Source organism: Candidatus Pelagibacter sp. HIMB1715, assembly GCF_052047595.1.
GTDB lineage: Bacteria > Pseudomonadota > Alphaproteobacteria > Pelagibacterales > Pelagibacteraceae > Pelagibacter.
In genome coordinates, this window is sequence record NZ_JBNAJY010000004.1 from 57,672 (window position 1) to 113,246 (window position 55,575).

62 protein-coding genes, 5 tRNA genes and 1 pseudogene (2 of these 68 running past the window's edge) are annotated in these 55,575 nt (G+C 30.4%); 44 read left to right on the forward strand and 24 right to left on the reverse strand.

Translation table 11 applies throughout. The annotated features are described in order from the left end of the window. The 7 genes in view from mtnA to ACTTAY_RS01800 are tightly spaced (at most 57 nt apart) and all read left to right on the forward strand, a layout consistent with a single transcriptional unit that may run on beyond the window. Positions 1-596 carry the 3' portion of an S-methyl-5-thioribose-1-phosphate isomerase gene (gene mtnA / locus ACTTAY_RS01770; RefSeq protein ID WP_440672144.1) on the forward strand. Its footprint begins 475 nt before the window's first position, so only the last 596 of its 1,071 coding nucleotides appear in the window; its start codon lies off the left edge, out of view; its stop codon occupies positions 594-596. Next, positions 593-1,228, forward strand: a complete 636-nt coding sequence (locus ACTTAY_RS01775; RefSeq protein ID WP_440672145.1) for a class II aldolase/adducin family protein — start codon at positions 593-595, stop codon at positions 1,226-1,228. The genes mtnA and ACTTAY_RS01775 overlap by 4 nt, the downstream gene beginning before the upstream one ends. Beyond that, positions 1,228-2,268, forward strand: a complete 1,041-nt coding sequence (speD, locus tag ACTTAY_RS01780) for an adenosylmethionine decarboxylase (RefSeq protein WP_440672146.1) — start codon at positions 1,228-1,230, stop codon at positions 2,266-2,268. Before ACTTAY_RS01775 ends, speD begins: the two co-directional genes overlap by 1 nt. A 57-nt stretch (positions 2,269-2,325) precedes the next feature. Continuing rightward, positions 2,326-3,177 carry a transporter substrate-binding domain-containing protein gene (locus ACTTAY_RS01785; protein ID WP_440634496.1) on the forward strand — a complete coding sequence of 284 codons (852 nt, stop codon included), beginning with the start codon at positions 2,326-2,328 and terminating at the stop codon, positions 3,175-3,177. A gap of 44 nt (positions 3,178-3,221) precedes the next feature. After that, positions 3,222-3,914 (forward strand): ABC transporter permease, encoded by a 693-nt coding sequence (locus tag ACTTAY_RS01790; protein WP_440672147.1) that lies wholly within the window; start codon positions 3,222-3,224, stop codon positions 3,912-3,914. Beyond that, on the forward strand, positions 3,914-4,591 hold the full coding sequence (locus ACTTAY_RS01795; protein WP_440672148.1) for an ABC transporter permease: 678 nt from the start codon (positions 3,914-3,916) through the stop codon (positions 4,589-4,591). Before ACTTAY_RS01790 ends, ACTTAY_RS01795 begins: the two co-directional genes overlap by 1 nt. A 1-nt stretch (position 4,592) precedes the next feature. Then, the gene (locus ACTTAY_RS01800; protein ID WP_440672149.1) at positions 4,593-5,381 is read left to right on the forward strand and encodes a phytanoyl-CoA dioxygenase family protein; all 789 of its coding nucleotides are present in this window, start codon (positions 4,593-4,595) and stop codon (positions 5,379-5,381) included. Here the strand turns inward: ACTTAY_RS01800 and ACTTAY_RS01805 are convergent. Further along, entirely contained in the window at positions 5,371-5,760 is a 390-nt protein-coding gene (locus ACTTAY_RS01805; protein WP_440634500.1) for a DUF6165 family protein, read from the reverse strand. The two genes, ACTTAY_RS01800 and ACTTAY_RS01805, sit on opposite strands and share 11 nt — an antisense overlap. 32 nt (positions 5,761-5,792) lie before the next feature. Here ACTTAY_RS01805 and ACTTAY_RS01810 point away from each other — a divergent pair, with 32 nt between their 5' ends. Next, the gene (locus tag ACTTAY_RS01810) at positions 5,793-6,734 is read left to right on the forward strand and encodes a glycosyltransferase family 9 protein (RefSeq protein WP_440672150.1); all 942 of its coding nucleotides are present in this window, start codon (positions 5,793-5,795) and stop codon (positions 6,732-6,734) included. Here the strand turns inward: ACTTAY_RS01810 and ACTTAY_RS01815 are convergent. Further along, positions 6,724-7,776: an AbrB family transcriptional regulator gene (locus ACTTAY_RS01815; protein ID WP_440672151.1), complete on the reverse strand. Its 1,053-nt coding sequence runs from the start codon at positions 7,774-7,776 to the stop codon at positions 6,724-6,726. The two genes, ACTTAY_RS01810 and ACTTAY_RS01815, sit on opposite strands and share 11 nt — an antisense overlap. After that, positions 7,776-8,474, reverse strand: coding sequence for an IclR family transcriptional regulator (locus ACTTAY_RS01820; protein WP_440672152.1), 699 nt, complete (start codon positions 8,472-8,474; stop codon positions 7,776-7,778). Before ACTTAY_RS01820 ends, ACTTAY_RS01815 begins: the two co-directional genes overlap by 1 nt. 115 nt (positions 8,475-8,589) lie before the next feature. On the opposite strand from ACTTAY_RS01820, the gene ACTTAY_RS01825 reads away from it, so the two are divergent. Genes ACTTAY_RS01825 through ACTTAY_RS01835 form a run of 3 tightly spaced genes read left to right on the forward strand, consistent with a single transcriptional unit; the run spans position 8,590 to position 11,565 of the window. Beyond that, entirely contained in the window at positions 8,590-9,570 is a 981-nt protein-coding gene (locus tag ACTTAY_RS01825) for a tripartite tricarboxylate transporter substrate binding protein (protein WP_440672153.1), read from the forward strand. A gap of 28 nt (positions 9,571-9,598) precedes the next feature. Next, positions 9,599-10,069, forward strand: a complete 471-nt coding sequence (locus ACTTAY_RS01830; protein ID WP_440672154.1) for a tripartite tricarboxylate transporter TctB family protein — start codon at positions 9,599-9,601, stop codon at positions 10,067-10,069. After that, a complete protein-coding gene (locus tag ACTTAY_RS01835; protein WP_440672155.1) occupies positions 10,066-11,565 on the forward strand; it encodes a tripartite tricarboxylate transporter permease in 1,500 nt (499 codons plus the stop codon). The genes ACTTAY_RS01830 and ACTTAY_RS01835 overlap by 4 nt, the downstream gene beginning before the upstream one ends. Here the strand turns inward: ACTTAY_RS01835 and ACTTAY_RS01840 are convergent. From ACTTAY_RS01840 to ACTTAY_RS01850, 3 genes are read right to left on the reverse strand one after another with little or no spacing between them, the layout of a single operon-like run. Continuing rightward, a complete protein-coding gene (locus tag ACTTAY_RS01840; protein ID WP_440672156.1) occupies positions 11,562-12,452 on the reverse strand; it encodes a DMT family transporter in 891 nt (296 codons plus the stop codon). The genes ACTTAY_RS01835 and ACTTAY_RS01840 overlap by 4 nt on opposite strands. After that, positions 12,449-13,531 carry a glycosyltransferase family 4 protein gene (locus ACTTAY_RS01845; protein WP_440672157.1) on the reverse strand — a complete coding sequence of 361 codons (1,083 nt, stop codon included), beginning with the start codon at positions 13,529-13,531 and terminating at the stop codon, positions 12,449-12,451. Before ACTTAY_RS01845 ends, ACTTAY_RS01840 begins: the two co-directional genes overlap by 4 nt. Beyond that, on the reverse strand, positions 13,531-14,085 hold the full coding sequence (locus ACTTAY_RS01850) for a thioredoxin family protein (protein WP_440672158.1): 555 nt from the start codon (positions 14,083-14,085) through the stop codon (positions 13,531-13,533). The genes ACTTAY_RS01845 and ACTTAY_RS01850 overlap by 1 nt, the downstream gene beginning before the upstream one ends. A 20-nt stretch (positions 14,086-14,105) precedes the next feature. Between ACTTAY_RS01850 and ACTTAY_RS01855 the strand changes: the two genes are divergently transcribed. From ACTTAY_RS01855 to ACTTAY_RS01865, 3 genes are read left to right on the forward strand one after another with little or no spacing between them, the layout of a single operon-like run. Beyond that, positions 14,106-14,618, forward strand: a complete 513-nt coding sequence (locus ACTTAY_RS01855; protein WP_428079902.1) for a gamma carbonic anhydrase family protein — start codon at positions 14,106-14,108, stop codon at positions 14,616-14,618. 11 nt (positions 14,619-14,629) lie between these two features. After that, entirely contained in the window at positions 14,630-15,550 is a 921-nt protein-coding gene (locus ACTTAY_RS01860; RefSeq protein ID WP_440672159.1) for an ROK family protein, read from the forward strand. Between the two features lie 24 nt (positions 15,551-15,574). Then, positions 15,575-15,865, forward strand: coding sequence for a DUF1330 domain-containing protein (locus tag ACTTAY_RS01865; protein ID WP_440672160.1), 291 nt, complete (start codon positions 15,575-15,577; stop codon positions 15,863-15,865). Here ACTTAY_RS01865 and ACTTAY_RS01870 read toward each other — a convergent pair. Together ACTTAY_RS01870 and ACTTAY_RS01875 are read right to left on the reverse strand one after the other, a co-directional pair. Beyond that, on the reverse strand, positions 15,862-16,467 hold the full coding sequence (locus tag ACTTAY_RS01870) for a flavin-binding protein (protein ID WP_440672162.1): 606 nt from the start codon (positions 16,465-16,467) through the stop codon (positions 15,862-15,864). The genes ACTTAY_RS01865 and ACTTAY_RS01870 overlap by 4 nt on opposite strands. A gap of 3 nt (positions 16,468-16,470) precedes the next feature. Continuing rightward, positions 16,471-17,346: an NAD(P)-dependent oxidoreductase gene (locus ACTTAY_RS01875; RefSeq protein ID WP_440672163.1), complete on the reverse strand. Its 876-nt coding sequence runs from the start codon at positions 17,344-17,346 to the stop codon at positions 16,471-16,473. Between the two features lie 12 nt (positions 17,347-17,358). On the opposite strand from ACTTAY_RS01875, the gene ACTTAY_RS01880 reads away from it, so the two are divergent. From ACTTAY_RS01880 to ACTTAY_RS01900, 5 genes and pseudogenes are all read left to right on the forward strand, one after another. Continuing rightward, positions 17,359-18,567, forward strand: coding sequence for an MFS transporter (locus ACTTAY_RS01880; RefSeq protein WP_440672164.1), 1,209 nt, complete (start codon positions 17,359-17,361; stop codon positions 18,565-18,567). A 43-nt stretch (positions 18,568-18,610) separates the two neighbouring features. Continuing rightward, positions 18,611-18,991: pseudogene (gene rpoZ, locus ACTTAY_RS01885) on the forward strand (DNA-directed RNA polymerase subunit omega); the annotation flags it as partial. Between the two features lie 180 nt (positions 18,992-19,171). Then, complete coding sequence (gene dusA, locus ACTTAY_RS01890; RefSeq protein WP_440672165.1) at positions 19,172-20,164, forward strand: tRNA dihydrouridine(20/20a) synthase DusA; 993 nt, start codon at positions 19,172-19,174, stop codon at positions 20,162-20,164. A gap of 40 nt (positions 20,165-20,204) precedes the next feature. Then, positions 20,205-20,990 (forward strand): sulfite exporter TauE/SafE family protein, encoded by a 786-nt coding sequence (locus tag ACTTAY_RS01895; RefSeq protein WP_440672166.1) that lies wholly within the window; start codon positions 20,205-20,207, stop codon positions 20,988-20,990. 2 nt (positions 20,991-20,992) lie between these two features. Continuing rightward, positions 20,993-21,394, forward strand: coding sequence for an HIT domain-containing protein (locus ACTTAY_RS01900; RefSeq protein WP_440672167.1), 402 nt, complete (start codon positions 20,993-20,995; stop codon positions 21,392-21,394). 103 nt (positions 21,395-21,497) lie between these two features. Here ACTTAY_RS01900 and ACTTAY_RS01905 read toward each other — a convergent pair whose 3' ends face one another. After that, complete coding sequence (locus tag ACTTAY_RS01905; protein ID WP_440672168.1) at positions 21,498-22,952, reverse strand: phosphomannomutase/phosphoglucomutase; 1,455 nt, start codon at positions 22,950-22,952, stop codon at positions 21,498-21,500. Between the two features lie 179 nt (positions 22,953-23,131). Here ACTTAY_RS01905 and ACTTAY_RS01910 point away from each other — a divergent pair, with 179 nt between their 5' ends. Beyond that, positions 23,132-25,069, forward strand: a complete 1,938-nt coding sequence (locus ACTTAY_RS01910; RefSeq protein ID WP_440634515.1) for a ribonucleoside-diphosphate reductase subunit alpha — start codon at positions 23,132-23,134, stop codon at positions 25,067-25,069. Further along, on the forward strand, positions 25,060-26,073 hold the full coding sequence (locus tag ACTTAY_RS01915; RefSeq protein ID WP_440614253.1) for a ribonucleotide-diphosphate reductase subunit beta: 1,014 nt from the start codon (positions 25,060-25,062) through the stop codon (positions 26,071-26,073). The genes ACTTAY_RS01910 and ACTTAY_RS01915 overlap by 10 nt, the downstream gene beginning before the upstream one ends. A 14-nt stretch (positions 26,074-26,087) precedes the next feature. Here ACTTAY_RS01915 and ACTTAY_RS01920 read toward each other — a convergent pair whose 3' ends face one another. Genes ACTTAY_RS01920 through ACTTAY_RS01935 form a run of 4 tightly spaced genes read right to left on the reverse strand, consistent with a single transcriptional unit; the run spans position 26,088 to position 30,344 of the window. Continuing rightward, positions 26,088-27,212, reverse strand: a complete 1,125-nt coding sequence (locus ACTTAY_RS01920) for a bifunctional 2-methylcitrate synthase/citrate synthase (RefSeq protein ID WP_262589057.1) — start codon at positions 27,210-27,212, stop codon at positions 26,088-26,090. Continuing rightward, positions 27,212-28,108 carry a methylisocitrate lyase gene (gene prpB / locus ACTTAY_RS01925; protein ID WP_440618312.1) on the reverse strand — a complete coding sequence of 299 codons (897 nt, stop codon included), beginning with the start codon at positions 28,106-28,108 and terminating at the stop codon, positions 27,212-27,214. The genes ACTTAY_RS01920 and prpB overlap by 1 nt, the downstream gene beginning before the upstream one ends. Continuing rightward, a complete protein-coding gene (locus ACTTAY_RS01930; protein WP_440672169.1) occupies positions 28,108-29,610 on the reverse strand; it encodes an MmgE/PrpD family protein in 1,503 nt (500 codons plus the stop codon). Before ACTTAY_RS01930 ends, prpB begins: the two co-directional genes overlap by 1 nt. Positions 29,611-29,663: 53 nt before the next feature. Then, positions 29,664-30,344 (reverse strand): HAD-IA family hydrolase, encoded by a 681-nt coding sequence (locus ACTTAY_RS01935; RefSeq protein WP_440672170.1) that lies wholly within the window; start codon positions 30,342-30,344, stop codon positions 29,664-29,666. A 69-nt stretch (positions 30,345-30,413) separates the two neighbouring features. Between ACTTAY_RS01935 and ACTTAY_RS01940 the strand changes: the two genes are divergently transcribed. From ACTTAY_RS01940 to rpsD, 9 genes are read left to right on the forward strand one after another with little or no spacing between them, the layout of a single operon-like run. Further along, complete coding sequence (locus ACTTAY_RS01940; protein ID WP_440672171.1) at positions 30,414-31,037, forward strand: DapH/DapD/GlmU-related protein; 624 nt, start codon at positions 30,414-30,416, stop codon at positions 31,035-31,037. 3 nt (positions 31,038-31,040) lie between these two features. Next, the gene (glmS, locus tag ACTTAY_RS01945; RefSeq protein ID WP_440672172.1) at positions 31,041-32,861 is read left to right on the forward strand and encodes a glutamine--fructose-6-phosphate transaminase (isomerizing); all 1,821 of its coding nucleotides are present in this window, start codon (positions 31,041-31,043) and stop codon (positions 32,859-32,861) included. A 35-nt stretch (positions 32,862-32,896) separates the two neighbouring features. Next, positions 32,897-34,276, forward strand: a complete 1,380-nt coding sequence (locus ACTTAY_RS01950; protein WP_440651512.1) for a class II 3-deoxy-7-phosphoheptulonate synthase — start codon at positions 32,897-32,899, stop codon at positions 34,274-34,276. Between the two features lie 39 nt (positions 34,277-34,315). Next, positions 34,316-35,053 carry an NAD(+) synthase gene (gene nadE / locus ACTTAY_RS01955; RefSeq protein ID WP_440672173.1) on the forward strand — a complete coding sequence of 246 codons (738 nt, stop codon included), beginning with the start codon at positions 34,316-34,318 and terminating at the stop codon, positions 35,051-35,053. 45 nt (positions 35,054-35,098) lie between these two features. Further along, positions 35,099-36,454 carry a cysteine--tRNA ligase gene (gene cysS / locus ACTTAY_RS01960; protein ID WP_440672174.1) on the forward strand — a complete coding sequence of 452 codons (1,356 nt, stop codon included), beginning with the start codon at positions 35,099-35,101 and terminating at the stop codon, positions 36,452-36,454. Next, complete coding sequence (gene cimA, locus ACTTAY_RS01965) at positions 36,451-38,052, forward strand: citramalate synthase (protein ID WP_440672175.1); 1,602 nt, start codon at positions 36,451-36,453, stop codon at positions 38,050-38,052. Before cysS ends, cimA begins: the two co-directional genes overlap by 4 nt. Before the next feature lie 2 nt (positions 38,053-38,054). Next, positions 38,055-38,918, forward strand: coding sequence for an urea carboxylase-associated family protein (locus ACTTAY_RS01970; RefSeq protein WP_440672176.1), 864 nt, complete (start codon positions 38,055-38,057; stop codon positions 38,916-38,918). After that, entirely contained in the window at positions 38,918-39,631 is a 714-nt protein-coding gene (locus ACTTAY_RS01975) for an RNA methyltransferase (protein WP_440672177.1), read from the forward strand. Before ACTTAY_RS01970 ends, ACTTAY_RS01975 begins: the two co-directional genes overlap by 1 nt. Positions 39,632-39,671: 40 nt before the next feature. Beyond that, complete coding sequence (rpsD, locus tag ACTTAY_RS01980; RefSeq protein WP_440651506.1) at positions 39,672-40,289, forward strand: 30S ribosomal protein S4; 618 nt, start codon at positions 39,672-39,674, stop codon at positions 40,287-40,289. Between the two features lie 9 nt (positions 40,290-40,298). On the opposite strand, the gene grxD is transcribed toward rpsD, so the two are convergent. From grxD to sfsA, 9 genes are read right to left on the reverse strand one after another with little or no spacing between them, the layout of a single operon-like run. Continuing rightward, the gene (grxD, locus tag ACTTAY_RS01985; RefSeq protein WP_262589070.1) at positions 40,299-40,631 is read right to left on the reverse strand and encodes a Grx4 family monothiol glutaredoxin; all 333 of its coding nucleotides are present in this window, start codon (positions 40,629-40,631) and stop codon (positions 40,299-40,301) included. Further along, positions 40,631-40,861, reverse strand: a complete 231-nt coding sequence (locus ACTTAY_RS01990) for a BolA/IbaG family iron-sulfur metabolism protein (protein ID WP_440651505.1) — start codon at positions 40,859-40,861, stop codon at positions 40,631-40,633. Before ACTTAY_RS01990 ends, grxD begins: the two co-directional genes overlap by 1 nt. Continuing rightward, complete coding sequence (gene purL / locus ACTTAY_RS01995) at positions 40,861-43,053, reverse strand: phosphoribosylformylglycinamidine synthase subunit PurL (protein ID WP_440672178.1); 2,193 nt, start codon at positions 43,051-43,053, stop codon at positions 40,861-40,863. Before purL ends, ACTTAY_RS01990 begins: the two co-directional genes overlap by 1 nt. After that, positions 43,050-43,733: a phosphoribosylformylglycinamidine synthase I gene (purQ, locus tag ACTTAY_RS02000; RefSeq protein ID WP_440672179.1), complete on the reverse strand. Its 684-nt coding sequence runs from the start codon at positions 43,731-43,733 to the stop codon at positions 43,050-43,052. The genes purL and purQ overlap by 4 nt, the downstream gene beginning before the upstream one ends. Before the next feature lie 3 nt (positions 43,734-43,736). Further along, on the reverse strand, positions 43,737-43,979 hold the full coding sequence (gene purS, locus ACTTAY_RS02005) for a phosphoribosylformylglycinamidine synthase subunit PurS (RefSeq protein WP_262589074.1): 243 nt from the start codon (positions 43,977-43,979) through the stop codon (positions 43,737-43,739). Then, complete coding sequence (gene purC, locus ACTTAY_RS02010; protein WP_440672180.1) at positions 43,976-44,761, reverse strand: phosphoribosylaminoimidazolesuccinocarboxamide synthase; 786 nt, start codon at positions 44,759-44,761, stop codon at positions 43,976-43,978. Before purC ends, purS begins: the two co-directional genes overlap by 4 nt. Next, positions 44,761-46,053: an adenylosuccinate lyase gene (gene purB, locus ACTTAY_RS02015; protein ID WP_440672181.1), complete on the reverse strand. Its 1,293-nt coding sequence runs from the start codon at positions 46,051-46,053 to the stop codon at positions 44,761-44,763. Before purB ends, purC begins: the two co-directional genes overlap by 1 nt. A 3-nt stretch (positions 46,054-46,056) precedes the next feature. Continuing rightward, on the reverse strand, positions 46,057-46,827 hold the full coding sequence (gene map / locus ACTTAY_RS02020; RefSeq protein WP_440672182.1) for a type I methionyl aminopeptidase: 771 nt from the start codon (positions 46,825-46,827) through the stop codon (positions 46,057-46,059). Continuing rightward, positions 46,820-47,518 carry a DNA/RNA nuclease SfsA gene (gene sfsA / locus ACTTAY_RS02025; RefSeq protein WP_440672183.1) on the reverse strand — a complete coding sequence of 233 codons (699 nt, stop codon included), beginning with the start codon at positions 47,516-47,518 and terminating at the stop codon, positions 46,820-46,822. Before sfsA ends, map begins: the two co-directional genes overlap by 8 nt. A 20-nt stretch (positions 47,519-47,538) precedes the next feature. Here sfsA and ACTTAY_RS02030 point away from each other — a divergent pair, with 20 nt between their 5' ends. The 5 genes from ACTTAY_RS02030 (at position 47,539) to ACTTAY_RS02050 (ending at position 50,892) form a co-directional block, all read left to right on the forward strand. Next, positions 47,539-48,288 (forward strand): competence/damage-inducible protein A, encoded by a 750-nt coding sequence (locus ACTTAY_RS02030; RefSeq protein ID WP_440672184.1) that lies wholly within the window; start codon positions 47,539-47,541, stop codon positions 48,286-48,288. Next, complete coding sequence (locus ACTTAY_RS02035) at positions 48,288-48,689, forward strand: gamma-glutamylcyclotransferase family protein (RefSeq protein ID WP_440672185.1); 402 nt, start codon at positions 48,288-48,290, stop codon at positions 48,687-48,689. The genes ACTTAY_RS02030 and ACTTAY_RS02035 overlap by 1 nt, the downstream gene beginning before the upstream one ends. A gap of 5 nt (positions 48,690-48,694) precedes the next feature. Then, positions 48,695-49,987 (forward strand): NAD(P)H-dependent oxidoreductase, encoded by a 1,293-nt coding sequence (locus ACTTAY_RS02040; protein WP_440672186.1) that lies wholly within the window; start codon positions 48,695-48,697, stop codon positions 49,985-49,987. Positions 49,988-50,031: 44 nt separating this feature from the next. Next, positions 50,032-50,117: transfer RNA gene (locus ACTTAY_RS02045), tRNA-Leu, on the forward strand. 4 nt (positions 50,118-50,121) lie between these two features. Next, entirely contained in the window at positions 50,122-50,892 is a 771-nt protein-coding gene (locus ACTTAY_RS02050; protein ID WP_440652363.1) for an NAD kinase, read from the forward strand. Between the two features lie 152 nt (positions 50,893-51,044). Here ACTTAY_RS02050 and ACTTAY_RS02055 read toward each other — a convergent pair. Continuing rightward, positions 51,045-51,120, reverse strand: a tRNA-Thr gene (locus ACTTAY_RS02055). Positions 51,121-51,153: 33 nt separating this feature from the next. Next, positions 51,154-51,897, reverse strand: a complete 744-nt coding sequence (rlmB, locus tag ACTTAY_RS02060; protein WP_440672187.1) for a 23S rRNA (guanosine(2251)-2'-O)-methyltransferase RlmB — start codon at positions 51,895-51,897, stop codon at positions 51,154-51,156. A 130-nt stretch (positions 51,898-52,027) separates the two neighbouring features. Between rlmB and ACTTAY_RS02065 the strand changes: the two genes are divergently transcribed. From ACTTAY_RS02065 to rplJ, 9 genes are all read left to right on the forward strand, one after another. Beyond that, positions 52,028-52,113 (forward strand) — tRNA-Tyr (locus ACTTAY_RS02065). Between the two features lie 46 nt (positions 52,114-52,159). After that, a tRNA-Gly gene (locus tag ACTTAY_RS02070) sits at positions 52,160-52,233 on the forward strand. Positions 52,234-52,278: 45 nt separating this feature from the next. Next, positions 52,279-53,469: an elongation factor Tu gene (gene tuf / locus ACTTAY_RS02075; RefSeq protein ID WP_262589086.1), complete on the forward strand. Its 1,191-nt coding sequence runs from the start codon at positions 52,279-52,281 to the stop codon at positions 53,467-53,469. Positions 53,470-53,479: 10 nt separating this feature from the next. Then, positions 53,480-53,555 (forward strand) — tRNA-Trp (locus ACTTAY_RS02080). Between the two features lie 17 nt (positions 53,556-53,572). Then, positions 53,573-53,764, forward strand: coding sequence for a preprotein translocase subunit SecE (gene secE / locus ACTTAY_RS02085; protein ID WP_262589088.1), 192 nt, complete (start codon positions 53,573-53,575; stop codon positions 53,762-53,764). Then, entirely contained in the window at positions 53,764-54,294 is a 531-nt protein-coding gene (gene nusG, locus ACTTAY_RS02090; protein WP_262589089.1) for a transcription termination/antitermination protein NusG, read from the forward strand. Before secE ends, nusG begins: the two co-directional genes overlap by 1 nt. Then, positions 54,294-54,719 carry a 50S ribosomal protein L11 gene (gene rplK / locus ACTTAY_RS02095; protein WP_262589090.1) on the forward strand — a complete coding sequence of 142 codons (426 nt, stop codon included), beginning with the start codon at positions 54,294-54,296 and terminating at the stop codon, positions 54,717-54,719. Before nusG ends, rplK begins: the two co-directional genes overlap by 1 nt. Then, positions 54,719-55,408 (forward strand): 50S ribosomal protein L1, encoded by a 690-nt coding sequence (gene rplA / locus ACTTAY_RS02100; protein WP_440672188.1) that lies wholly within the window; start codon positions 54,719-54,721, stop codon positions 55,406-55,408. Before rplK ends, rplA begins: the two co-directional genes overlap by 1 nt. A gap of 5 nt (positions 55,409-55,413) precedes the next feature. Beyond that, positions 55,414-55,575: the beginning of a 50S ribosomal protein L10 gene (gene rplJ / locus ACTTAY_RS02105; RefSeq protein ID WP_428081222.1), read on the forward strand. It continues 357 nt past the right edge of the window; 162 of the gene's 519 nt are visible here — the first part of the coding sequence; its start codon is at positions 55,414-55,416; its stop codon lies off the right edge, out of view.

The window sequence follows — 55,575 nt, forward strand, 5'->3', positions numbered from 1 at the left end:
ATTGTAATGCAGGTTGGTTAGCAACAATTAATTGGGGTACAGCAACTTCACCGATTTATCATGCTCACAAAAAAGGAATTCCGGTTCATGTATGGGTAGATGAAACAAGACCAAGGAACCAAGGTGCAAATTTAACTTCATATGAGTTAAATGAGGAAGAAATTCCAAATACAATTATAGCTGATAATACTGGTGGTATTTTAATGCAAAGAGGCGAAGTTGACATGTGTATTGTTGGAACAGATAGAACTTTATCAAATGGGGACGTGTGTAATAAAATTGGAACTTATCTAAAAGCTTTAGCTGCACATGATAATAAAGTTCCTTTTTATGTTGCACTCCCAAGTTCAACTATTGATTGGAATATTAAAGATGCAAAAGACATTCCAATTGAGGAAAGAAACTCTGAGGAATTATCTCATGTAGAGGGTATTGATGAAAACAATGAAGTTAAAAAAGTTTTGATTTACCCAAAGAAAAGTAAAGCAATGAATTTAGCTTTTGATGTAACTCCTGCAAAATATGTAAGTGGATTAATTACTGAGAGAGGAGTATGTGAAGCTTCCACCAATGGACTAAAAAACTTATTCAAATGAAAAATTTAAGTTCTGAAATTATTCGATATTCAAAAATGTTGAATACAAAAAAATTATCAGCTTTAAGATCTGGGAATATTTCAGTAAGGTATAAAAATGGTTTTTTAATTACGCCGTCTGGAAAAAAATACTCAACTTTAAAAAATAAAGATATAGTTTTCGTTTCATTAGATGGTGAGTTTGACAAGAAAAAAGGTATTCCATCTTCAGAATGGAAATTTCATCAAGATATTTATAAAAATAAAAAAGAAGCTAAAGCGATTGTTCATGCTCATTCAACAAATGCAACTGCAGTATCTACTCATAATAAAGGAATCCCTTCTTTTCATTATATGGTTGCAATGGCTGGTGGCCATGACATTAAATGTGCAAAATATGCAACCTTTGGAACAAGAGAATTATCTAAAAATATTTTGAGAGCTCTAAAAGGTAGAAAAGCCTGTTTAATTGCAAATCACGGTCAGATTGCATTTGAAGATAATTTACCAAAAGCTTTTGAGTTAGCTGAAGAGGTTGAAAATATATCGCTTCAGTATATAACGAGCCTGAAATTGGGTAAGCCTCGAATTCTTTCTATAGCAGAAATGAATAAAGTTTTATCCAAAGCTAAAAATTATAAAAAGGATAGCTAATGACCAAAGTTGGAGAACATATAACTCTAGACATCATTGGAACTACAAAAGAATACGATCCTTCTGTTTATGAAAAAGTAATTCATGAAATTGCTAAAGCTGCAAAAGTAACAATATTAAATATTTCTAAATATAAATTTGAACCTCAAGGTTTTACAATATTGGCTCTTTTAGCAGAAAGCCATATTAGTTTTCATACATTTCCTGAAAAAGGAATTATTAGTTTTGATTTTTTTACTTGTGGGAAAGTAAGTCCGTCAATTGCAATAGATATAATTAAAAAAGAATTTGAATATACAAGAATTGTTAAAAAAGAATTCAATAGAGATACAAAATCACTTTATCATGACATTTATAGCTCTCCGGGTTTACAAAAATCTTATGTTGTAAATGATGTTTTAGAAGATTTTAAATCTAAAGTAGGTCAACATATTGAAATTTTGGATCTTGAGCAGTTTGGAAAATCATTATTTATAGATGGTGAAATTCAAGTTGCTGCAACCGATGAACATTTATATAGTTCTACATTTGTTGGTTCAGGTTTAAATTTAAATAAAGATAATGAAAGAGCAGCTATCATTGGAGGTGGAGATGGTGGAGTTGCAAGAGAATGTATTTCTAAAAATTTTAATTTTATTGATTGGTATGAGTTAGATCCAGAAGTTGTAGATGTTTGCAATAAACATCTTGGTGATATTGGAAAAAAAGCTACCGAAAAAAATTCAGTTAAATGTGTCTGGGGAGATGCATTTGAAAGTATTAAATCAGTAGCTGATGATACTTACGATCATATTTTTGTTGATCTTAATGATGACCAGTTTTGCATAGATCTTGCAGCAAAAAATATGGACTCTTTGGTGAGAATATTAAAACCAAAAGGTGTAATTACAGCTCAAGTTGGTAGTCAGGATAAAAAACCTAAGCAAGTTGATAGTTGGTTAAATGTCTTTAATCAAAATTTTGGTAATGCTAAATTATCTAGAGTTTATATACCAAGTTTTGATTGTGCTTGGAACTTTTCATCTTCAATAAATCATTAATTTTTCTTTTTTCTTTCTAAAAATTGTGAAATAATTATTCCAATTAAAGGAGAAAATATGAATATATTCAAAAAAACTATTTTAACAGTTCTAGCTTCTTTTTTAATCATCGGAAATGTTTCTGCTGAGAAAATTAAAATTGGAACTGAAGGTGCTTATCCTCCATGGAATTCAAAAGATGCTTCTGGCAATTTAATTGGGTTTGAGGTTGAGCTGGCTCAAGAGCTTTGTAAAATTATGAAGTATGAGTGTACAATCGTTGAGCAAGATTGGGATGGAATGATACCTGCATTAGTAATGAGAAAATTTGATGCAATCATGGCTGGTATGTCTATTACTGATGAAAGAAAGAAAACAATTACTTTCTCACAAGGTTATGCTGATGAGGTTGCATCTCTTGCTGTAATGAAAGGTTCAAGCTTAGAAGGTATGGATACACCAGAAGGTATCAATTTATCTTTAGGCGGTTCTAGTGTTAAAAAAGCACTTAAAACTTTAACAGATGCTCTTGCTGGAAAAACTGTATGTACACAGACAGGTACAATTCACCAAAACTTTTTAGAGTCTGGTGATGTTGGAAGTGTAAATGTTAGAACTTATAAAACTCAAGACGAGGTTAATTTAGATTTAACTTCTGGAAGATGTGATGTTGCATTAGCTGCAGCTGTAGCATTTACAGATTATGCGGATAAATCTGGTAAGCCAGTTGTTTTAGTTGGACCAACTTTTTCAGGTGGAGCATTTGGAAATGGAGTTGGTGTTGGAATCAGACAAGCTAGTGATAGCGCTATTGGAAAAAGAGATGCTAAAATCTTAAAAGATTTCAATAAAGCAATTAACAAAGCCAGAAAAAAAGGAATTATTAGCGAACTTGCTATTAAACACTTTGGTTTTGACGCTTCTATGTAATTAATTTTGGATTTGGCGGCTATAATATATAGTCGCCAATCTATATGGAACTTCTTACATTTGGAAAAACAGGTTGGGGTGACGAGTTATTTTACGCAACCTTAATGACTGTTGCTGTATCTGTTACAGCAATGTTAGTTGGTTTTCTTTTTGCTTTAATTTTTACTCCTCTTAAACTTTCAAAATACAAAACACTAAACTTTGTAGGTAATTTTTACACGACAGTTATAAGAGGTGTTCCTGAATTATTAGTAATATATTTATTATTTTTTGGGGGGAGTGGTGCAATAATGTATGTTGCATCAATATTTGGTTATTACGAATACATAGAGATTAATGCATTTATTACTGGTGCGGTTGCTATAGGGATAATTTCAGGCGCTTACTCCACAGAAGTTTTTAGAGGAGCCATTCAGTCTATTGATAAAGGGCAGTTCGAAGCTGCTAAAGTTTTAGGAATAAGCAAGTTTGGTCAATTTTATAAAATAATTCTTCCTCAAATGTTAAGACTGGCTATTCCAAATTTAAGCAATGTTTGGCAAATTACTTTAAAGGACACTTCTTTAATATCAGTAACAGGATTAGTCGAAATCATGAGACAATCTTATATTGCCGCAGGATCTACAAGAGATCCATTATTTTTTTACTCTTTTGCAGCAGTTTTATATTTAATGCTCACTTATATCAGTATGAAGTTAATTAATAAATTAGAAGTCAAATATAGTAGGGGTTATTAATGGATTTTGATTTAATGATCACTAGTTTTCCAAAACTTTTAGGAGCAACTGTAATCACATTAAAACTTTTGTCAGCGTCTTTATTTTTTGGATTATTTCTTGGATTATTTTTTGCAATTTTACGATTAAACAAAAATATATTTATTAATAAATTTGCTTATGGATATTCTTATGTTTTCAGAGGCACTCCTTTGTTAGTTCAAATTTTTATTATTTATTTTGGTCTTGGACAAATTGAATATTTAAGATCAACATTTTTGTGGGTTGTTTTGAAAGAACCTTATTGGTGTGCAATTATTGCTTTTACATTAAATACAGGCGCATACACGTCTGAGATATTAAGATCTGCATTTCAAACTATAAAACCTGGAATTATTGAAGCAGGAAAAAGTCTAGGTATTTCAAATAAAATTATATTTTATAAAATTCAATTACCTATTGCGATCAGACAATCACTTCCTGCATATGGAAATGAAATCATTTTAATGATGAAAGGTACTTCTTTAGCAAGCACCGTAACACTAATGGATTTGACTGGTGTTGCAAAATACATCATATCAACAACATTTAAGCCTATTGAAGTATTTATTGTAGCTGGTGGAATATATTTGTTTATGACTTTCGTTATTCACAATGTGATTAAGTATTTAGAAAAAAAATATAGCTTCCAACAATAAAATGTATCTTTCTCAACAACAGATTGATGATTATCAAAATCTTGGTGCAATAATTGTTAAAGATGTATTTAAAGATTGGATTGAACCATTAAGAAGCGGTTTTCAAAAAGTTTTAGAAAATCCAAGCCAACATGGAAGAGAAAACGTTAGAGAAAATGAAGGAAGGTTTTTTGAGGACTATTGCAATTGGGAAAGAATAAAAGAATTCAAAGATTGTATGTTCAATTCTCCTGGTGCTCGAATAGTTGCAGAAGCTACAAATTCAAAATCTATACAAATTTTTCATGATCATCTTTTTATTAAAGATCCAGGAACAAATAAAGAAACACCTTGGCATCAAGATATGCCGTATTATTGTGTTGATGGAAATGATACAGGCAGTTTTTGGATACCATTAGATGAAGTAAATAAAGAAAATAACCTTAAATTAATTTTAAGATCACATAAATGGCAAAAACTTTTAAGACCTACTAAATGGTCTAATGATCAACCTTGGTATGAAGATGATAGCTCATTTATGAATCTTCCAAAAAAAGAGGAATTTGAAGAAGATGTATTAGTTCCCGAACTAAAATTAGGTGATGCAGTTTTGTTTAATTTTAAAACTGTTCATGGTTCCACAGGAAATCAAAGTTCTCAATCCCGAAGAGCATTCTCAATGAGATTTATAGGTGATGATGTTACTTTTGCTGAAAGAGGTGGTCCAACATCACCACCGTTCGATGGAATTAATTTGAAATCAGGAGATCAGATGAGAGAGGATTGGTTTCCAAAAGTTTTTAGTAACTAGTATACTCTTTAATTTCTTTAATTGCAGAGCCAGTATGGTTATTCATTTCCAGTTTTATTTTTGCACGATCATCATTTAAAAAATGAACATCTCTAGAAAGTTTTATGAATTTTTCTCCAAAATCTTTATTTTTTTCACAATCTCTTTTGTCATCTTCAATAACCCAAAGTTTGGCATTTATATCTTTTAAGTCTTGAAATAATTTTTCAAGTTTCTCATCAGACTTAACATTTTTTTCTAACTGATTTTTAAGAATAGAGTGCTCATTGTTTATAAAACTTAATTTTTCTGGGTCTTTAATTTTATCTTGTTTGATTTCTAATATTGAAATCTTGTCTAAAAGTTCACCAACAGAAACCTCGACTATAATTTTATTCATAAAACTTTATACTATGTTAAGTTGTTAGAAATATGTCTAATATTTTAATTATTAAACATGGATCTTTAGGCGATATAGCTCAAGCATGTGGGGCAATTCAAGATATTTCTGAAAATCATAAAGGAGATCAAATTCATTTATTAACAACCAAACCTTATTTTGAACTATTTAAAAAAAACCCACATATTTCAAATGTTATTCTAGATAAGAGATTATCAAAGATTAACTTAATTTATTTATATTTACTAATGAAAGAGATTAAAAAACATAATTTCTCAAAAGTTTATGATCTTCAAAATTCTAGTAGAACATCATTTTACAAAAATATATTATTTCCTAAAGCTGACAAAACTATTTGGAGTTCAACAGAAACAACACTTCCAGAAGGAACAACTAAAAAAGATTTTGATAAAGATTCTGTTCTTTCAAGATTTGATCATCAGTTAAGGTCTTCAGGAATTAATACCAATCATACAACGAAACCTGACTTTTCGTGGAGCACAGTTGATATTTCAGAAATAAAAAACAATTACGAACTAGATAAATACATAATACTTTTTCCTTTTTGCTCACCTCATTTAACTATAAAGAAATGGCCTTACTACAACGATCTAATCTCTTTAATTAATGAAAATTTCGAAAATAAATTTAAAGTAGTTATTGCACCTGGGCCAGATGAAATTAAAGATGCAAAAAATATAAATGCATTGTGTGTTTTGGATAATGGTAAAGCTCTAAATATTTCACAATTATCTGCATTGATTAAAGATAGTTCGTTTGTGGTCGCTAATGATACTGGACCCGCTCACATAACTGCACACATAGGATCAAAAGGAATTGCTCTATTTGGTTCTCATACAACTCCTTTTAAAGTAAGTATTGAAAGAGATAACTTTAAAGCAATACAAGCCCCCGAATTATCAAAACTCTCAGCAGAAAAAGTTTTTGAAAGACTTTCTGAAATTATTTCTTAATTTTTTCTAAAAATCTTAAAAATATTGGAACTGTGAATAGGATAAAAAGTAATCTTATAATATGATGAAAAGCAACAAAGTCTGGGTCTAAATCAAAAGCAATTGCAATAACTGCTACTTCATAAATTCCTCCAGGACTAAAAGATAATATTAAAGTTAAAATATTCGTATCAACAAAGAATGTCGCAACATATGCTGCAACCAAACCTAATACTACCAAAATAGTGGTAGCTACAATACTATGAAGAGAATTATTGGCTATCTCTTTAACAGTTTTTTCAGCAAACCTACATCCGACAGAAGAGCCAAGAATTAACAGACAAAAATTTACCGTTTCATCTGGCAATTTATATGATGCTATATCTGTAATTTGTAATAAACCACTCGCAAATAATGTTCCAGATAGTAAAGCAGCAGGAATTCTAATTTTATCAAAAACAAAAATAAAAAATAAAGATGCAACAATAAGTAAAATTAAATTTAAATGATTTTGAGCTAAATAATTGAAGTTATCATTTAACAAAACATTGTTGTCAGTATTATTAACTATAATAAATGGAATGACAGTTATTATGATGATTAATCTAATTAAGTGAGAGGTTGCAACTTGAGATAAATCCGTTTTTTCATTTTCAGCTAAAATCATTAAAGGACCCAGTGCACCAGGAGCTGCCGAAAAGATGGAAGCTTTTTCTCCATAACTAGCAAATTTTTGGAGGTATTTAGCAACAACTAAAATACAAATTATTATGTAGATTAGCATAATTAGCGAAGTCCAAATCCAATCAAACATTTGATTAAATAGATTTTGATCGATGTAATTTCCAATATGCAAACCTAAAATTATCAAGATAAAACTTAATACAATTTTAGGCATAATGATTTTTAGTCCTGATAATGCAGCAATTGAGGTGATTATCATTGGCCCCAAAAACCAGGCTAGAGGTATATTTAAATATTCTGCAAATATTGCACTAGGAAAAGCAATAATTAAAACAGAAATAAATTTAACTGTGAAAATTTGATTTATCTGTTTTAGCATTATCTAGTTTGAATTAAATTCTTTTCAATTTTAACTTTAGAAGATCTAAGAACATTTAGAAAGCTAATACAGTTTTTTTTATTAAAATTAGAAATATGACCTGCAACAGTTAATGCACCAAGAATTTGATTTTTTTTTCTAAAGATTGGAACTGATATAGAAGCCATTTCTGAATCTCTTTCTCCAAAAGTCATAGCATATCCATTTTTTAAAACTTCATCTTTATCTTTAATTTCTAAATTATTATAAGCCGATAAAACATGACCACTTGAACCTTTGTTAATAGGTTTTTTACCTCCAATAATTTCTCGGTGAGTTATTGATTTATTAGGTGAACTTGATTGGATACATACTCTTACATTATTTTGTTTAACAAAAAAACTTGCTGTCTCTTTTGTTTTGGATGATATGAAATCTAATTCAGCTTTAATAGAATTTTTTAAATTAAAACTACTTTCATAAATTTCAAATAATCTTGGGATTGTATGACCAATTTTAAATTCACCGCTTTTTATTTTTCTAATGTATCCAAAATTCTCAAGTGATTTAGATATTCTTGAAATTCTACTTTTATGATCTCCTGTAATATTAGCTATTTTTGTTATCGTTAAAGCTTCATTTTTTTCGGTAAAACAATTTAGGATTTCTAAAGCCTTATTTACTGCATCTACACCAATAGTTTTTTTGCCAGTTTTCATAATTCTATTTAATAGAATAAATTGTTCTATTCAATAGAACAATATTATTTATTTATTTAGACAAAGGCTATTAAAATAAATTAAATTTTATTTAACTAAATAGAGAGGGAAAATAATGAAAAACATAAAAAAACTATTTTCAGTATTATTCTCAGCAATCCTATTATTCTCAGCAACGACTACTAGCTCAGTAGCGCATGAAAAATTGCACTTTGTGATCGGTGGTGGTGCTGGTGGTGGTTGGGATGGAACTGCTAGAGGTACTGGAGAAGCTTTAACAAAAGCTGGTTTGTTAAAAAGTGCATCATTTGAAAATATGTCAGGTGGTGGTGGTGGTAAAGCACTTGCTTACATGATTAATACTAAACCTGCTAACACAATTTTAGTTCAATCTACACCATTAGTACTAAGATCAATTACTAGACACGAAGGTTATGTAAAAGGTACTGGAACTTTATCTTATAAAGATGTTGTGCCGATTGCAGGTGTAATTGGTGACTACGGTGCTATCGCAGTTGCAAAAAACTCACCTTTTAAAAACTTTCAAGATGTAGTTGATGCATATAAAAAAGATCCTAGCTCAGTTAAAATGGCTGGTGGATCAGTAAGAGGAAGTATGGACCATTTAATTGGTGCATTAGCATTCCAAGCTGCAGGTGCAGATCCGAATGCTGTTCAATACATTCCTTATGATGCTGGTGGAAAAGCTTTAGCTGGACTTTTATCTGGAGAAACTCAAATCATTTCAACTGGTTTAGGTGAATTGATGGGTGCAAGAGATCAAGTAACAATTATTGGTATTACTGCTCCTTCAAGAGTTTCTGATGCACCAGATGCACCAACTCTTAAAGAACAAGGTTATGATGTACAATTCGTTAACTGGAGAGGTTTCTTTGGCCCTCCAGGTATGAGTGATGCTGAAAGATCAGCTCTTGCTAAAAAGCTTGGCGATGTACAAAAAACTCCAGAGTGGGAAGCAGTAAGAGCAAGAAATGCTTGGGTTAATATTTATAACCCCGAAGGTAAGTTTGTTGAATTTTTAGAAAAACAAACTGAAGAGATGACAGCTCTTATGAAAAAACTAGGAGTTATCTAACCTTTGGTTAGAAATTAAAATTAGAGCAGTGAATATAAATACTACAAAAATTATATCACTGCTCTTTTTTATTTTTTCAGCATTTTATTTATATTTAGCTTATCAAATTCAAGTTTTCACATTCGATGAAAATGCTCCATTTAATGCCAGAACATTCCCAATTTATTTGGGTTATGCAGGATTATTTTTCTCTGGATTAAAACTTATTTTACCAGACCCGAATACAATCAAAGTAGAACATAAAAGTTTAGAGTATAAAAAAACTGGTATACTTATACTGATTGCAATTATTTATGGAGCTACAATTTTAAAAGTTGGTTATTTTTTAAGCACATCTTTATTTTTATTTGCTTCATATTATTTTTTAGGAGAACGAAGATGGATTTTAATATTTTTATTATCCTTTCCATTTGTTGCCGCCTTTATGTATTTGCTTCATGGTATTCTTGATATTTATTTGAGAGATCCATTTTTACAATTAATTGGAGTTATGGGATGATTGAAGGAATACTAATTGGATTAACAACAGCTCTTACACTCCAAAACATACTAATGGTAATGGTTGGTTGTTTTTTTGGAACAATCATTGGAATGCTTCCTGGTCTTGGTCCAATGACTGCAATTGCTTTAATGATACCTATTACTTATGGTTTTGAACCTGCAACTGGATTAATTTTAATGGCTGGAGTTTATTATGGTGCAGTATTTGGCGGATCTACGTCTTCAATACTATTAAATGCTCCTGGTGTTCCAGGAACAGTTGCAACTTCATTTGATGGTTATCCAATGGCACAGCAAGGTAAGGCTGGAAAAGCTTTAGCAATTGCTGCTTGGAGCTCATTTGCAGGTGGAACACTATCTGCAATTTATTTGTTATTTATGGCACCAAGCTTATCTAAAGTAAGCTTATCTTTTAGATCTCCTGATTATTTTGCTTTAATGATTTTAGGTTTAACGGCAATTGCAGCTTTTTCATCTAAGGGACAATTTTTAAAAGCAATGATGATGGTTGTTCTAGGTTTAATGTTAGCTTCAGTTGGTCAAGATAGTTTGTCTGATATTACAAGATATACATTTAATAATATGAACTTAACTGACGGGATTAGCTTCGTATTAGTTGTAATGGCAACTTTTGCGATGAGTGAGGCTTTATCGATTATTTTAAAGAGAAATGATCCAACTAGTGCTGCTAAACAAGTTTCGTTAACTGAATTAGGCTCAATTAAAATTAATAAAGAAGAACGAACCAAAATGTATAAAACAATTCCAAGATCATCAGTAATTGGTTTCTTAATTGGTGTTTTACCTGGAGCTGGAGCAACAATTGCTTCCTTTTTAGCTTATGGAATGGAACGAAATGTAGTTAGTGATGAAGAGAAAGAAAAATTTGGTAAGGGAAGTGTAAATGGTTTGTCAGCACCAGAAACTGCAAATAATGCCGCTTGCTCAGGTTCTTTTGTGCCAATGCTTACTTTAGGAATTCCTGGTAGTGGAACTACAGCTGTTATGTTAGGAGCTCTTTTAGGTTTTGGTGTTCAGCCTGGTCCTAGGCTTTATATGACTAATCCAGAGATTTTTTGGTCAATAATTATGTCGATGTATATTGGGATGGTAATACTTCTTATATTAAACCTACCACTTATTCCTTATATAGCCAGAATTCTTGCTGTACCTAAAAATTATTTAATTCCTTTAATTTTATTTTTCTCTGTCACTGGGATTTACGTAATGTCATTTAATAATTTTGATATTTATTTAATGATTGGGATAGCAGTAGTTGCAACTTTTTTAAGATTATATGATTTTCCCATGCCACCCTTGATATTAGCTTTTGTACTTGGTGGATTGATGGAAGAAAATTTGAGACGATCTTTATTATTAAGTAATGGTTCGTGGGAATTTTTGTGGGACAGAACATTAACTGCATGTATCCTTGCTACTACAATTTTAATTGTAGTTTGGCATATCTACAAAACCTTTAAGAAGAAAAATTAAGATTTAATATCTATTCGTTTTCTAATAATTTCTTTATCAAGCTTCATTTCACGATAAGACATAATGAAAACTCCTAAAAATATAATACTAGCACCAATCCAAGTGAACAGATCAGGTGTTTCACTAAAAACATAATAACCAATTAGAGAAGCAAACACTAAACTTAGAAAAGAATAGGGTTGTGTCATGCTTACATCAACTAATTTATAAGCGTGATTAATACAAAGATGCAACAATGTGCCAGATAGACCTGCAAAAAATAAATAAATCAAAGTTTGTAAACTAGGTGTTTGCCAATAAAACAATGCAATTATGAAACTAAAAATAGTCATATAACAGTATCCATAAGATAAAATTGTAATTGAACTATCGTCTTTTGTTATAGTTTTTGTAATTATAATCACTATTGACCACATAAAAGAAGATGCCAGTGCCATATAAACTCCAATAGAGATATCAATAATACCTGGTCTTAAAATTACCAGCATACCAATAAATCCTAAAACTAGTGCAAAACTTCTGTAGATGTAAATTTTTTCTCCAAGAAATAAAACAGCTAATATTGTTACTATAAAAGGCACAACAAAAGATATTGCTGTAGCTTTTTCAATTGGCATCATTGTTAAAGCTGAGAAATATAAAAGCATTGAAGGCAAGTTTAAAACTGCTCTAAGAAAATGTTTTTTATGATGATTTGATTTAAAAACTGCAAATTTAGTTTTTAACATATAAGGAAAAATAATCAGGAAACCAAATAAAAATCTAAAAAAACCTGCTACATAAACATTAACTTCCTCTTGTGCTAATTTTAAAAAGGTTAACATTAATGTTCCACAAAAAACTGAGATTATAATTAAAAAAATTGCTAATTTATTATTTGAAATCAATTTAGTATCTTTTTGTATTCTTCAATTATTTTTGACCATTGAAATTTATTCACAAATTCTTTTGCATTTTTTCCATGTTCTAAATATTTTTTATTTTCTAACATTGAGTTAATTGAAGAATAAATATCATCAAGATTATTTCCATCACATATTAAACCAGTTTTTTCATGATCTATTGCATCTGCCGCACCTCCATCTTTACCGCCTATAGATGGTACACTGTATTGTGCTGCTTCAACATATGCAATTCCAAACCCTTCAACAGATTTTTTATGAATTATAGAAGGCATTACAAATAAATTTGATTTAGCGATTAGTGCATTTTTTAAATCATCACTGATGTCTTTAAAAAACATTACTTGTTCTTCTAAATTTAGTTCTTTTACTAATTTTTTGATATTCTCTTCTTCATCACCGTATCCAATACAAATGTAGACAATATCTGGGTAAATTTGTTTTAGATTTCTAAGAGCCATAACTACTTTTTCATGATTTTTTCTTTTATCAAATCTTGAAACAGTAATTAATCTTGGCGTTTTAACTTTGAGTAAGCTTTCAACTTTTTCCAATGATTTTTTGTTTAATTCTTGAGCTGGATCAACACCAGGATTAATTACAATAATTTTATTTTCATTAACCCCACATTCAATAGCAAGGTTTTTGGTATATTGTGAGTTAGCAATAACTTTTTCTACATTATTAAGAACATTCAAAACTCTTTTATTTTGACTTGATCCTTTAGGATGATTGATCTCTTTGCTATGAATAAGACAATATTTTTTTTTGGAAGTTTTAATTAATTCTAAACTTTTCCAATGATCTCCTATTATTCCTTCAACTTTATTATCTTTAATAAACTCATTAATTAATTGAGCTTTTCTATATTTTCTAAGAAGTTTTATTCCACCAACTCTTTCAATTGAAAACGAAGCTTGTTCATCAAAATCTTTATGATTATCAATATAATCGGCGAAAACTTTTATCATAAAGTTTTTAGATAACTCTCTTGATAAACCCCACATCAAGCTTTGCATTCCACCTAGTTCAGGAGGAAAAGATCTAGTAACAATTAAATACATTAATTAGTTTTCCACTTTATGCTACAGCCAGCACTAGGAATTTGGTCTTTAGGACCTTCACCTGTTTCAGCAATTTGTTTCATAGCTTTTAACAAGTCACTTTCACCTTCTTTAACAGGTATAAGATTTCTTAACTCTCTTAATCTTCCACGATATTGAAGTTCTAAATTTTTGTTATATCCAAAAAAATCTGGTGTGCAGACAGCATCATATGCTTTTGCAATATTTTGCGTTTCGTCGTTTAAGTAAGGAAAATTAAAATTATTATCTTTTGAAAATTTAATCATATTTTCAAAAGAGTCTTCAGGATAATTTTCTGCATCATTTGCGCAGATTGCAACTGAATTTATTCCAATTTTTTTTAATTCATTACAATCTTCAACTATTTCTTTTGTAACTGCTTTTACATATGGACAATGATTGCAAATAAACATTATCAAAGTTCCATTTTCTCCTTTGATATCCTCTAACGAAAGAATTTTATTATCTGTTGATTTTAATTCAAATGGAATAGCTTTTTGACCAAAATCACATATTGGAGTTTGTATTGGCATACTGTAAGAATATATAAATTATGTTTTATGATTTAAAAGATAAAAAACCAAAAAACTCTGGCGAAAATTGGGTAGCTCCTAATGCAACTATAATTGGAGATGTCACATTAGAGAAAAATACAAGCATTTGGTTCAATGCCGTTTTAAGAGGAGACATAGAAAATATTCATATAGGTGAGGGATCTAATATTCAAGATGGTAGTGTATTACACACAGATCCTGGCTGCCCATTAAAAGTAGGAAAAAATGTTACTGTAGGTCATTTAGTGATGCTTCATGGATGCACCATTGGAGATAATAGTTTAATTGGAATTGGTGCAGTAATTTTGAATAAAGCAAATATTGGAAAAAACTGCATCATTGGAGCAAAAGCTCTAATAACTGAAAATAAAGTTATACCGGATAATTCTTTAGTAGTGGGATCACCTGGAAAAATTGTAAGAGAAGTTACCGAGGAAGAAAAAAAAGCAGTAGAGGAAAATACAAAACATTATCAGAATAACTGGAAAAAATATTCTAAATCTATTTTTTAAAAGTTAAATTTATGAAGAATAAATTTAAAATAGGTATTGACTATGGAGGTACTAAAATTGAAGGTATTCTTTTAGATCATGAGGGCAAACAGCTAGAACGAAAAAGGTATCCATACGAAAGGAATTATTTATCAGGAATTGAAACTGTAAAAAAACTGGTTGATGAATTTGATAAAATTAGTGAAGAGATATGTTCTGTTGGTATTGGTATCCCTGGATTTTCCTCAAGACAAACTGGAATAATTACTAACGCCAATTCTCTTTGGTTAAATGATAAACCTTTCAAAAAAGATTTAGAATTAGCTTTAAATAGAGAAGTAAGATTAATGAATGATGCAAATTGTTTTACATTGTCTGAAGCTGTAGATGGAGCTGGAAAAGATTATAAATCTATCTTTGGAATAATTATTGGTACAGGTTTTGGAGGTGGATTATCCTATAACAAATCAATTATTGAGGGATCAAATCAAATTGCAGGGGATTGGGGACATCAACCATTGCCTTATCCAACTAAAGAGGAACAAGAAATAAAAATAAGTTGTCCTTCAAATAACTGTGGCAGACCTTTGTGCGCAGAACAATTTATGTCTGGTATTGGTTTTAAAGATAGGTTCAATCAAAAATATGATACTAATTTTACTTCAGAAGAAATTGTTAAACTTGATTTAGAAAAGGATCCAAGAGCTAATTTAGAATTGGGTTTGTATGAAGATAGAATGGCAAGATTAATGGCTGTAATGATAGGAATTTTTGATCCTGATGCAATAATTCTTGGTGGAGGAATGTCAAATATTGATCGGTTTTATAAAAATATTCCATCTTTGATACCCAAGTACACTTTTTCAAATAAAGTAGAAACTAAAGTATTAAAAAATTTACATGGGGATTCAAGTGGAGTGAGAGGGGCAGCTTGGCTTTGGAATAATGAGTAGAACAATTAAAATAGGGAGATAATTATGTCAGCAGGTTACGTGATAGCTCAATTAAAAGTAACAAATCCAGAAAACTATAAAGAATATGTAGCTAAAGTTACAGACGTCGTAAAAAAATTTGGTGGAGAATATCTTGTTAGAAATGGTGAATATCAAGTAGTAGAGGGTGAAGATAATTTTCCAAGATTAGTAATCATTAAATTTCCATCATATGAAAAAGCTTTAGAATGGTATCACTCTGATGAATATAAGCCAGTTAAAGACATACGTCTTCAAAACTCTGAAGGGAGCAACATAATTGTAAAAGGGATTTAAGGTACTAACCAGGTATCTTTATTATTTACTAAATCAAATTTTGCTCTTCGATGACCTTTAGCAGCTAAATATAACCATTCTATTGATTTTATTTTGCACTGAATAACAGTAAAGTTTTTGTAACCTTCTTCACTTTGTTCTTTAGTGTAATCAAAATTATCAAGCTCAGGTTTCAATCCAGATGTAGGAGTATCAGACTCAGTTCCTGGTCCGTTATCAACCAAATAACATTTTCTAGATATGTGTTGGGTTTTTGACCAAGATTCTTTAGTAACTTCGTTATTATGATTTATGTTACACTCTACTTTTAGCCTAACCTGGATTTTTTCCTCTTTATCATAAAATAACATCGCTGCATTTTTATTTGATTTTAATTTTTCAATTTTATCTGAGCGAATATCGCTATGATACTGAACTAAGTTATTAGATTGATCTGATTTTCGAAGAACTACAATTCTACCATCTAAATCAGATTGGTTACCACATATAAAAACAGGTATTCTAAAAGGTGAGCTTCTGTCTTTGACAGCATTATCCAACATAGACCAAATTTTCTTTTTGATCTCCATAAAGTCCTCATAATAAGGAACAGTATCAGTCACAAATTATTTTTTCTTTTTTAATCTAGCAATAAGTGCAGAGCTATCCCAACGATTACCACCCATTTCTTGGACTTCAGCATAGTAACCATCTATGATTTCTGTAATTGGTACAGGCGAACCATTTCTTTTTGCTTCTTCAATTGCAATTTTTAAATCTTTTCTCATCCAATCAATAGCAAATCCATAATCAAACTTATCATCAGTCATAGTTCGATATCTATTTTCCATCTGCCAGGACTGTGCTGCACCTTTAGATATAGTTTCCATTACTTTGTCCATATCTAAACCTGCATTTATTCCAAAGTTAATTGCTTCTGATAAACCTTGAACTGCTCCAGCTATACACATTTGGTTCATCATTTTAGTAAGCTGTCCACTTCCACAAGATCCAATTAATTTTACTTTTTTACTGTAACAATCAATTACTGGTTCTGCTTTTTTAAAAACTTCTTCATCACCACCAACCATAACAGTAAGTATTCCTCCTTCAGCACCAGATTGACCTCCAGATATAGGTGCATCTAAAAAATCAAAACCTTTATCTTTTGCAGCCTTATATAATTCTCTGGATACTTCTGCAGATACAGTTGAGTTATCAATAAATATTGATCCAGTTTTTGCTGTGTTAAATAATCCATTTTCTCCTGTAGCTACTTCTCTTAAATCATTATCGTTACCCACACATGTAAAAATAAAATCTGCACCTTCTGCTGCCTTAGCAGGAGTATCAGCCATTTTACCTTTGTATTCACCAATCCATTTTTCAGCTTTTGATTTTGTTCTATTAAAAACAGTTACATTGTGTCCGGCTTTTGATATATATCCAGCCATTGGGTAGCCCATAACCCCAAGACCTATGAAAGCAACATTAAAAGTCATAATTTTTTTTCTATGTTTAAAAGTTTAAGTTTAAAAGTAATTGTATTTGGTTTCATTTTTACATTTTTTTCTAGTTTTGGACAGAGTTTTTTTCTTGGATTATTTAATTCAAGCATAAGAGATACTTTATCGATTACTCATGGACAATTTGGCTCAATTTATGCTTCAGCAACATTATTTAGTAGTATACTTTTTATATGGTTAGGAAAAAAAATTGATGATGTAAATGTATTTAAGTTTTCTTTATTCGTAATTCCGCTTTTAGCCTTTTCATGTTTTTTCTTTTCTAAAATATATTCAATACCATTTTTATTTGCTGCAATATTTTTAATGAGATTTTCAGGTCAAGGAATGATGTCTCACACAGCAAGCACAACAATTTCAAGATACTTTACTAAATCAAGAGGTAAAGCTCTTAGCGCAGGTTGGTTTGGATTATCTTGTGGTGAATTTATTTTACCTGTTTTAATTGTTTATTTATTAACTTTATATACTTGGCAAAATATTTGGTTAACAATTTCAATTATTGTAATTTTATTTTTGCCAATTGCTTCTTATTTATTAATTAAAAACTTAAGTTTGGATTCAAGAGAAGTTGACAATAACCAAAAGCAAGAAGATAAAAGTATTAAGCAGTGGACAAGACTTGAAGTATTAAAAGATTATAGATTTTATATTGTTAGTTCAAACATGCTTGCTATGCCATGGATTGCAACAGGAGTTTTTGTTTACCAATCTTTTGTCACAAGCTCTAAAGGTTGGGGTGAATTTACTATCGCACAATCATTTATGTCTTATTCTATATTCACTGTTTCAACATTATTATTAGCAGGTCCATTAATAGATAAATTTAGTAGTAGAAAACTATTAATTTACATGAATATCCCATTATTGATCTCTACTTTTGTAATTATTTTATTTGATTCATCTGTCACCGCATTTGTGTTTCTTGGGTTGATTGGAATATCAAATGGATTTGCCAATGTGTTAGGTTCGGCTACTTGGGCTGAAATTTATGGAGTGAAACATATTGGATCAATTAAAGCTTTAACTACTGCATTAATGGTATTTTCTACAGCATTTGGAACCGCTTTATTTGGTGTTTTGATTGACATTGGTTTTTCAATTGAAAAAATTGCTGTTGTTTCTGCGATTTATATATTCTCGTCTTTAGCTCTATTATTTTTAACAAGAAAGAAGCTAAATCCTATTTATATTTAGAAAACGCTTGATTTTTTTGAGCCTCAGGTATAAACAACCGCCCATGGCTAGAGTAACCGTAGAAGACTGTATAGATAAAGTAGAAAGTCCTTATGAATTAGTTTTAGTAGCTAAAGAGAGAGCTACTCAACTTAATGCTGGTTTAGAACCAACAATAGATAGGGATAATGACAAAAATACAGTGATATCTTTAAGAGAAATTGCTGAAGAAAAAATTAAAGTATCAGATTTAACTGAAAGCGCTGTTTACAAACTTAGAAAACATGTTGAACAAGTTGATGACGGAGTAGAGGATGATGAAGATATTGGTGATGATTTTGAAAATCTTTACAAAGGAGAAATTTCAAAAAGTGGTACTCCAATTTTACCATCTAAAAGAGCAAGAAAAACTCCAGAAAAAATCCAAGTATCAAAGGAAGATTTAGCTGAATTATCTGAAACAGCTACACCTGAAGTAGACGCTTCAGTTGGCCAAGAAACTATGAATGAACAAGGTGAAGTTTCATTAGATGAAGTTTCAGAATCAGAGAATCAAGAAGCAGATGTTGCTACTGAAGATCCAGAAGCTTCAAACTCATAAAAAAATAATATAAAGTCTTAGTTTATGAATAGGTTAGTATCAGTTGCTCCTATGATGGACTGTACAGATCGTCATGAACGATATTTTTTAAGACTAATATCTAAAAATACACTTCTTTATACCGAAATGGTTGTCGATGAAGCAATCAATAGAGGTGATAAAAAAAAATTACTAGAATTCAATATCAATGAAAAGCCAGTAGCACTTCAATTAGGTGGATCTTCACCTAAGTTACTTGCTGAGGCAACAAAAGTTGGAGAAGACTTTGGCTACGATGAAATTAATTTAAATTTAGGCTGTCCAAGTAGAAAAGTAGAGAAAAATAGATTTGGTGCTTGTTTAATGAAAGAGCCAAACTTAGTTGCAGATTGTTTAACTAAAATGCAATCAAAAACAAAATTACCTGTAACGATAAAAACTAGAATTGGATATGACAATGTCGAAGATTATGAAAACTTACATAATTTTATATCTACTCTTAAATCTACAGGTATTAAAACTTTTATAATCCATGCAAGAAAAGCTATGCTTGGTAAATTTACGCCCAAACAAAACCTAAACATTCCACCTTTAAAATATGAGTTTGTTTATAAATTAAAAGAAGATTTTCCAAATGAAGAAATAATTATAAATGGAGGAATAACTTCTGCTGATCAAATTAAACCACATTTAGAAAAAACAGATGGAGTAATGATTGGAAGAGCTGCTTATCACACACCTTATTTGTTAGCAGATATTGAGAAAGAAATTTTTAACAATGAGGATATTCCTAGTAGGCAAGATGTTGTTGAGCAGTTAATTCCTTATGTAAAAGATGAATTGAAAAAAGGAACTCGTTTAAATCAAATTATGAGACACACATTAGGTTTGTTTCACGGTCAAACTGGTGCCAGCCATTGGAAAAGATATTTAAGCGAAAATATGTGCGTGAGAGATGCTGATGTAAAAAAAATTGATCACATAATGGATAAAATTAAATACAACAATGTTGATATGAGAGAAGGTCAATCTGCTTAGTTCAATCTTAGCAAATGAATATATCTATATAGTTTTATTAATGGTTTTGACTGCAATTCCAGTAGGATTTGTAGCTGGCCTTTTTGGTATCGGCGGTGGTTTAATAACAGTCCCGTTTCTTTATTACATATTTGGCAAACTTGCAATTGATCAAGCTTATATAATGCACTTAGCGGTAGGAACTTCTTTTGCAATAATAATTCCAACATCAATAGTTTCAGTTTTAACCCATCATAAATTTAATTCAGTCGATTTTAATGTAGTTAAAAGCTATGGTTTTTTTGTAGTTGCAGGAGTTGTTTTGGGAACAATATTTGCTGCAACTTTCAAAACAAAATCATTAGTACTTTTTTTTGCAATCGTAATCTTTTTTTTAGGAATTTATTTACTTACAATTAAAGAAAAGGAGCAAAATGTAATATCTGAAATGAAATTGTATTTAAAAATAATACTTGGTGCGATTGTTGGATTTATTTCAGCTATAACAGGTATAGGTGGTGCTGTTATGAATGTACCAATCCTTAAATTTTTCGGTTATTCAATTAATAAAGCAATTGGAAGCGCTGCAGCGATCGGTTTTTTAATTGCACTATTTGGTGCTACAGGTTTTTTTATTTCAGGAAGTTATTTAAAAACAAATTTACCATTTAGTATTGGATTTTTAAATGTACCAGCTTTTTTAATCTTCATTCCGATTACAACTTTTATGGCAAGACTAGGTGCAAGAACAGCTCACAGAATAGATAAAAATAAAATCAGTAAATTACTTGCTATTTTCTTACTAATTGTAGCAGTTAAGTTTTTCTACGAATATATTAAATTATAAGCATGTCGTTTAAGTTAAATAGGAAATTTTTAAAGACTTCACATCATCTTATTGATCTTAAATTATGCACTATTAGGCTAAACGATAACTCTAAATTTCCATGGATAATTTTAATTCCTAAAAGAAAAAATATTACCGACATAAGCGACCTTAATTCTAAAGATCAAAATCTGCTAATGAAGGAAATTGTTTATGCAAGTAAAGTAATGAAAAAATTATTTAAAACTTCAAAGCTCAATGTAGAAAAAATTGGAAATATTGTTCCTCAGTTGCATATACATATTATTGCTAGAAGTAAAAAAGATAGTTCTTGGCCATTATCTGTATGGGTTGTTAAAGGAAAAAGTTATTCTAAAACAGCTCTAAAAGTAATAGTAGATAAATTAGGAAAAGCTCTAAAATAAAAAGAGGTGACTTCAGTCTCCCTCCATCACCTCACCTAATTTTTTAAATGATTCTTTACAGTTTTATGAACACTTATTAGTTGAAAATTAACTTTATTAAGCACTAAATTTTTTGATCGTATTCGCCTATTTTCCCCGTTTTTTGAAGTAAATCGTCAATAAAATCAAAGATTTTCTTCTTTCTATTATCTGAGGTTGGGCTTTCAGTTACAATCACTAATGAAGGTTTATTGGATGATGCTCTTATTAATCCCCAAGATCCATCTTCAAAAGAAAATCTTACACCATTAACTGTAAGAACTTCAGTTATTACTTGATCATCAATTTTAGTTTTATTATTTTTTAATTGTTCTACTTTTTTAACTAATTCCTCAACTACTTGATATTTTTCTTCATCTTTACAGTATGGCGCCATCGTTGGTGTTTGAAAAGTATTTGGTAATTCATTAATTACTTCACTCATTTTTTTATTTTCATTATCTAATAAATGACAGACATGAATGGCTGAATTTATTCCATCATCGTAACCATATCCTAAAGGATGATTGAAAAAGAAATGACCACTTTTTTCAAAGCCTGCCAATGCCTTTTCAGTATTAACTTTACGTTTAATATGTGAATGACCTGTTTTCCAATAAATTGTTTCACAATTGTTTTCTAATAAAATTTTATCTTTTGCGTACAAACCTGTTGATTTTACATCTACAACAAATTTAGAATTTTTGTGTTTAGTAGATAAGTTTCTTGCTATTAGTAAACCGATTTTATCAGAGAATATTTCGTTACCTTCATTGTCAATAACACCAACTCGATCTCCATCACCATCAAAACCGAAACCTATATCAGCATTATTTTCTTTAACCGCTTTAGCAATTTCATGAAGCATTTCTAAATCTTCTGGATTAGGATTATATTTAGGAAAGTTCCAATCTAAGTTACAATCTAACTCTATTACCTCGCACCCAATACCCCTTAAAATATCTGGTGCGAAAATACCTGCAGTTCCATTACCGCAAGCAACTACAGCTTTAATCTTTTTATTTATTTTGTTTTTATTAATCAGGTCATTTATATAAATTTTATCGAAATCTTTTATTTCTTTTTCATTTCCATCACCTTTTGAAAACTTTTCATTCAATGTTATTTCTTTTAATTCTCTCATCTCTTCAGGTGCATGAGTTAAGCCTTTTTTGATTCCCATTTTTACACCAGTCCAACCATTTTCATTATGACTTGCTGTAACCATAGCAACTGCATCTGCATCTAAATTAAATTGTGCAAAATAAACCATTGGAGATAATGACAAACCAATATCCTCTATATGACATCCTGTTGACTTTAATCCTTTTTTAAGTGAAGTTTTTATTTCCTCACTGTAAGATCGGTAATCATGTCCAACAATAATTCTTGGATTATCCTTTTTGGTATGATTTTTTATTTGTGTTCCAAGTCCTTTGCCGAGATTCTCTATACCCGCTGAGTTTATGTCTTTCTCATACAACCAACGGGCGTCATATTCTCTAAAACCATAAGGATCTATTTTTAAATTTTTACTCATTTATCCACTACTTACTCTTTTTATGTTAATTTCTTTAAAAAAATTCAATTTTTTTATTGATAATCATATTGTCGCGTTCTATAAATGTTCCGTTGATTAAACGTTTATTTAGTATACTTAATCAAAGCGCCTACAACATATAGTTGTTTTCGCAAAACTAAAACAATATAATAACAAATATGAATAAGATTCTATCTCAAGCCCTCAAGAAAGCTGTCTCCGAATATAGCCCAGAAGTTAAAGAAGTTTCAAAAGCTAATAAGCCTGATTTATTTTCTTTAAATAATGAAACAGAATTATTTCAAAACGACAAAGGTATAATAATTAAAATTGATCGTTCTAAAGATTCAAATCTTACTGATTTTGGTAAAGCAACTTTAAAAGATAGATACCTTGGTTTAAACGAATCTTATCAAGATTTATTTGCAAGAGTAGCAAGCACTTATGCTGATGATAATTTACATGCACAGAGAATTTATAATTACATAAGTAATCTTTGGTTTATGCCAGCAACACCAGTTTTATCAAACGGTGGAACCAAAAGAGGTTTACCTATTTCATGTTTTTTAAATGAAGCATCTGATAGCTTAGGTGGAATTTTAGATCTTTGGAGTGAGAATGTTTGGCTTGCTGCAAAGGGTGGTGGAATTGGAAGCTACTGGGGAAACCTAAGATCTATTGGAGAAAAAATTGGCAGAGTTGGAAAAACTTCAGGAATAATTCCTTTTATTAAAGTAATGGACTCTTTAACAATGGCAATTAGTCAAGGTTCATTAAGAAGAGGTTCTGCTGCTTGTTATCTTCCAATTGATCATCCTGAGATAGAAGAGTTTATTGAAATGAGAAGACCAACTGGTGGAGATCCAAATAGAAAAGCATTAAATTTACATCATGGTGTTTTAGTTTCAGATGCTTTCATGAGAGCAGTTGAAACAGATGAACAATGGGCATTAAAAAGTCCAGCAGACGGAACTGTTCAGCAAACTATTTCTGCAAGAAATTTATGGATAAGATTGTTAACAGCTAGAATTGAAACAGGTGAACCTTATATAATTTATATAGATACAGTTAACCGACAAATTCCTCAGCATCATAAGTTAGCAAATCTTACTGTTAAAACTTCTAACTTATGTAGTGAAATAACTCTTCCCACAGGAATTGATAAAGATGGTAGAGATAGAACAGCGGTGTGCTGTTTATCATCTTTAAATTTAGAAAAATATGAAGAATGGAAAGATGATCCAGATATGATTAGTGATGTAATGAGATTTTTGGATAATGTGTTATCTGATTTCATTAACAAAGCTCCTGAACAATTTAAAGATGCTAAATATTCTGCTGAAAGAGAGAGAAGTGTTGGTTTGGGCGTGATGGGTTTCCATTCTTTCTTACAGAAAAATAGAATTCCACTTGAGTCTGTAATGGCAAAATCATGGAATAAAAAAATATTTAAAAACATTCACGAAAAAGTTAATCAAGCTTCTAAAGATTTAGCTGAAGAAAGAGGAGCGTGTCCTGATGCTGCAGAGTATGGTTATCAAGAAAGATTTTCTAATAAAACTGCAATTGCACCAACAGCATCAATTTCTATTATTTGTGGAGGAGCTTCTCCAGGAGTAGAGCCCATTGCAGCAAACAGCTATACTCACAAAACTTTATCTGGTTCGTTTAATGTGAGAAACAGATATCTTGAAGAAATTCTTGAAAGTCACGGTAAAAATGATGAGGAAACTTGGTCTAGTATTACTACAAACCAAGGTTCCGTTAACCATTTGGATTTTTTAACTGATTTAGAAAAAGATGTATTTAAAACTGCATTTGAACTTAATCAAAGCTGGATAATTGAATTGAGCGGAGACAGAACTCCTTTTATTTCACAAGCTCAGTCAGTTAACTTATTTTTACCTGCAGATGTTCATAAAAAAGAATTACATAAAATTCATTTTGATGCGTGGAAGAAAGGTTTAAAGAGCCTTTACTATTGTAGATCAAAATCAATTCAAAGAGCTGAGAATGTTAACGACTCTAAGTCAACAGACATAATGGCTAATGTATATAAAAATAAATCAACCGAAAATAGTGAACCAGAGTACGAGGAGTGTTTATCATGTCAGTAGCAGAAAAAGTTAAGTCAGAAATTATTCAACCACAAAAAAACAATAATGGATTGCTTGTTGCAAATCCAGTTTACAAGCCTTTTAGATACCCATGGTGTTATGATGCATGGTTAACTCAACAAAGAATTCACTGGTTACCAGAAGAAGTTCCACTTGGAGACGATGTTAGAGATTGGCAAAAAAATCTTTCAACATCAGAAAAAAATTTATTAACACAAATTTTTAGATTTTTTACACAAGCAGATGTTGAAGTTAGCAACTGTTACATAAGACATTACATGAATGTATTTAAACCAACCGAAGTATTAATGATGATGTCTTCTTTTGCTTCAATGGAAACTGTTCACATTGCTGCTTATTCACATTTGTTAGATACAATTGGTATGCCAGAGTCTGAGTATTCAGCATTCATGAAGTATAAAGAAATGAAAGATAAATACGATTACATGCAAGGTTTTGATGTTAAATCAAATCATGATATTGCAAAAACAATTGCTGTATTTAGTGCTTTCACAGAAGGTCTTCAGTTATTTGCAAGTTTTGCAATTTTGTTAAACTTTCCAAGACATAACAAGATGAAAGGAATGGGTCAGATTGTTACTTGGTCGGTGAGAGACGAAACATTGCATTGCAATTCGATGATCAGATTATTTAAAGATTTCATTAAAGAAAATCCAGAAACATGGACACCTCAATTGAAAAAAGAAATTTATGAAGCTTGCAGAACAATTGTTGAGCATGAAGATGCTTTTATCGATTTAGCTTTTCAAATGGGTCCAATGGAAGGTTTAACTGCAGATGATATTAAAAAATATATTCGATTTATTGCAAATAGAAGATTAGATCAATTAGGATTAGAAGCGATCTATGACATTGATAAAAACCCATTAACTTGGTTAGATACAATGTTAAATGCTGTAGAGCACATGAACTTCTTCGAAGGAAGAGCTACAGAATATTCTAAAGCGTCAACCCAAGGAACTTGGGCAGAAGCATTTAGTTAATAAATATAATTGTATTATCTGTAATTTAATTCCATTACTTTTCGATGCTTGCTACCTTTATATTTAGCAAGCGGTCGAATAAGTTTGTTTGCAGCATGTTGCTCCATAATATGCGCTGACCAACCGGTAATTCTAGAAATAACAAATATAGGTGTGAAAAAATCAGTATCAAATCCCATTAAATGGTACATTGGACCAGTAGGGTAGTCCACATTAGGATGTATATTTTTCTTTTTGATCATAACTTTTTCAACAATGTCATAAATTTTTTCAAACTTTTTATCTTTTTTAAGTTTAGCAACTTTACCAAAATAATTTCTCATAGTTGGAACTCTAGAGTCTCCTGATTTATAAACTCTATGACCAAAGCCCATAACTACTTCTTTATTTTTAAGGGCATTGTTAATCCATTTTAATGCATTTTCTGGTTTTTTAATTCTGTTCATCATGTGCATCACTTCTTCATTAGCACCACCATGTAATGGACCTTTTAAACTAGCAATTGCACCAGTTATCGCCCCATGAATATCAGACAAACTACTTGTAATTGTTCTAGCAGTAAAAGTTGAAACATTGAAACTGTGCTCAGCGTACAATATTAGAGAAACATCAAACGCTTTAACAATTTCTTTTTGAGGTACTTTTCCAAAACACATGTAGAAAAAGTTTTCTGCAAAAGTTAAATTCTTTTTAGGTTTAATTATTTTTTTACCACTTCTAATTCTATAAAAAGCAGCAAGAGCTGTAGGAGTTTTTGCAAAAATTCTTAATGCTTTTCGCATATTGGCTTCCGGAGTGGAGTTGGAGGTTTCTTTATCTTCTAATCCCATTACACTAACAGCTGTTCTTGCAACATCCATCGGATGAGATTTTTTTGGCATGTGTTTTATAATTTCATATAAATTTTTTGTAAGCTCTCTATTGTTTCTCTCTTCTTTTTCAAACTGCCTTAATTGGATAGTGTTAGGTAAATCTTTGTTTAAAATTAAATAGGCAACTTCTTCAAATCTGCAGTATTCACATAAATCTTGAGCAGCATAACCTCTATATGTCAGAGAGTTAATCTCCGGCATAACTTTTGAAACTTCAGTTTCATCTACAACAATTCCAAGCAAACCTTTTTTAATATCATCACTCATTATTCATGTCCTTCTGTACTAAAATTATAAATTTTTTCATCTAAAGAATTATATTTTTCGTATTCTACTAATTCATACAATCTTTTTCTTGTTTGCATCTTATCTATTATATTATTTTGATGTCCATTTGCATAAATGTCTCTTAATCCATCTTCAACGTTTTTCATTGCTAGTCTTTGAGTAGTTACTGGATATATAACAATATTATAGCCAAGGTTTTCTAACTCTTTATAGTTAAATAATTTGGATTTACCAAATTCTGTCATATTAGCTAACAAATAACATGAAAGTTCTTTTCTTACTTTTTCAAAATCTTTTTCATCATGTAAAGCTTCAGGGAATATAATTTCTGCTCCAGCATCAATATAAGCTTTACATCTATCAATCATTTTATCAATTCCCTCAACACTTTTTGCATCTGATCGTGCTATAATTTTAAAATTTTGATCTTTTTTTGCAGCTACACATTCTTTTATTTTTGAAACCATAGCCTCTGTTGAAACAAGTTCTTTATTATCTAGATGCCCACATCTTTTTCTTTCAATTTGATCTTCCAAATGAACACCAGTTAATCCAAACTCTTCGAAAGTTTCTATAGTTTCTTTGCAAGATTTAAATCCTGTATCTATATCAACAATCGTTGGAAGATTTGTAACTCTGGAAATTAAGTAGGATCTAGTACTCACATCTTGAAGAGTTGTTAAACCAATATCTGGAAAACCAAGATCATTGGCCATAACACCACCTGATACGTAAACTGCATCATAACCAATTTCCTCAATTAATTTCGCTGTTAGAGGATTGTAAGCTCCAGGAACTCTTAGAATTTTATTTGATTTAAGTTTTTGGTCAAAATCAATTCTTTTTTGGCTTGGTTCTTTTTCAACAAAGTGCATTAAAAAATTCCTTTTTTCAAATTTCTTTTTAACTTACTTTTTTTAATCTCAATATTTAGTTTGTCTAATTGACCAGCTTTTAAGTTTTTTAAATTTTGAACATTTCTTAAAAAACGATCACTCGCTTTTTTATCTAAAATGCCATCTGTTAGAGTTAAAAATTTATTTATATAATTTTCTCTTTTAAATGGTCTTGCTCCATATGGATGAGCGTCAGCTTTATCTAGTTCCTCAGTTACTTTTTTACCACTGTTCAATGTAACAACTACTTTTGCTCCAAAAGATTTCTTTTTTGGATCTGGATCATGATATTTTTTTGTCCATTTTTTATCTTCATAGGTTGTTATTGAATTCCATATTTTAATAGTACTTTTTCTATTAGCTCTTGATTTTGTATAAGATTTTACATGATGCCAATCACCATCTTCTAGGGCGACTGCAAAAATATACATAATAGAGTGATCCAATGTTTCTCTACTTGCATTTGGATCCATTTTTTGTGGATCATTTGCACCTGTTCCAATTACATAATGTGTATGATGACTTGTATAAATATCTATTTTTTTGACTTGATTTAAATTTGGTATTTTAGTTTTTAATTTCTTTGCAAGATCAATTAAAGCCTGAGATTGATACTCTGCAGAATATTCTTTTGTATAAGTTTCTAAAATAGCTTTTTTACTTTCTCCTTTTTTGGGTAATGGAACTTTATATTTTGCTTTTTTTCCATCAAGTATCCTTGCTATTACACTGTCTTCACCTTCATAAATTGGACTTGGAGCACCTTCACCCCTCATAACTCTATCAACAGCCTCTATTGCAAGTTTCCCTGCATGTGCAGGCGCATATGCTTTCCAGCTAGAAATTTCTCCTTTTCTTGATTGTCTTGTAGAAATAGTTGTGTGTAGTGCTTGCTGAACTGCTTGATAAATTGTTTCAGTATTTAATTTTAACATGGATCCTAATCCTGCAGCAACACTTGGACCTAAGTGAGCAATGTGATCTACTTTATGTTTATGTAAACAGATACCTTTAACTAAATTCACCTGAACTTCATAAGCAGTAATAATTCCTCTTAATAGATCTAAACCACTTTTTTTATTTTGTTGAGCTACGCTTAAAAGTGGCGGAATGTTATCACCTGGATGACTGTAATCTGCAGCTAAAAAAGTATCATGAAAATCAAGTTCTCTTACAGCAGTTCCATTTGACCAAGCTGCCCATTCGCAATCAAATTTTAATTTTGAATTAACACCAAAAAGAGTTGCTCCATTTTTCCTAGAATGCTTTAAAGCCATTTCTCTAGATGAAACTACTGGTCTCCTATTTAAAGAAGCAATAGCAACTGAAGCATTATCAATTATTCTATTGATCACCATTTCAACTGCTTCTTTGTTTAATTTGGCATTATCACTTGCAATTTCTGCAATTTTCCAGGCAAGTTGTTTTTTCTTAGGTAAATGAATTTTAGACGGAAAAACTTTAACTGTATGTAGTAACAAAATAACTCCTTATAAGTAATTTTGTTTTAATAGCTAAAATAAATTAATCAATATTAAAGATATTCAGATATGATTTTTTCGATACCTACAAAATCTTTTATTAGGTGATTATGGTATATTTCATCAGTTTTTTTTTCAGTGTATCCATCCTCAAGCAATATCATTGGAATCTCTGCAGCTTTTGCAGAATTAGCGTCTGTTTCACTATCTCCAATCATAATAGTTTTTTTTAAATCACCATCTAAAATTTCTACAACTGTAGTCAAATGTCTTGGATCAGGCTTACAATAATCAAATGTATTGTACCCTGCTACATATTCAAAATAATCATAAATTCCAATTTTTTTTAAAAGATCAACAGCTAGATGTTCTGTTTTATTAGTACATACAGCCATAGAGATATTTTCATTTTTACACCAATTTAAAAAATCTTTTATGCCATTAATTAAAACACTTTCTCTAAGAATATTTTTGCCATAATAAGATATGAATTCATCAGTCATATCACTTTTAACTTTCTCATTAATACTAGTCAGTTCTTTTTTTGCTTGGCTCCATATTGACTTGCCAATCATAGCACCAGCACCTTTTCCAACTGAACTTTTTAAATCATTTAGTGATTTTGTAGGGTATCCAAATTTTTTCATTACATGATTGTGCGCAAGCATCAAATCTGGCGCTGTATCAACCAATGTTCCATCTAAATCAAATAATATAGTAAATTTTTGTTTCATATTAAAAGTATTTTAAAGAAATAATTTGTGAATTAATTAACATATATACTTAATGTAAAGAAAATCTAGATGAAACCTACAAAGCAGCAAAATAATCAAAACAAACTTCGAAATAAGTTTTTAAAAGCTGGTGTTAAAATGACAGGTCCTGAAACTATTTTTTTTTCAAATGATACAAAAATAGGAAAAGGAGTTACAATCGAACCATATGTGGTAATTGGTTCTAAAGTTAAAATAGGAAATAACGTTGTAATTAAATCTTTTTCACATTTAGAATCTTGTAAGGTAGAAAATAAAGTTGAGATAGGTCCTTATGCAAGAATTAGACCCGATACAATTCTTAAAGAAGGTTCAAAAGTAGGTAATTTTGTAGAGATTAAAAAATCAACTGTTGGAAATAAATCAAAAATTAATCATTTATCTTATGTTGGAGATAGCGATATTGGTAAGATGGTAAATATTGGTGCTGGAACAATTACTTGTAATTATGATGGTGTAAAAAAAAGTAAGACAATAATTAAAGATAAAGTATTCATAGGATCAAATTCATCTTTAGTAGCTCCTGTAAAAATTGACAAAGAAAGTATTGTTGGTGCTGGGTCTGTAATAACAAAAAATGTTAAAAAAAAATCTCTAGCACTAACTAGATCTGTACAAGTGGAAATTAAAAATTATAAGAGAAAGTCAAAATAAATTATGTGTGGAATTATAGGAATATCTAGCAACAAATCTGTTTCTGCAAATATTATAAATTCTTTAAAAAAACTTGAATATAGAGGTTATGACTCTGCTGGGGTTGCAACTTTATTTGATGGTCAGTTAAATGAAGTTAAATCTGAAGGAAGAGTTGATAATTTAGAACAAAACTTTGATCTAAAATCTTTAAAAGGAAATATAGGGATAGGCCATGTCAGATGGGCTACTCATGGAATTCCTAATCGTATTAATGCCCACCCACACTCATCAGACAATGTGTCTGTTGTGCATAATGGAATAATAGAGAACTCAACAATTTTAAAAAAACACTTAATTAATAAAGGCCATGCTTTCAAATCTCAGACTGATACCGAGGTAATTGTTCATTTAATCACAGAAAATTTAAAAACTATGGAACTTGAAGAGGCATTAACCAAAACTTTAAAACAACTTCATGGAAGTTTTGCATTAGGTATAATTTTTAAAGATATGCCTGATTTGATTGTAGGGGCGAGAAGAGGATCACCATTAGCTGTTGGTTATGGTCCTAATGAAAATTACCTAGGGTCAGACTCATATGCTTTAAAATCTATGACAAACAAAATTACTTATCTTGATGATGGAGAGTTTTGTATTGTTAAAAAAGATCAAGTTCATTTTTATAATGAAGAGGGCAAGAAAATTAACAAAAAAATTTTAGAATTATCATCTAATGAGTCAAGTTATGACAAAGGTGACTTTAAACATTTCATGGCTAAAGAAATAGAAGAGCAGCCCGTAACAGTAAAAACTGGAATCAAAGAGTATTTAGATAGTGTAAATAATGAGATAAATATTTTCAATTTTCCATGGAGAATCAACGAAATTAAATCAGTTACTTTAATTGGTTGTGGTACAGCTTATCATTCATGCTTAATGGCAAAATATTGGTTTGAAGAATTAACTTCTTTAGATGTTAATATCGATATAGCTTCAGAGTTTAGATATAGAAAAAATAGATTTAAAAAGGATAGTTTATATATTTTTGTATCTCAGTCTGGTGAAACTGCAGATACTTATGCAGCTTTAGATCTTTGTAACAAAAATAACATGAAAACATGCGCTGTAGTTAATGTAATTGAAAGCTCAATAGCAAGAGACTCAAATTTTGTTTTACCAATTCACTGCGGACCTGAAATTGGGGTTGCATCTACAAAAGCTTTCTTAGGTCAAATACTTGTTTTATATATTTTAGCTTTAAAAATTGGATCTTTGTCTGGTGAAATTGATAAAAAAAATTATCAAGATAAAATTAAAGATCTCAAAAACTTACCAAGCTTAATAGAAAAAACTTTATTAATTGATAATGATATTCAAGCAATCTCTTCAACATTCAATGAAGCTAAAGGATCTATGTTTCTTGGAAGAGGTTTTTCTTTCCCAATAGCCTTGGAAGGTGCGTTGAAATTGAAAGAATTATCTTATGTTCATGCAGAGGGTTATCCAGCAGGTGAAATGAAACATGGACCACTTGCTTTAATAGAGGAGGGAATGCCAGTTGTTGTTCTGGCACCAAGAGACAGTTACTATAAAAAAACAATTTCCAACATGCAGGAAGTTATAGCAAGAGGCGCCAAAGTTCTTTTAATCACAAACAAAAGCAAGGATGAGATTTTTTCAGAGAATATTTGGGAAACTATTGAGGTTGAAAATACCAATGATGATTTATTACCATTCCTTTTAACAATTCCACTTCAAAAACTTGCATATTATTCGGCTTTGAAAATGGGTTATGATATAGATAAGCCTAGAAACTTAGCTAAATCAGTCACAGTTGAATAAAGTTTAAACTCTGCTAAAACACCCCCAGGTTGAATATGAAAAATTGGAAAAAAAATAGTTGGAGAAAATATCCGGTTAAACACATACCGGAGTATCCAGATAAAAAAGAACTAAATAAAGTTTTAGATAAAATTGGAACTTTTCCACCTTTAGTATTTGCTGGAGAGACTAGGCACCTAAAAGATCAATTAGCTGATGTTGTAGATGGAAAAGCATTTTTACTTCAGGGTGGAGATTGTGCAGAGAGTTTTGCCGAATTTAATCCTGATAATTTAAGAGATACATTTAAATTAATTTTGCAAATGTCTTTAGTTTTAACTTATTCAGCTTCTTTACCAGTTGTGAAAGTTGGAAGAATTGCTGGTCAATTTTCAAAACCAAGAAGTTCTCCAGTTGAAAATAAAGATGGTGTGGAGCTTCCTAGTTATTTAGGTGACAACATAAATGGAATGGAATTTACTGAAAAAGCAAGAATTCCTGATCCAAAAAGATTATTTAAAGCTTATTCTCAATCTGCTTCAACTCTAAACCTTATAAGAGCATTTTCAAAAGGAGGTTTTGCAGATTTGAACAAAGTTCATTTATGGAATTTAGGTTATATTAAAAAAAGTCCTGAAGCCAAAAAATTTAAAGATCTAGAGGATAAAATTGCAGATGCCATAGCATTTATGCGAGCTTGTGGAATTACATCAGATTTCAATAATAGATTATACACTGTGAATTTTTGGACATCACACGAAGCGTTGCTATTACCTTTTGAAGAAGCAATGACTAGAACAGATTCTACTACAGGTGAGAACCATGATACCTCAGCTCATTTCGTGTGGATAGGAGACAGAACAAGACAGCTTGATGGAGGACATGTAGAATTTTGTAGAGGAATTGAAAATCCTATAGGAATCAAATGTGGACCAACTCTAAAACCAGATGATTTAATTAATTTATGTAACCGAATTAATCCAAAAAATGAAAAAGGTAAAATAACCCTAATTTCAAGATTTGGAGCAGATAATGTTTCAAAATTTTTACCAAAATTAATTAGAGCAATTAAAAAAGAAGGATTGAATGTAATTTGGTCTTGTGACCCATGCCATGGGAACACAATTAAAGCTGCAACAGGTTTCAAAACTAGACCATTCAATAGTGTACTAAATGAAGTTAAAAATGTTTTTGCATGTCACCAAAGTGAAGGAAGTTATGCAGGAGGTCTTCACATTGAATTAACTGGTCAAGATGTAACTGAATGTATTGGTGGAGCACAAAAAATTTCTGAAGAAGATCTTTCTTCAAGATACCATACTCATTGTGATCCTAGGTTAAATGCTAATCAAGCTTTAGAATTAGCATTTATGATTTCAGATGAGATTAAAAAGAATAGCTCATATTCTAAAAATGCAGATAGAGCGGCATCTTAAGGCATTGTAAAATCTATATAATAAAATAATTTATAAATTATGAATGCCTCAGAAAAAGCCAAGTTTATATCTAATTGGATTAAAAACTATGTAGACAATATGCCTTCAAAGGCACAATCTCTTGTTATAGGAATATCTGGTGGTATCGATTCATCTGTTTCTAGCACCTTAAGCGCGATGACTGGTTTAAAAACAATAGTTTTATCGATGCCAATTAAACAAAAATCACATCAACATGATCTAAGCTTAAAACATCAGGAATGGTTAGTAAAAAATTTTAAAAATGTTGAAGCTCATACAATTAATTTAGATGAATTGTTTTTGGCATTTAGTTCAAGTTTATCTAAATTTGACAATGAGCATGGAATGGCAAATTCTAGAGCCAGATTAAGAATGACTACACTTTACCAAGTTGCTGCAGCTAATAAAGGAATAGTAGTTGGAACTGGAAACAAGGTAGAAGACTTTGGTGTAGGATTTTACACAAAATATGGAGATGGAGGTGTAGATATCTCTCCTATAGCAGATTGTAATAAAACTCAAGTTTGGGAGCTTGGCAAAGAACTTGGTATTTTAAATGAAATTATTGAAGCAGCACCTACAGATGGTTTGTGGGATGACGGTAGAACAGATGAAGGTCAGCTTGGTTTAAAATACGAAGAGCTTGAGGAAGCTATGGATAATCCTAAATCTTCCAATAGAGCAAAATACGAAACCATTAGAAAACAAAATTTGCATAAAATGGAGCCTATTCCAGTATGCAAAATTCCAAATTAATCAAATAGATTCACAAATCTATAATTTAAGTATATTTCTAAAATTATGAGTAATGATATTTTTTTAACAAACAATCTTACAAACAAAAAAGAAAAATTTGTTCCAATAAATGAACAAAATATAAGAATGTATGTTTGTGGACCAACAGTTTATGATGATCCTCATATTGGTAATGCTAGACCAATAGTTGTTTTTGATATCCTTTATAAAATTTTTAAGAAAAAATATTCAAAAGTTACCTATGTTAGAAATATTACAGATGTAGATGATAAAATTATTAAATCTTCAAAAGAAAATAATATTTCAATTTCAGAGTTAACAAATAAAGTTACAGAAAGTTTTGGTGAAGATTGCAATTATTTAAATTGTGAAACACCAACTCATCAACCCAAAGCAACTGAAAATATTGATTTGATGATTAAAATGGTTTCTGAATTAATCAAAAAAGGATTTGCTTATGAGAATAACAGCCATGTTTATTTTGAGGTTAAAAAGTTCAGTGATTATGGTCAACTATCAAACAAAAAACTAGAAGAGCTAATTGCTGGATCAAGAATTGAAATAAGTGAAAATAAAAAAAATTCAGAAGATTTTGTTTTATGGAAACCATCAGCAAGTGACGAACCTTCTTGGGATTCTCCATGGGGAAAAGGAAGACCTGGATGGCATTTAGAATGTTCAGCAATGTCAAAAAAATTTTTAGGAGATGAGTTTGATGTTCATGGAGGTGGTATTGATTTAATATTCCCCCATCATGAAAATGAAATAGCGCAATCAAGATGTGCTAATGACACAAAGATGTTTGCTAATTTTTGGTTGCACAATGCATTTATTACTATGTCCAATGAAAAGATGGCAAAGTCTCAGGGCAATATTTTAAAAATAAAAGATTTTAGAAATAATATAAGTGGCCAGGTTTTAAGATTAGCTCTAATGAGTGCGCATTACAAACAACCATTAGATTGGAATAATAAGCTTTTAGAAGATTGTCAGAATACAATTAATAAATGGTACAATGTTTATGTAGATAGTAAAATCAATACAGATATCTCTGATGAAATTCTTGAACCCCTGTATGATGATTTAAATACACCAGGTTACATTGCAAATTTACATAAATTATATGAAAAAGCACAAAAAGGTGATGACAATGACAAGGCTTTATTTGTTTCTGCTTGTCAATTTGTAGGTTTATTAAATCAAAATAAAGAGGAGTGGTTAAGTTTCAAGAAAAGTAAAGCCTCTATTTCTGAAGAAGAAATATTGAAGAAAATTGACGAAAGAAACAAAGCAAGAGAGAAAAAAAATTATGAAGAAGCTGATAAAATTAGAAATGAACTCTCAGACAAAGGTGTTTTAATAGAAGATAAAGATGGTAAAACGATTTGGAAATTTAAATGAGTAAAGAGCAACTTTATATATTTGATACAACTTTACGTGATGGTGCACAGACACAAGGTGTAGATTTTTCTATCGATGATAAAGAGAAAATTTCATCTGCACTGGACTTATTGGGTGTTGATTATGTTGAAGGAGGTTGGCCAGGAGCTAATCCAACAGATACAGAATTTTTTAATAAAGATCATAATTTTAAATCAACTAAATTAACTGCGTTTGGTATGACAAAAAAATCAGAGCATAGTGCTGAAAATGATCCAATGTTATCATCATTAATAAATTCAAAAAGCTCATCTGTTTGTTTATTTGGTAAATCATGGGATTTTCAAGTGAAAGTTGCCTTAGGAATAACTAACGAACAAAATTTAATGAACATAAGTGAAAGCGCTAAACATATAGTAAAATCAGGTAAAGAATTTATGTTTGATGCTGAACATTTCTTTGATGGTTATAAATCCAATCCAGAATACGCTTTGTCTTGTTTAAAAGCTGCGTTTGAAAATGGAGCTAGATGGATTGTATTGTGTGATACTAATGGTGGGACGCTACCACATGAAATTTCTAAAATTGTAACTGAAGTAACCAAACATATTCCGGGAAAAAATTTAGGAATACACGCTCATAATGATACTGAAAATGCAGTAGCAAATAGTCTTGCTGCAGTTCAAGCTGGCGTAAGACAAGTTCAAGGTACTATAAATGGATTAGGTGAAAGATGTGGTAATGCAAACTTGATGTCATTAATACCCTCATTCTTTTTAAAGAAAGATTTTTTTGATAAATTTGAACTAAGTATCAAGAGAGAAAATTTAAAAAATTTAACTCAATGCTCAAGATTACTAGATGAAATATTAAATAGAAAACCTAACAAACATTTACCTTATGTTGGTGCATCAGCTTTTTCCCACAAAGGTGGAATGCATGTGTCTGCAGTTCAAAAAGATCCAAAAACTTATGAGCACATCAATCCTGAAGAGGTTGGAAATTCTAGAAATATTGTAGTTTCAGATCAATCAGGACAATCAAATATAATGTCTAGATTAAATTCAATTGGGATTAATGTTCAGAAAAGTGACCCAAAAATAAAAAAACTTTTAGATGAAGTAAAAGATAGAGAGTTCATTGGTTATAGCTATGATGGTGCAGATGCATCTTTTGAACTACTTGCAAGAAGATTGATGGGAGAGATACCAAGATATATTTCAATTAATGAGTATGATGTTTCGGTAAAGAAAGATAAAACTGGAGAGATTATATCTTATGCTAAAGCTCAATTAGAGGTAGATGGAGATAAAATTTTATGTGAAGGGCAAGGAAACGGACCTGTTAATGCTTTAGATAATGCAATCAGAAAGAATGTAAATAAACTTGCTAAATATTCTGAGTATTTGAAAGATTTAAGACTTGTTGATTACAAAGTTAGAATTTTAAATACAGGTACAGAAGCAGTTACCAGAGTTAGTATTGAAAGCACAGACTCCAAAGGAGTGAACTGGTTCACAATTGGAGTATCACCTAATATAATTGACGCCTCATTTAAAGCTTTAGTGGATAGTTTAGATTATAAATTATTTAAGGATAAAGCGCCTGGAAGTTTGTAAAAATGAAAATTAAAAAATTTTCAGAAAAACCAAAAGATATTGATAGTAGAATAGGGGCAAAACCTATTGTTTGTTATCCAAATACCACAATTGAAGATAAAAATTTAAAAATTCTACATTCTGCAAGAGAACATTTGATTAAAAAAAATGAAGTGATTATTCCTCCTAGAGATGCAAAAACGTTCGAGGTAAAATTTGGTGAGTTTTTTAGAATTGAAAGTGTAGATGGCCCACAAGTAGGAGATCTAAATTTATTTAATTTAAATAATTTAGAGGAAAAATTTTATTCAGGAAAAACAAGAGCTTTATATGGAACTCATCTTTCTGTTGGAGATAAAATGTTTAGTAGTTTTCCATATCTAAGGTCTTTAGCTACTATAACTTGGGACACATTGGATTGGTATGATTATGATAAAGACGGTGGTTCTGTCCATGATGTAATTGGTACTAGATGCGATCCTTATACTTCAAAACTTTTAAGTGATAATGATTACCACTATTGTTGTCATTCAAATCTAACAAGAGCACTAGTTAAAGAAAAAAATGTTCAGTTAGATCATGCTGAAAAAATAGTTCATGATGTATTAAATGTATTTATGCTTACTGGTTTTACTAATGATACTAAGCAATACTTTATGAAAGCTAGCCCTGTTAGGCCAGGGGATTATCTGGAGTTTTTTGCTGAAACAGATTTGTTGGGTGCTCTTTCAGCTTGTCCTGGGGGAGATTGTGGATCTGAACACTCTTCTGATGTTGCAAAATGTTATCCATTAAAAGTTTCTATTTGGTCTGTAGATCTCAAGTATTTAACAGACATTAAACCATCTGCAGTTTCTAGTTATAACAGAAATCATGGCATTGATTAATGTCAGCTAATAATATTTCTTTCATTTTACATAAGCCTCAGCTTTCAGAAAATATTGGAGCTTGTGCAAGAGGAATGAAAAATTTCAATTTTCAGAAATTAGTTGTTGTAGATCCTAAACCAATATTTCCTAACGATAAAATTTTAGCAACTTCTGTTGGAGCTAAAAATATTATTAATAAAACAAAGAATTATGAAAATTTAGAAAGATCTTTAAAGAATATCGATATTGTTATCGCAACATCTGCGAGATTTAGAAATAAAAATATTAAGCATATTCAATTAGAAGATTTAAAAAAAATTAATTATAAAAAAAAGATAGCCTTTCTGTTTGGATCAGAAGCATCAGGTTTATCTAACAATGAAATTAGTTATGCCAATTACACCCTTCAAATTCCAACAAATCCTGATTTTAAGTCATTAAACCTCTCTCATAGTTTGATAATTATTGCTCAATATGTATCAAGTATTCTTAATTCAAAAGTGTCCTCTTTTAATAAATCAAATAAAGTAAAATCTGCCTCAAAAAAAGAGATTGTTGCTATGGCTAATTTATGCATCCAGAATCTAGAGGAGATTAATTTCTTCAAATCAAAAGAGAAGAAGCCAATAATGCTTGAAAACTTAAGAAATATCTTTTACCGAATGGAATTATCAACTAAAGAAACACGTATTTTATCAGGTGTATTTGCGAGTTTAGGTAAAAAACGTTGATTGACAAAAGTAAGAGTAAGTTTATAAAGCCCACTATTAAATGACAAAAAGATTAAACTCTAAACATAAAGTAGACAGAAGATTAAAGGTTAACCTATGGGGAAGACCAAAAAGTCCTTTTAATACTAGAGCTTATGGACCTGGCCAACATGGTCAAACAAAAACATCGAAGCCTTCAGATTATGGAATTCAGTTGCAAGCTAAGCAAAAATTAAAAGCATATTACGGAAATATTAACGAAAAACAGTTCAGAAATATTTATAAAAAAGCAGTTATGCTTAAGGGTGATACAGGTGAAAATTTAATTGGTCTTTTAGAGAGAAGATTAGATGCAATTATTTATAGAGCAAAATTTGCAACTACTATTTTTTCAGCTAGACAATTAATTAATCATGGTCATGTAAGAGTTAATGGTAAGAAAGTAAATATTGGAAGCTATTTAGTAAAAGAAGAAGATACAATTGAAATTAGAGACAAATCTAAGCAATTAGCAATCATTGATATCGCTCTAGCAAATAAAGAAAGAGAAACACCAGAATATATTCAAATGGATGAGAAAAATAAAAAATTAAAATTTGTGAGAATTCCTAAATTTGAAGAAGTTCCTTATCCTGTAATAATGGAACCTAATCTTGTAATTGAATATTACTCTAGATAATTTCTAAATTTAATTTTTAAAATTAATACCTTTATCTTCAAGAACTTTTTTAAGTTCTCCATTTTCGTACATTTCTTTTACGATATCACATCCACCAACAAATTCTTTTTTAATATACAATTGAGGAATTGTTGGCCAATCACTGTAAACTTTAATACCTTCTCTGATGTTTTGATCTTCTAAAACATTTACTCCTTTAAAATTTACTTCAAGAATTTTTAACATGTTTGAAACAGCCATTGAAAAACCACACTGTGGAGCATCTGGAGTTCCTTTCATAAATAAACAAACATCATTGTTGTCTATATGATTTTGAATTATATTTTTTGTATTATCGTCCATTATTGCTCCTTTGTTTTAATTGCTAGGGCATGTAATTCATTTCCCATACGCCCTTTTAAAGAATTATATACCATTTTATGTTGTTCAATTTTACTTTTTCCTGAAAACTGTGAAGAAGTCACAGTCGCTGAATAATGATTTCCATCACCTGCTAAATCTTGAATTTCTACAACCGCATCAGGCATTGCATCTTTAATTAAACTCTCAATTTCTTTTAAATCCATTGCCATTATTTACTCACATAATCTTTAAGCCACTTTGTATTAGAACTTGTTAATTCGTCAATTGTAACATTTGTCTTATCATCAAAATATAGTTCATTTTCACTGATTGTACCAAGTTCGTCAAAATGAACAGCATTTTTATTCAATATATCTGTGACTTTTTTTAAATCTTTTTTACTAACCTCAATAATGTAACGCCCTTGATCTTCACCAAAGAAATATTCCAATTCGTTGATTAAATATTTTGGTTTATTTAAATTTATTCCTTTTTTACCTTTGATGCACATTTTGGCTACCGCTGTAATAATTCCACCTAAAGAAACATCATGAGCACTTTTGATTAGATTACTTTCGATAAGTTTTAATAATGTTTCTCCATTATTTTTTTCATTAAATAAATTTATTTCAGGAGGAGGGCCATTTTTTTCATCTAATATATTCCTTGCAAATAAAGTTTGATCTAAATGTCCCTCTGTTTTTCCAATAACTAAAACCACATTATCAATATCTTTAAAATCCATAGTGATCATTTTATTATAATCCTTTATCAAGCCCACACCTCCAATAGCAGGAGTTGGCTTTATACCTTCATCTTTAGTTTGATTGTAAAAAGAAACATTTCCTGAAACTACTGGGAATTTTAAATATTCGCTTGCTTCACCAATTCCTTGAACACATTCAACAAACTCACCCATATTCTCTTCATTTTCAGGGCTTCCAAAATTTAAACAATTAGTAATAGCTATAGGTTTTGCACCAACAGCAATTAAATTTCTAAAACTTTCACAAACAACTTGTTTTCCACCGGTAAGAGGGTGAGCCCAACAATATACAGCAGAACTGTCGACTGAAGCAGCTACGGCTTTATTTGTTCCATGCACTCTCACAACTCCAGCATCTCCACCTGGTTTTTGAATAGTATCCCCCATAACTGTATGATCATACTGCTGCCAAATCCATTCTTTGCTACAAATATTTGGGTTTGCTAAAACTTTTTTCAGAACATCTAAAATTTTGAAATTTTTTAAATCTTCTTTTTTAATTTTATTCTTTTTAGGTAGCTTTGCTTTTTTCCATTTACGATTGTACATAGGTGAATTTTCGACCAATGTATTTACTGGGATGTCTGCTACTTTTTCATTGTCAAAGTAAAGTTGTATTTTTTTTGAATTAGTAGTTTTGCCAATTACTGCAAAATCTAAATTCCATTTATCAAATATTTTTTTTGCTTGTTTTTCTTTTCCATTTTCTAAAACAATCAACATTCTTTCTTGGCTTTCAGAGAGCATAATTTCATAAGGTGTCATCTTTGTTTCCCTGCAAGGAACTTTGTTTAGATTTATTTCAATTCCAAGATTTCCTTTTGATGCCATTTCTATACTTGATGACGTTAATCCAGCAGCTCCCATATCTTGTATAGCTATAATTGAGTCTCCAGCCATTAATTCTAAACAAGCTTCCAGTAAAAGTTTTTCAGTAAATGGATCTCCAACTTGAACAGTGGGTTTCTTTTCCTCTATTTTGTCATCAAAACTTGCTGAAGCCATGCTGGCCCCATGAATTCCATCTCTACCTGTTTTTGAACCAACATAAATAACTGGCTTGTTTAAACCAGCTGCTTTTGAGTAAAAAATCTTATCTTTTTTAACCAAACCCAAGGTCATTGCATTAACCAAGATATTTCCATTATATGAACTATCAAAACTTGTTTGTCCCGCAACAGTTGGAACACCCATACAATTTCCATATCCTCCAATTCCATGAACCACACCTCTTAGCAGATTTTTTGTTTTTTTGTGTTGAGGGGAACCAAAATGAATTGAGTTTAAATTTGCAATAGGTCTAGCACCCATTGTAAATACATCTCTCATAATCCCACCAACACCAGTTGCTGCACCTTGATAGGGCTCAATAAAAGATGGGTGGTTATGGCTTTCAATTTTAAAAACAATGGCATCATTATCTTCAATATCAATAACACCAGCATTTTCTCCAGGACCTTGAATAACTTTTTTTCCTTTTGTTGGAAGTTTTTTTAAATGAAGTCTTGAAGATTTATATGAGCAATGCTCATTCCACATTGCAGAAAAAATACCAAGTTCAGTAATATTTGGTGTTCTTTTTAATAATTCACAAATTTTAGCATATTCATCTTTTTTTAAACCATGATCAATAGCTACTTGTTCGTTTACTATCATTTTAAATTATTAATTAAATTATTAAAAAAAATTGAACCATCTTCTCCTGATAAACAATTATCAATCATTCTTTCAGGATGAGGCATCATACCTAAAACATTTTTTTCTTTATTAAAAATACCAGCAATATTTTTAATTGAACCGTTTGGATTGAATTGTTCTTCTATTTTTCCATTTTCATCACAATAATTTATTGCAACTTGTTCATTATCCTCAATTTCTTTTAACTGATCTTTAGTACAAAAATAATTTCCTTCATTGTGCGCAATATGAAATTCTAGGATGTCATTTTTAATATTATTAAAATAATTATTTGTTTTATTATTAATTTTAACGAATACATTTTTGCAAATAAATTCTAAATATTTGTTTCTTAATAACACACCGGGAACTAATCCAGTTTCAACTAATATTTGAAATCCATTACAAATTCCCAGTACCATACCACCAGAGTTAGCAAAATTAATAACTGACCTCATGATTTTTGATTTAGATGCCATACTCCCACATCTTAAATAGTCACCATATGAAAACCCTCCCGGTAATACAATTAAATCACTTTTTGGAAGTTCAGCATCATCATGCCAAACCATTTTATTCTTAAATCCAAATTTTTTTAGAGCAACATCCATATCTCTATCGCAATTGGATCCAGGAAAAGTAATGACAGATGATTTCATTAATTACTTTAGATCAATAATTTTATAGTTTTCAATTACAAGATTGGCTAAAAGTTTTTTGCACATTTCTTCAACTTTATCTTTAGCTTTTTTGGGATCATTTTCTTTTGTATCAATTTCAAAATATTTACCTTGTCTAACTTCATTAACATCATCAAAGCCCATGCCATCTAAAGTTTGATGAATAACTTTACCTTGTGGATCTAGTACATCTTTTTTTAAAGTGATTACTACTGAGATTTTCATTTCTTTTTTCTCTTTACAGATGATAATTTTGTTACATTCACGGCACTTACATTTGATTGTTCGTGCAAAATACCTAATCTTTTAGCAACTTCTGTGTAGGCTGGAATTAAATCACCTAAATCTTTTCTAAATCTATCTTTATCAAGTTTTTTATCAGTAATACTGTCCCAAAGTCTGCATGTATCTGGGCTAATTTCATCTGCTAGTATTACTTCTTGCTTCCCATTAGATTTTAACCTTCCAAATTCTAGTTTGAAATCAATCAATTTAATTCCAACTCCTCTAAACATTCCAATCATAAAGTCATTAATTCTCAGTATCATTTTTTTGACTTTATCAATTTCTTTCTTGCTAGCCCAATCGAAAGCTATTATGTGCTCTTCTGCAATTAGAGGGTCACCTAATTTGTCATCTTTTAAGCAATATTCAATTAATGGTTCTTTTAACACAGTTCCATCCTCAATACCTAATCTTTTAGTGATAGATCCTGTTGCAACATTTCTAACAATAAATTCAATTGGAATTATCTCAACTAGTTTTATTATTTGTTCACGCATATTTAATCTTTTCACTAAATGATTTTTAATTCCTATTTGAGATAAATTTGAAAGAATATGCTCAGATATTCTATTGTTTAAAACACCTTTGCCTTCAATTGTAGTTTTCTTTTGATTATTGAATGCCGTAGCATCGTCTTTAAAATATTGAATAACTAAATTTTTATCATTTGTTGCATAAATGATTTTTGCTTTACCTTCGTATAGTTTTTTCCCTTTTTTCATTATTTAAAAACTCTTCTAAAGATCAAATTCACATTTTTAAAGTGTTTTGCGTAACTAAAAATTGATTTAAGCCTTTTTGTTGTAATTTTGCTCATAATAAACTTATCATTAGATATCACATCAAATAAGTTTAGGTTTTCTGCAAAACATTTTTTTGCATACGATTGAACCATTCTGTAAGATTTTTCTCTACTTAAACCAGATTTAGTTAATTCTAGCATAACTTCTTGAGAGAAAATTAGCCCTTTTGTTATATTCAAGTTTTCTAACATTTTTTTAGGGTAAACAATCATGTTGTCTAAAATATTTGTTAATCTAACTAATGCAAAGTCTGTTGTAATATTTGCATCAGGACCAATGTTTCTTTCAACACTTGAGTGTGAAATGTCTCTTTCATGCCACAGCGCTATATTTTCTAGAGCTGGTATCACAGCACTTCTAACCATTCTAGCTAAACCAGTTAAGTTTTCACTTAAAATTGGATTTTTCTTGTGAGGCATCGCAGACGATCCTTTTTGTTTTTTTGAAAAGTACTCTTGTAATTCATAAACCTCTGTTCTTTGCAAATGTCTTATCTCAATTGCAACTCTCTCAATTGAACCTGCAATAATACCTAAAACTGAAAAATAAAAAGCATGTCTATCTCTTGGGATAACTTGAGTTGAAATTGGCTCAACTTTTAAACCTAGTTTTTTTGCAACGTACTTTTCTACATTTGGACTTATATTTGCAAAAGTCCCAACTGCTCCTGATATTGCACAGGTTGACACCTCATCTATTGCATCTTTAAGTCTTTTTCTGTTTCTTTTAAATTCCTCGTAAAAAGATGCTAATTTTAATCCAAAAGTAACTGGCTCAGCATGAATTCCATGACTTCTTCCCATACATGGTGTCATTTTGTATTTTTTTGCCTGTTTCTTAAGTACTTTTAAAATTTGATCTATATCTTTGAGAATTATTTTTCCAGATTGAACTAATTGAATATTAAAACTGGTATCAAGTACATCTGATGAAGTCATGCCTTGATGTAAATATCTTGCTTTAATTCCTGCTTTTTCTGTAACAGAGGTAAGAAAAGCTATAACATCATGTTTAACTTCGGATTCAATTTTATGTATTCTATTTACATTGATGACTGCTTTCTTTCTAACAATTGAAGCTACCCCTCTTGGTATTTTACTAAGTTTTTCCATAGCCTCAGCAGCTGCAACTTCTACATCTAACCAAATTTTATATTTATTTTCCTCTGACCAAATATCAGTTAGTTCTTTTCGAGAGTATCTTTTAATCATTAATTATAAGTATGGAGGCTTTGAATAACCTTTAGCAGATTCTGTAAAGATTTCATAACCATTTTCAGTAATTCCTAACGTATGTTCAAATTGAGCTGATAAAGATTTATCTTTTGTGACAGCAGTCCAACCATCATTTAACATTTTAACATCATATTTACCTGAATTTATCATAGGCTCTATTGTAAAAGTCATTCCAGGTTTTAACTCTGGTCCTGAGTTTTTATTTCCATAATGTAAAATGTTTGGTGGTTCATGAAATGTTGTACTTATACCGTGACCACAAAAATCTCTAACAACAGAGTATCCTTTTTCTTCAACAAATGATTGAATTTCGTGACCAATATCACCTAATTTAACTCCTGGTTTTAAAATTCTAATTGCTCTCATCATAGACTCGTAAGTAGCATCTATTAGATTGTTTAATTTAATTGGTGTTTTACCAATGCAAAACATTCTACTGGTATCACCATAATGTTCATCTACAATTGCAGTAACATCAACATTTACCGCATCACCATCTCTTAAGACTCTATCTGAAGGAATTCCATGACATACAACATGATTTAATGAAGTACATAAAGATTTTGTAAAACCTCTATAGTAAAGTGGAGCAGAATATCCTCCGTTATCTCTTATAAACTCATATCCCAATTTATCTATATAATCTGTTGAGACACCTTCTTTAATGTTATCAGTTAACATATCAAGTGTCCTTGCTGCTAAATCACCAGCAACTCTCATTTTTTCAAATTTTTCTTTATAATCACTCATCTAAAATTTTAAGTTTTTTATCTATAATAATTTTTTTTGAACTTATATCACATCTATAAGCAAGAAAATTTACCCCAGCTCTTTTAGCTTTTTTATAATTTTCATAATATTCTTCATCGATATCTTTAGCTATTTTAAAATATTTCATATTTTGAATTTGAACTAAAAATATCAGATAACCACTATAACCTTTATTTATGGCATCAATAAGAGTTAATAAATGCCTAGATCCTCTTGAAGTAATGGCATCTGGAAACTCAGCAGTTTCTTTATCTCTAAATAACGTAACGTTCTTGACCTCTACAAAGCTTTTTTTATTTTTTTTTTCTAGTAAAAAATCAAATCTAGTTTCCTTATTAAAGAATACCTCTGGTTTTATTTTATCGTTATTTTTTAATTCTTTGATCAAATTATTTTCGATAGCATGATTTACTATCTTGTTAGCCATATGAGTATTGACACCTACTAAATTTTTTCTTGATTTAATTATTTCAAGTCCAAACTTTAGTTTTCTCTTAGGGTTATTATTTGGTAGCAAATAAACTTCATTACCTTCATCTAATAAACCTTTCATAGAACCCGTGTTAGGACAATGAGCTGTGACAATTTCTTTACCAAGTTTTATGTCGGTAAAAAACCTTTTGTAACGTTTGATTAGTTTGCCTTTTACTAAAGACTTGGTAAATTCCATGAGTAAATTATATATTTCATATGGATAAAAAAGCAAAATTTAAAGCTTCAATTTTAATTATTGGTAATGAAATTTTATCTGGAAGAACACAAGACACTAATACCTCAACATTAGCAACTTGGTTAAATTCTATAGGGGTAAAGGTTGAGGAGGTTAGAGTAATTCCCGATGTAGAAAATATTATAGTTGAAACACTAAATTTACTTAGATTAAAATATGATTATGTTTTTACAACTGGTGGTATTGGACCTACTCACGATGATATAACAGCTCAATCAGTTTCAAAAGCATTTGGAATAAAATACGAAGTTCACAAGGAAGCTTTCAAAATTCTAGAAGAATATTATCAACCTGGAGAATTTAATGAGGGAAGACAAAAAATGGCATGGATGCCTGAAAATGCAAATCTTATTTTAAATCCAACAAGTGGTGCTCCAGGATTTAATGTTGAGAATGTTTACTCACTACCAGGAGTTCCTTCTATATTAAAATCCATGTTAGGTGGATTAACAAATAATATAGTTGGAGGTGAACCAATCAAAAGTTTAACTATAAGTTTAAGAACAGTTGAAAGTGAAATAGCAAGTTCATTAACAAAAGTACAAAATAATAATTTGGACGTAGAGATTGGCAGTTACCCATTTTTTCATGCTGGTAAGCTTGGTGTATCGATAGTTATTAGATCAGAAGATCAAAATAAAATTGATGATTGTAATTCGCAGATTTTAAAATTTGTAAATGAAAAAAAAATTGAGGTAGTTGAGCGCTAATGTTGTATTTTGCTTACGGTAGCAATCTTCATCATTTTCAAATGAAACGAAGATGTAAAGACAGTGTTTTTTTAAAAAAAATAAACTTAAAAGATTTTAAATTAACATTTAGAAGTAAATATAGAGCAGCAGATATAGAGCCAAAAAAAAATTCGATCGTACCAGGTGGATTATTTGAAATATCAAAAAGTGATGAGAAAAAGTTGGATGTTTATGAGGATTTTCCAATTTTATATAAAAAACACTATTTTTATTATTATGGAAAAAAAGTCATGACTTATACAATGGTCAAGAAATCTCCTTTTAAGTTTCCTACAGAAAGATATCTAAACATAGTTAAAAGAGGATATAAAGATTGCAAGTTAGATAAAAAATTTCTCACAAAAGCTTTACAATTTTAATTGAAATGTTTTTACACACAAAATTAGAAGATCAAAAAAATCCAATAAGAGTAGCTTTTATTGGATGTGGAAAATTTGTAAGTATGTTTTTATCTCAATATTCTAACTTAAATAAAATTAAAATTGATAGCATAGTTGACCTCAATATTGATCAAGCAAAAAAAAATTGTTTAAAAAGTGGAGTAAGTGAAGAAGAGGTATCTAAAATTAATTTTACAACTTCTCTTGATCAAATTATTGATAGAAATATTGAAATCTTTATTGAAGCAACAGGAAACCCTATTGTAGGTACTGTCCATGCAGCAAAGATTTTAAAAGAAAAGAAGCATTTGATTTTAGTTAATGTAGAAGCAGATATCACATGTGGAAAATATTTATCAGATTTAGCTAAAGAAAATGGAGTTATTTGTTCAATGGCTTATGGTGACCAACCTTCGTTAATTATAGAACAAATTGAATGGGCTAGACTTAATGGTTTTGAAGTTATTTGTGCTGGAAAAGGAACAAAATACCATCCAAGTTTTGAGTATTCCACACCCGATACAGTTTGGGGTCATTATGGTTTAACTAAAGAAAGGGCAGAGAGTGAGTCAGGAATGAATCCTAAAATGTTCAATAGTTTTTTATGTGGTGATAAATCTGCAATTGAAATGTGCGCAGTAAGCAATGCTGCAAATCTTAAATGTCCCTCTAACGGATTAACTTTTCCTCCAGTTGGGGTATATGATATAGCAAAAAAATTAATACCAAAAAAAGATGGTGGATTAATTGATTTTGAAGGTCAAGTTGAAGTTATATCAAGTATTGATCTAAATAAAAAAGATATTCCTAATGACTTGAGGTGGGGCGTATACATTGTAATTAAAGCTCAAAATGAATATGTAAAAAATTGTTTTAAAGATTATGGAATGGTCACAGATTCCTCTGGAAACTACTCGGCAATATGGAGACCTTATCATTATATTGGTTTAGAACTTGCTCAGTCGATATATTCTATAGCGCTTGATAATAGAGCAACAGGTTATACAAAAAAATATAATGCAGATGTTGCAAGTGTTGCAAAAAAAGATTTAAAAGTTGGTGAAAAGCTCGATGGAGAAGGAGGGTTTTGTGCAAGAGGTAAATTAATTACATCTCAGAATTCAAAAAATGAAATGATTTTACCACTTGGTTTAACAGATAATGCAATATTGAAAAAAAATATCAACAAAGATGAAATAATAAAAATTGGTGATGTTGAGCTTAATTTGCCAAAAGAGGTAATAGAAGCTAGAGATTACCAATACAATTTAATATAGTTGAGTTATAAATAATTGTGGATATAACAGTGAAATTCATTAATGCCCTCGTGGTGAAATTGGTAGACACAAAGGACTTAAAATCCTTGCCGCTTGCGGAGTGCCAGTTCGAGTCTGGCCGAGGGCACCATTAAATGAACAAACTACAAATTATTTCTGATAAAAATAATAAATCCTTAAATATAAAAAATATTTTATTAAAAAAAATTAGTTCTAATAATTTTCAAAACAAAAATTTAACTATTGTTATTGGAGGTGATGGTTTTATGCTCCAAACTCTTAAAAGAAACAAAAATTCTAATAAATTTTTCTATGGAATTAACTCTGGAAACTACGGTTTTCTAATGAACAAATTTTCCTCAAAAGATATAATAAAAAACCTTTCTAAAGCAAATATGGTTTCAATTTCTCCTTTAGAGATGATTGTAAGAAATAAAAATAATCAAATCAAAAAATCTATTGCTATAAATGAAGTTTCTGTATTAAGACAGAGCAGACAAGCAGCTTCGTTATCAATTAAACAAGGTTCTAGGCAAATTATAAAAAAATTAGTTTCTGACGGAGTTTTGGTGTCTACACCTGCTGGAAGCACTGCTTACAATTTATCTGTTCATGGACCTATATTAAGTCTTCATTCAAAAAAATTATCCATATCTCCAATTAGCGCATTTAGACCAAGAAGGTGGAAGGGTAAAATAGTTAATGATAAATCTAAAATTGTTATCACAAATCTCAATCCATCTAAGAGACCCATTAGTGCAGTTGCAGATAATTTGGAAGTAAGAAATGCAAAATCTATTACAGTTAAAATAAATAATAAAATTAAGTTTAATCTTCTCTATGATAAAAATAGAAGTCTACAAAAAAAAATTAAAATTGAACAAATAAGAAAAGAAACAAGTTAGATTTAATGAATAAATTTAATCCAATTATAATAGCTGCTTTAGTTATATTTGTAGGATTTTTTGCATTTAAATTAATGTCATTCTTCGGTTGCTATGTTCGTATCGAGAATTTTGATAAGTGTTTGAAGTTAACTGCTTGGTAAAGAAAGAAGTGGTGCCCCCGCACGGATTCGAACCGCGGACCTATTGATTACAAATCAATTGCTCTACCAACTGAGCTACAAGGGCATGCGCAATAATTATTAATTATTTGTTAAATAATCAACTCTTTTTTTTTAAATAACTTAAATGATGAAACACTATTGCTGCACTATTTGATATATTCAAACTTTCTATTTCTTCATTGATGTCAATTTTGACAAAAAAATCTGCATATTTTCCAGTGTGTTGCCTCATTCCAAATCCTTCTGATCCAAAAAGTAAAATATTATTTCCTTCCCATTTGACATCAGTAAAATCTTTTTGGCCCTTTGAATCAAAACCATAAACCCAAAAATTTTTTTCTCTTAAATTTTTTAAGGTAGAATTAATATTTGAAACTTCAAAAATATTTACATGCTCCATACATCCGCTCGCTGATTTATACATTAGTTTACTATCCTTTGGAAAATGTCTCTCTTTAATTATTATACCATCAATTTTAAATGATGCTGCACTTCTAATGAGTGAACCTATATTTCTTGGATCAGTAACTTCATCCAAACATACAAAGGTTAAATTATTTTTTTCTTTAATAAATTCTTTTAATTCTGGTTGATCTAAATGTTCAATCTCAGCAACATATCCATTATGCATTAATTGTTCTTTTGATGAGTATTTGTCTAACTCTTTTTTTGATTTAAAATAGACTTTTACCTCTTCAAGAAGATTTTTATTTGGATTTTTTCTATGAATATTTTTTTTAGCATCCTCTGTTAAAAACACTCTTAAAACTTTCCTATTTGGATTACGTAATGCTTCCATTACCGCATGTTGACCAACAATAAAAAAAGACGATTTATTCATAAAATTATGATGTGTTTTACACGTTTTTTAATAGTTTTTCTTAATAAATCACGTGTTGCATTTGGATAAATAAAATATATAAAACGCATGTTATTTGAAGCTATATTGAACAAGGGGACACTTCCCCAAAGGAGGGGTTCCAGAGCGGTCAAATGGGGCGGGCTGTAAACCCGTTGACTTCGGTCTTCGAAAGTTCGAATCTTTCCCCCTCCACCATTTAATATAATTTTAAATAACAATGGAGTGTTACTCTTGGGGTTGTGCGGGTGTAGTTCAATGGTAGAACGCTAGCCTTCCAAGCTGGATGTAAGGGTTCGATTCCCTTTACCCGCTCCAAGAAATTAAAGTAAGAAACAAAAAAAAAACTGAGGTTAAAAAGAAATGTCAAAAGAAAAATTCGTACGAAGTAAACCCCACTGTAACATTGGGACTATTGGTCATGTCGACCATGGTAAAACAACTCTTACTGCAGCTATAACAAATGTATTAGCTGAAGCTGGTGGTGGAACAGCTGTAGCATACGATCAAATCGATAAAGCTCCAGAGGAAAAAGAAAGAGGAATTACAATTTCAACAGCGCACGTTGAATATGAAACTGAAAAAAGACACTATGCTCACGTAGACTGTCCTGGTCACGCTGACTATGTAAAAAATATGATTACTGGTGCAGCACAAATGGATGGAGCAATATTAGTTGTTAATGCAGCTGATGGTCCTATGCCACAAACAAGAGAACATATTCTTTTAGGAAGACAAGTTGGTATTCCAGCAATTGTTGTTTACTTAAATAAAGTAGACCAAGTTGATGATAAAGATATGATTGAACTTGTAGAAGAAGAAATTAGAGAACTTTTAACTTCATACAAATATCCTGGAGATACAACTCCAATCGTTAAAGGTTCAGCTTTAGCAGCAGTTGAAAAAAGAGATGATGAAATTGGAAAAAATTCAATTTTAGAATTAATGAAAGCTGTTGACGAACATATCCCGCAACCAGCTAGAGAAGTTGACAAACCATTCTTGATGCCAGTTGAGGACGTATTTTCAATTTCAGGAAGAGGAACAGTTGCAACTGGAAGAGTAGAATCTGGTGTAATTAAAACTGGTGAGGAAGTTGAAATCGTTGGAATTAAAGAAACAAAAAAATCAGTTTGTACTGGAGTAGAAATGTTTAGAAAACTTTTAGACTCAGGTGAAGCTGGTGATAACGTAGGAATTTTATTGAGAGGTATTGAAAGAACTGACATCGAAAGAGGTCAAGTTCTTTGTAAGCCTGGATCAATAACTCCTCATACTAAATTTGAAGCTCAAGCCTATATTCTTAAAAAAGACGAGGGTGGAAGACACACTCCTTTCTTTACAAAATATAGACCGCAGTTTTATTTTAGAACAACAGACGTTACAGGAGAAGTAGAATTACCAGCAGGTACTGAAATGGTTATGCCAGGTGATGATGCTAAATTCACTGTTAAACTGATTACACCTATTGCAATGGCAGAAAAATTAAACTTTGCCATTAGAGAAGGTGGTAGAACTGTTGGAGCAGGAGTAGTAACTAAAATTATAGAGTAACTCTATAAATAGGAGTGTAGCTCAATTGGTAGAGCGCCGGTCTCCAAAACCGGAGGCTGAGGGTTCGAGTCCCTCCGCTCCTGCCAATTTGAGCTAAAGAATTATGAAGAACCCGATTAAATTTATTCAGGAAGTAAAACAAGAGGCTTTCAAGGTTACTTGGCCTACTTGGAAAGAAACTTTGCAAGGTGCTTTAATGGTATTTGTTATGGCGGTTGTAATGTCTTTATTCTTTCTTTTATTAGATCAGGTTCTTAAATTCTTCTTAGAATTGTTATTAAAGGTGAGTATTTAATGAAAAATTGGTACATTGTTCAATCACATTCCAGTTTTGAAAATAAAGTTGCTTCATTAATTAAAGAAGAAGCGGATAAGGCTAAAATAAGTGAGAAATTCGAAGAAATTATAGTTCCAACTCACGATGTTACAGAAGTTAAAAGAGGAAAGAGAATTCAAAGAAAAAAGAAATATTTTCCTGGATACGTACTAATAAAGAGTGAAATGGATAACAATATTTATCATATGATCAAAGGAATAAAGAGAGTAAGTGGTTTCCTTGGATCAAAAGGCATCCCAGTACCTGTTTCTGATAAGGAAGTTGAGAAGATTTTAGGCCAAATTAAAGATGGTGTTGCTCAGCCAAAATCTGGTATAGATTACAGCGTTGGTGAAAAAGTTCAGGTTGTTGATGGTCCATTTGCATCATTTAATGGAATGATTGAAGAAATTGATGAAGAAAAAGCTAGACTTAAGGTGTCAGTTTCTATATTTGGTCGTCCAACACCGGTAGATTTAGAATATAACCAAGTTGAGAAAGTAAGTTAATGGCAAAAGAAATAAGTGGATTTATAAAGTTACAAATTAAAGGCGGACAAGCTAATCCTGCTCCTCCTGTTGGTCCTGCTTTAGGTCAACGTGGAGTTAATATAATGGAATTTTGTAAAGCATTTAATGACAAAACAAAATCTATGGCTGGAAAACCTGTTCCAGTTGAAATTACTGTTTATAAAGATAAAAAATTTGATTTTAAAATTAAATCACCACCAGCATCTTTTTATATTAAAGAAGCTGTTAAATTAAAAGGTGGATCAAAAGAGCCAGGAAGAAATATTGTAGCTTCAATTTCAAAAAAACAATTAGAAGATATTGCTAAAGAAAAAATGAATGATTTAAATGCTCACGACATAAATGAAGCAGTAAAAATTATTGCAGGTTCAGCTAGATCAATGGGTATAGAGGTGAAAGAGTAATGGCTTCAAAAAGATATAAAAGATTGCCTGAAAAAACTAAAGACTTAAATGCAGAGTCTATGGAAAAATTATTACCTGAGCTGAAAAAAAACTGCACAACAAAATTTGATGAATCTTTAGATTTAAGTTTTCAAATAAATAACAAGCAAAAGAAAAGTGAAGTCAACATTAGAACTGTGGTAAATCTTCCAGGAGGAACAGGTAAGAAAGTAAAAGTTGCTGTTGTTTGTGAAGACGCTAAAGCACAAGAGGCAAAAGATGCAGGCGCAGATATTGTTGGTGGAGATGAATTTGTAGAACAAATAAAAGGTGGAGATTTAAATTTTGAAAAATTGATTTGTACACCGGGAATGATGATTAAACTTTCGAAATTAGGAAAAGTTTTAGGTCCAAAAGGATTAATGCCAAATCCTAAACTTGGTTCAGTATCTGAAAATATTAAACAAGCAGTTACTGATGCGAAATCAGGACAAGTTGAAATTAGAAATGATAAAGATGGAAACATTGGGGTAAGTATTGGAAAAAAATCATTCAGTGATGATCAATTATTAAAAAATTATAATGCAATAATAGATGCACTAGAAAAGGAAAAATCTAACAACACTCTAAAAGGAGATTTAATAAAAGGTGTGTTTGCAACTTCTACTATGGGTGTTTCATACAAAGTTAAATTAGGAAAATCGATATAGTTATGATGAATAAAGAACAAAAGAAAAATTATATTGAAGAAATGACTTCTAAATTTGAGAGTAGTAAAGCCGTGATGGTTACACACTATCAAGGCTTAACAATGACACAGTTAGATGATTTAAGAGCAAAAATGAGAGAGCATGGAATTGTCTTTAAAATTACTAAA

Bases quoted from the DNA above. Each gene is read 5' to 3' on its own strand.
- ACTTAY_RS01775 (WP_440672145.1), top strand. From the start codon at position 593: ATGAAAAATTTAAGTTCTGAAATTATTCGATATTCAAAAATGTTGAAT.
- speD (WP_440672146.1), top strand. From the start codon at position 1,228: ATGACCAAAGTTGGAGAACATATAACTCTAGACATCATTGGAACTACA.
- ACTTAY_RS01785 (WP_440634496.1), top strand. From the start codon at position 2,326: ATGAATATATTCAAAAAAACTATTTTAACAGTTCTAGCTTCTTTTTTA.
- ACTTAY_RS01790 (WP_440672147.1), top strand. From the start codon at position 3,222: ATGGAACTTCTTACATTTGGAAAAACAGGTTGGGGTGACGAGTTATTT.
- ACTTAY_RS01795 (WP_440672148.1), top strand. From the start codon at position 3,914: ATGGATTTTGATTTAATGATCACTAGTTTTCCAAAACTTTTAGGAGCA.
- ACTTAY_RS01800 (WP_440672149.1), top strand. From the start codon at position 4,593: ATGTATCTTTCTCAACAACAGATTGATGATTATCAAAATCTTGGTGCA.
- ACTTAY_RS01805 (WP_440634500.1), bottom strand. From the start codon at position 5,760: ATGAATAAAATTATAGTCGAGGTTTCTGTTGGTGAACTTTTAGACAAG.
- ACTTAY_RS01810 (WP_440672150.1), top strand. From the start codon at position 5,793: ATGTCTAATATTTTAATTATTAAACATGGATCTTTAGGCGATATAGCT.
- ACTTAY_RS01815 (WP_440672151.1), bottom strand. From the start codon at position 7,776: ATGCTAAAACAGATAAATCAAATTTTCACAGTTAAATTTATTTCTGTT.
- ACTTAY_RS01820 (WP_440672152.1), bottom strand. From the start codon at position 8,474: ATGAAAACTGGCAAAAAAACTATTGGTGTAGATGCAGTAAATAAGGCT.
- ACTTAY_RS01825 (WP_440672153.1), top strand. From the start codon at position 8,590: ATGAAAAACATAAAAAAACTATTTTCAGTATTATTCTCAGCAATCCTA.
- ACTTAY_RS01835 (WP_440672155.1), top strand. From the start codon at position 10,066: ATGATTGAAGGAATACTAATTGGATTAACAACAGCTCTTACACTCCAA.
- ACTTAY_RS01845 (WP_440672157.1), bottom strand. From the start codon at position 13,531: ATGTATTTAATTGTTACTAGATCTTTTCCTCCTGAACTAGGTGGAATG.
- ACTTAY_RS01850 (WP_440672158.1), bottom strand. From the start codon at position 14,085: ATGCCAATACAAACTCCAATATGTGATTTTGGTCAAAAAGCTATTCCA.
- ACTTAY_RS01855 (WP_428079902.1), top strand. From the start codon at position 14,106: ATGTTTTATGATTTAAAAGATAAAAAACCAAAAAACTCTGGCGAAAAT.
- ACTTAY_RS01860 (WP_440672159.1), top strand. From the start codon at position 14,630: ATGAAGAATAAATTTAAAATAGGTATTGACTATGGAGGTACTAAAATT.
- ACTTAY_RS01865 (WP_440672160.1), top strand. From the start codon at position 15,575: ATGTCAGCAGGTTACGTGATAGCTCAATTAAAAGTAACAAATCCAGAA.
- ACTTAY_RS01875 (WP_440672163.1), bottom strand. From the start codon at position 17,346: ATGACTTTTAATGTTGCTTTCATAGGTCTTGGGGTTATGGGCTACCCA.
- ACTTAY_RS01880 (WP_440672164.1), top strand. From the start codon at position 17,359: ATGTTTAAAAGTTTAAGTTTAAAAGTAATTGTATTTGGTTTCATTTTT.
- dusA (WP_440672165.1), top strand. From the start codon at position 19,172: ATGAATAGGTTAGTATCAGTTGCTCCTATGATGGACTGTACAGATCGT.
- ACTTAY_RS01895 (WP_440672166.1), top strand. From the start codon at position 20,205: ATGGTTTTGACTGCAATTCCAGTAGGATTTGTAGCTGGCCTTTTTGGT.
- ACTTAY_RS01900 (WP_440672167.1), top strand. From the start codon at position 20,993: ATGTCGTTTAAGTTAAATAGGAAATTTTTAAAGACTTCACATCATCTT.
- ACTTAY_RS01905 (WP_440672168.1), bottom strand. From the start codon at position 22,952: ATGAGTAAAAATTTAAAAATAGATCCTTATGGTTTTAGAGAATATGAC.
- ACTTAY_RS01910 (WP_440634515.1), top strand. From the start codon at position 23,132: ATGAATAAGATTCTATCTCAAGCCCTCAAGAAAGCTGTCTCCGAATAT.
- ACTTAY_RS01915 (WP_440614253.1), top strand. From the start codon at position 25,060: ATGTCAGTAGCAGAAAAAGTTAAGTCAGAAATTATTCAACCACAAAAA.
- ACTTAY_RS01920 (WP_262589057.1), bottom strand. From the start codon at position 27,212: ATGAGTGATGATATTAAAAAAGGTTTGCTTGGAATTGTTGTAGATGAA.
- prpB (WP_440618312.1), bottom strand. From the start codon at position 28,108: ATGCACTTTGTTGAAAAAGAACCAAGCCAAAAAAGAATTGATTTTGAC.
- ACTTAY_RS01935 (WP_440672170.1), bottom strand. From the start codon at position 30,344: ATGAAACAAAAATTTACTATATTATTTGATTTAGATGGAACATTGGTT.
- ACTTAY_RS01940 (WP_440672171.1), top strand. From the start codon at position 30,414: ATGAAACCTACAAAGCAGCAAAATAATCAAAACAAACTTCGAAATAAG.
- glmS (WP_440672172.1), top strand. From the start codon at position 31,041: ATGTGTGGAATTATAGGAATATCTAGCAACAAATCTGTTTCTGCAAAT.
- ACTTAY_RS01950 (WP_440651512.1), top strand. From the start codon at position 32,897: ATGAAAAATTGGAAAAAAAATAGTTGGAGAAAATATCCGGTTAAACAC.
- nadE (WP_440672173.1), top strand. From the start codon at position 34,316: ATGAATGCCTCAGAAAAAGCCAAGTTTATATCTAATTGGATTAAAAAC.
- cysS (WP_440672174.1), top strand. From the start codon at position 35,099: ATGAGTAATGATATTTTTTTAACAAACAATCTTACAAACAAAAAAGAA.
- cimA (WP_440672175.1), top strand. From the start codon at position 36,451: ATGAGTAAAGAGCAACTTTATATATTTGATACAACTTTACGTGATGGT.
- ACTTAY_RS01970 (WP_440672176.1), top strand. From the start codon at position 38,055: ATGAAAATTAAAAAATTTTCAGAAAAACCAAAAGATATTGATAGTAGA.
- ACTTAY_RS01975 (WP_440672177.1), top strand. From the start codon at position 38,918: ATGTCAGCTAATAATATTTCTTTCATTTTACATAAGCCTCAGCTTTCA.
- rpsD (WP_440651506.1), top strand. From the start codon at position 39,672: ATGACAAAAAGATTAAACTCTAAACATAAAGTAGACAGAAGATTAAAG.
- grxD (WP_262589070.1), bottom strand. From the start codon at position 40,631: ATGGACGATAATACAAAAAATATAATTCAAAATCATATAGACAACAAT.
- ACTTAY_RS01990 (WP_440651505.1), bottom strand. From the start codon at position 40,861: ATGGCAATGGATTTAAAAGAAATTGAGAGTTTAATTAAAGATGCAATG.
- purL (WP_440672178.1), bottom strand. From the start codon at position 43,053: ATGATAGTAAACGAACAAGTAGCTATTGATCATGGTTTAAAAAAAGAT.
- purQ (WP_440672179.1), bottom strand. From the start codon at position 43,733: ATGAAATCATCTGTCATTACTTTTCCTGGATCCAATTGCGATAGAGAT.
- purS (WP_262589074.1), bottom strand. From the start codon at position 43,979: ATGAAAATCTCAGTAGTAATCACTTTAAAAAAAGATGTACTAGATCCA.
- purC (WP_440672180.1), bottom strand. From the start codon at position 44,761: ATGAAAAAAGGGAAAAAACTATACGAAGGTAAAGCAAAAATCATTTAT.
- purB (WP_440672181.1), bottom strand. From the start codon at position 46,053: ATGATTAAAAGATACTCTCGAAAAGAACTAACTGATATTTGGTCAGAG.
- map (WP_440672182.1), bottom strand. From the start codon at position 46,827: ATGAGTGATTATAAAGAAAAATTTGAAAAAATGAGAGTTGCTGGTGAT.
- sfsA (WP_440672183.1), bottom strand. From the start codon at position 47,518: ATGGAATTTACCAAGTCTTTAGTAAAAGGCAAACTAATCAAACGTTAC.
- ACTTAY_RS02030 (WP_440672184.1), top strand. From the start codon at position 47,539: ATGGATAAAAAAGCAAAATTTAAAGCTTCAATTTTAATTATTGGTAAT.
- ACTTAY_RS02035 (WP_440672185.1), top strand. From the start codon at position 48,288: ATGTTGTATTTTGCTTACGGTAGCAATCTTCATCATTTTCAAATGAAA.
- ACTTAY_RS02040 (WP_440672186.1), top strand. From the start codon at position 48,695: ATGTTTTTACACACAAAATTAGAAGATCAAAAAAATCCAATAAGAGTA.
- ACTTAY_RS02050 (WP_440652363.1), top strand. From the start codon at position 50,122: ATGAACAAACTACAAATTATTTCTGATAAAAATAATAAATCCTTAAAT.
- rlmB (WP_440672187.1), bottom strand. From the start codon at position 51,897: ATGAATAAATCGTCTTTTTTTATTGTTGGTCAACATGCGGTAATGGAA.
- tuf (WP_262589086.1), top strand. From the start codon at position 52,279: ATGTCAAAAGAAAAATTCGTACGAAGTAAACCCCACTGTAACATTGGG.
- secE (WP_262589088.1), top strand. From the start codon at position 53,573: ATGAAGAACCCGATTAAATTTATTCAGGAAGTAAAACAAGAGGCTTTC.
- nusG (WP_262589089.1), top strand. From the start codon at position 53,764: ATGAAAAATTGGTACATTGTTCAATCACATTCCAGTTTTGAAAATAAA.
- rplK (WP_262589090.1), top strand. From the start codon at position 54,294: ATGGCAAAAGAAATAAGTGGATTTATAAAGTTACAAATTAAAGGCGGA.
- rplA (WP_440672188.1), top strand. From the start codon at position 54,719: ATGGCTTCAAAAAGATATAAAAGATTGCCTGAAAAAACTAAAGACTTA.